Raw genomic sequence first — 56,300 nt, 5'->3', positions numbered from 1 at the left:
CGCTCTCGCGGGACATCCAGCTGACCCGCGGCGCAGGCTCAGCGCGCTGGGGCTTCTTTCTCCGGGCTGAGACCATGCACGGGTACTACACGTACCTGGAGCAGAACCCGGGCGGACGGGACCCGAAGTTCCACGAGTTGAGCCACGGCGAAGGCTTCCTCGAAGTACTCCAGAGCCGCTTCGACAGCCCAGGCCTGTACTGCCTGGACGAACCGGAATCCGCCCTCTCGTTCTCCTCCAGCCTGGCCCTGGTCGGCGTCCTGGACGAGCTGGCCAAGGGCGGCGGCCAGGTCATCTGCGCCACCCACTCCCCCGTCGTCTGCTCCCTCCCCGGCGCCACAATCCTGGAGGTCGGCGACTGGGGCCTCCGCGAGACAACCTGGCCCGACCTCCTCCTGGTCCAGAACTGGCGCGCCTACCTCGAAGCCCCCGAACGCTACCTACGCCACGTCATTGGTAATGAGCCTGACCGACCTTGAGCGCCGTGATTCGGCCGTAGCGGGCTCGGCCGTTGTAGGTGGAGCAGTAGAGGGTGGCGGTGCCGGGAGCGTCGAGGACCAGTAGGTCCTGCACGCTGACGGGGATGCGTGGGGAGGTGATGCTCCAGCCGAGGCGCACGGGAGTTACGTCGCCGGTGCTGAGTTTGCAGTAGCCGTTCTGGTTGTCGCCGTCGAGGTTCTGCAGCTCCGCCTTACCGAAGAGCGCGTACGAGCCGGCGGGCAGCTGGATCGAGGCGACCGGCGTCTCGGTGTGGTTGTGCAGGTCGACGTTTCCACCGGCCATGTAGGCGTCGCTGAAGCCAGGAGCGCCTTGCTCCCCTTGCGCACCCTGCGGCCCTGTGGGCCCGACAGGTCCCTCGGCACCGGTTGCCCCGGTGTCGCCCTTGGCGCCTGTCGGCCCTACCGGTCCGACAGGTCCCACCGGACCTTGCGGCCCGGTCTGGCTCCAGGTCGTCGGCAGTTCGGTCGAGCGGCACCTCTCGCCCTTCTCGACGACTCGCAGCGCGCCCTTGTCCTGCAGCAGTCCGCCCTTGTTGTAGCAGCCGTGGATCACGCCGTCATCGTCCGGAATGGCCGCGTACGCGACACTCCCCACGCCGATCAGCCCCACCGCGACCGCGATCCCGGCCAGCCGTGCCTTCTTCATGAGTCCTCCCCTGGGTCGGCCGGCCCCCGCGATTCGGCCGGCTCCTCACGAACCGGCTCGGCCACCCACGAACTTAGGTGCCCAAGGCATGGGTTCGGCCCAGCCCTGACCCAGCGACCACCACACCGTGCCCTCGAAGCCCGGCGCCAGTTGCCCTCAGACGCAGTACGGCCCTAGTCCGTGTGCGGCGGACGGCGGCGCAGCGGCGGGTCGGGGGCCAGGGAGCCATCAGGGGCGATGTGCTCGAAGATCTGGTCGACCATGTTGAGGACGTGCGGGTCGTCGACGGTGTAGATGTGCCGGCGGCCCTCGCGGCGGGCGGTGATGATGCCGGCCAGGCGGAGCTTGCCGAGGTGCTGGCTGGCGGTGGCGATGCTGACGCCGACGCGGTCGGCCAGCGTGCCGACGTCGTACTCGCCCTGGGCCGCCAGGGACACCAGGTGCAGCCGGACCGGCGCCGAGAGCATCGCGAACGTGCTGGCGGCGGCGTCGAGCTGGGCTCGGGTGGGTTCAGGGGGTGTGCTCATCGCGGAGTCATTGTGACCTTTCCGGAGGTCCCCTGGTACTCGGCAGGCCGAGCGTGAGTACGGTCTCATACTTGCGCAATTGCGAAAGTATCAAAACGATGGCAGGCTGGACATCGTGATCAGAGCACTCCGCCCCGTCCTGATGCTGCTTCTCGCGGCTGTTCCGGCGATCGCGCTGCGGCTCAGCGGCGTCCATCCGGCAGCTCCGTTGGCCATCGTTGTCTTCGGGCTCGGAGTGGTCGCGGCGTCGTTCGTGCTGGCCTGGGCGGCCGAGGCGGCCGAGGTCGACATCTCCGGCGGGCTCGCGATCGCGCTGCTCGCGGTCATCGCCGTACTTCCGGAGTACGCGGTCGATCTGTACTTCGCCCACACCGCCGGCAGCCAACCGGAGTACGTCGCCTACGCCGCCGCCAACATGACCGGCTCAAACCGGCTACTGCTCGGCCTCGGCTGGTCCAGCGTCGTACTGATCAGCCTGTACGTCGCCAGCAAGCGCAGCGGCCGCACCATCAAGGCCCTGGTGCTCGAGTCGGGCTACCGCCGCGAGCTGGGCTTCCTGGCCGTCGCTAGCGTCGTGGCCTTCATCATCCCGATCACCGGGCAGATCCACTTGCTCCTGGGCATCGCCCTGCTGGCCTTCTTCGCGTACTACCTCTGGCGCGCGGCTACGGCCGACAGCGGCCACGAGCCGGACCTCATCGGACCGGCTGCCCGGATCGGTGCGCTCGGCAAGGTGCAGCGACGGATCACTGTCGTCGCGATGTTCGCGGCGGCCGCCGGAATCATCCTGCTGTCCGCAGAGCCGTTTGCTGACTCGCTGGTCGAGGGTGGGCAGGCACTGGGCATCGACCAGTTCCTGCTCGTGCAGTGGCTGGCCCCGCTGGCGTCTGAGGCGCCGGAGTTCATCGTGGCGATCCTGTTCGCCTGGCGCGGCAAGGGAGCGGCCGCACTCGGCCTGCTGATCTCCGCGAAGGTGAACCAGTGGACGCTGCTCATCGGCAGCCTCCCGATCGCCTACGGCATCGGTGGCGGCCCTGCTGCTCTTCCGCTGGACGGTCGCCAGGTCGAGGAGTTCCTGCTGACCGCTACCCAGACGGTGCTCGGCCTGGCGGTCCTGCTGAGCCTGCGCTTCCCGCGCTGGGCTGCTTGGGCGCTGCTGGGGTTGTTCGCGGTGCAGTTCGCAGTACCGGGGCAGACCGGGCGCTATGTGCTCTCGGGCATCTACCTGGCGCTGGCGATCTGGGCACTCAGCTACAACCGCCAGTACGTCGTACAGACCCTGACATCACCGTTCCGCCGCACCTCGAAGGTCACGGCGGAACAGGAGTCGGAGTTGGCGGGGGTTTAGCTGGCCTGCTGCTCCTCGACCATCGGGGTCGGGCGGCGGCGCTCCTGCGGGCCGGGGCGGCCACGGCGGCGGCCGGAGAGGAACTTCTCGCCGGCGGCGGTACCGGTGAACTTGGTCCGGCGGGCCCACTCACGGCACTCCTCGATCACCGGGCAGGCGGTCATACAGATCGCCTGTGCCTTGCGCTGCTCCCAGGCGCTCGCGGTCTCGTCGTACGCCGGCGCCTGGCCGATGCATGCCGCACGCATCATCCAGCGGTCGGCGGGGTCGGCGATCACCGTCAAGGTCGGCCTCATGGGCACTCCTGCTCAAAGCTCATCGATCGGGCGGATCGATCCGGGGGGTTTCCCGCGGTACGACCAGCGTGCGCCAGCCTCGTTGCCCCGGTGCGACGGCAATGTTTCAGCCATGAAACGTCACGACCGGACAATGTCACACCGCAGCCGCCGCCAACCCCCGATTCGCCGCCCCCGTGAGCAAACTCCGCACAGTCTCCTCAGCACAAGCCTTGTTCGCCCCGATCCCACCCTGAGCCCCTCGCTTGATCCACCCCGTCACAAAATGCCCCGGTCGCCCAACCACGGCCCCCCGCTCATTCGGCACCACCCCACGCACCTCATCAAACGGCAACCCGGCCACCGGCCGCCCGACGAACCCGATGGCGGTGAAGAGGTTGCCCGCCGAGATGACTCCCCGGCTGGTGCTGAGGCCGGCGCCCGGATCCCACGCGGTCGGCGTGGTGTTGAAGCGCAGCACGATCCGTCGCCCAGGCAGCGGCGGCACGCCCAGCTCGGGAGATGTGTCCCGAGCGACAGGACATAGTGGCTGGTCGGCGGTTGCCCGCGGGGTTTCTGAGCGCGGCGACGGGCTAGTTGAGTCACTATGTCCTGTCGCTCGGGACACATCGACGCCTTGGAGGTCCAGCAGGTCGCGGAAGGCCGAGTCGGAGTAGGCGGCGGCTTCGGGGCCTCGGCGGGCGAGGATTACTACCTCGGTGATGCCGCTGGTTGCGAGGGCCGTGCGAACTGCGGGCGGTAGGTCGAGGTCAGCCAGGCGGTCGGCGTTGCTGACCAGTAGGCGGGCCAGGTCCAGGGCCACATTGCCGTTGCCGACGATCACTGCTCGGGGGCCGCGCAGAGAGACCGGCAGGTCGGCGAAGCCTGGGCGGCCGTTGTACCAGGCAACTACCGAGGAGGCGGGGCAGCTGCCAGCGGAGTCTTCGCCGGGGATGTTGAGGCGGCGACTGGTGTAGGAGCCGACCGCGTGGATCACGGCGTCGTACCGGCTCTCCAACTCCACCGCGTCCGCCTCGACGCCGGGGCGCCAGGTGACTCGGGGGTGGTCGAGGATGCGGCTGAAGGTCGAGATGATCTGTTTGGTCATCGGATGGTCGGGGGCGACGCCATAGCGCGCCAGCCCGCCGACCAAGGGCAGCCGGTCATAGACAGTCACATCGGCGGTACTACGCAACAGCAGCTCCCGAGTCGCGTACATCCCCGCCGGCCCCGCCCCCACCACCGCAACCCGCCGCGGCCCCGAAGTCCACGGCGAGAAGGTGGGCGCCTCCCAGGTGTTCAGGTCGAGTGCGTCGAGAGCCGGCGTCGATTCGAAGTACGAGCGGTTGAGCTCCACCTCGACCGGCGTCGCCTGCTCGGCCGGCTTGGCCGCGCCGACCGGACACGCATCCGCACAAGCCCCACAGTCGATACAGGTCCGCGGATCGACGAACAGCCCATCCATGCCACCCAACGGATGAATGCTGTTCATCGGGCACACCGCCACACAGCTCGCGTCCGAGCAGCATTCGCCCGTGATGACGTAGGCCATCAGCGCAACCCCGTACGCCGGTAAACCCGCGTCGCCGCCGGCGTCAGCAACCCGACCTCGCCCAGGAAGTCCATCAGGTTGGCGCAACTCGACCGCAGCAACGACCGGTGATGCTCATTCGCCCGAGCCTCCCGCAGCGCCCGCTCCGGATCGAGACCGGCGTTCGCGTAGACCGCCCGGGTCACCATGCTGCTCACGATCATGTCGGCCGCGATCGCGATCACCAGCGCACTCACCCACCGCCGGGCCGCACCGGATCCGGCCAGCCGCTGGCGCGTCTCGTCCCGCGCGAACACCATGTGCCGCGACTCCTCGACGACATGGATGTGGTTCACCGTCCGTACCAAAGGCTCGACCCGGCGGTCCCGCATCCAGTCCCGCTGCATCACGTCGAGCACTTCCTCCGCGACCAGGATCGCCGCGTACGCCGTCTCGCCGGTCGCCACCGTCTTGAACATCCGCCCGAGTTCCCGCGCCTTCGTCCCCGGCCGGTACTCCGCGTCGACCAGCCGCCCCGACGCCCGCGCGAACATGATCGAGTGCCGGCACTCGTCGGCGATCTCGGTCAGCGCCCACTGGAACTCCGCACTGGCCGGATTCACCGAGTAGACGTCGCGAAGGATCAGCTGCTGCAGAATCATCTCGAACCAGATCCCCGTCGAGGCGACCGACGCCGCCTCGTGCCGGGTCAGCTCGACGCGCTGCGCTCCGGTCAGCTCATCCCAGTACGCCGTGCCGTAGAGCGTGCTCCACTCCGGACTCAGCCCGTAGCCGTCGCCGAGCGGCGCCGCCCAGTCGATCTCCGTCGCCGGATCCCGCGACAACCGCGCCGAGGAGTCGAGCAACCGCCGTGCAGTCTGATCCGTGCCGTGCATGGAGAACCTCCCGGCCGAGATACAACATCCTCTATGTAACATAGATCGTGTATCAAAGCAGGGCAACCCCGGCGGTCACTGGCTGGGACGAACCATCCTGAGTTCCGGGACGCCGAAGAACGGCTCGTCCACCTGGGTGCCGTCCTCGACGAACCCGTGCCGCCGGTAGAACGCCTTCGCCCGCTCGTTGCCCGCCAGCACCCAGAGGCTCGCCGCCTCCTTGCCGATGGCAACGTCCAGCAGCCGGTACCCGAGCCCGCTCCCCCACCACTTCTCACGCACGTAGATCGCGTACAGCTCCAACGCCGTCGGCGCATCCTCGTCCCGCGTCGGCCCCGGCGACGAGAACCCGATCACCCGGTCCCGTACCGCGGCCGCCGGATCAGGATTGACCGCGACCCACCGCTGCACCCCCTGTGACAGCCGCTCCGTCCACCGCTCGACCCGCAGCTCCAGATCACTCGTCTTCTCGGCCAACCGGTCCGCGTCGACAAGCCCGGCGTACGCCTCCTGCCAGCAGGTCAGGTGGCACCAGGCAGCGGCTTCCGCGTCCGCGACGACGGCGCGGCGGATCTCGATCTCCATTCAGACAGTGAAGACGATCTTGCCGAAGACGTCACCCGCATTCAGTTTCGTGAAGCCCTCGCGGGCGTCGGCGAGCGCGTAGGTGCTGTCGATGTGCGGCCGGATGCCCGCATTGGCCATGAACTGCACCAGCTCGGCCAGCTCGGCCCGCGTCCCCATCGTCGAGCCCTGCACCCGCAGCTGCAGGAAGAAGATCCGGTTGAGCTCGGCCGACTTCGGCGCCTGCCCGCTGGTCGCGCCGGAGATCACCACCGTGCCGCCCTGCTTGAGCGACTTCAGCGAGTGCGACCAGGTCGCCTGCCCCACGGTCTCCATCACCGCATCGACCCGCTCCGGCAACCGCGCACCCGACTCGAAGGCCTCATGCGCCCCGATCTCGACCGCCTTCGCCCGCTTGCCTTCATCCCGGCTGGTCGCCCAGACGCGCAGCCCGGCAGCCCGTGCGAGCGTGATCAGCGACGACGCGACCCCACCACCCGCGCCCTGGACAAGTACCGTGTCGCCCGGCTTGAGCGGCGACTGCGTGAACAACATCCGGTACGCCGTGAGCCAGGCCGTCGGCAGGCACGCGGCCTCCTCGAAACTCAACCCAGCAGGCTTCGGTACGACGTTGGCGGCCGGCACCGCGATCTTCTGGGCCAGCGTCCCCTGGTGCACTTCGCTCAGCAGCGACCGCTTGGGATCGAGCGTCTCGTCGCCCTTCCACGAGGGATCCGAGATGACCGCGTGCACCACCACTTCGTTGCCGTCCGGGTCGATCCCCGCCGCGTCGCAGCCAAGGATCATCGGCAGATTCTTCTCCGCCAGCCCGACACCCTTCAACGACCACAGGTCATGGTGATTGAGCGCCGTCGCCTTGACGTCGACCGTGACCCACCCGTCAGCCGCGACCGGCTCGGGCCGCTCCCCCACCTCCAGCGCAGAGATCGGGTCGTCCGCGTCGAACCTGGCAGCGTAAGCAGCAAGCATGTCGTCCACCTTATTGGGTTGAGCACCGCATCGGGGCTGGGGCAAGGTTCGCCGGATGAGCATCGTGGTGAACCACCCGTCCGAAGACCTGACCTTCATGACGCCGTTGTCGCAGGCGCGGGCCGGACGGCTGACAGAGTTCCTGGCCACCAGCCCACAGCAGCACAAGGAGCAAAGAGTTCTCGATCTCGGCTGCGGCTGGGGAGAGCTGCTCCTGCGCGTGGTCGAAGCCTCGCCGACAGCTCGTGGAATCGGCATCGACCTCGACCAGCCGGCGATCGAGCACGGCCGGAAGCTGGCCAGGGACCGCGGTCTGGCCGACCGGGTGACGTTCACGGACGGCGATGCGAAGGCGCAGCCCGACGGATCGGCCGACGCGGTGATCTGCATCGGCGCGAGCCAGATCTGGGGCCCGCCGGTCGAGGCGAGGCAGCCGCTCGACTACGTGAGCGCGTTGCGCGCCCTGCGGAAGGTGGTCGCCCCGGGCGGCCGGGTCCTGTACGGCGAGGGCATCTGGTCGCGTACTCCGACGCCCGAGGCCATCGCGCCGCTCGCCGGCCGGCTGGACGAATTCCTCGGACTGGGCGAACTGATCGAGCTCGCCGTCGCGCACGGCTTCCAGCCGGTTCAGGTGCACGAGGCCAACCTCGACGAGTGGGACGAGTTCGAGTCCGGATCCAACGCCCGGTACACCCGCTGGCTGGCCGAGCACGGCACCGGGCACCCGGACGCCGACGGCGTACTGGCCCGGGCGGCCGCGAAGCGCGCTGCGTACTTCGGCGGCTACCGCGGCATCCTCGGTATGGCTTACCTGGCCCTCGTCGCCGTCTAGCACGAGAGGGCCAGGGCAGCGTCGAGCACCGCAGTGCTCGACGCTGGCCTGCTCAGTCGCGGGCTACTCCGTCGCGGCGGGCCGCCTCGGCGACGGCTGCCGCTACAGCCGGGGCGACGCGCGCGTCGAACGGCGACGGGATGATGTAGTCCGCCCGCAGCTCTTCCTCCGGGATCAGCGCGGCCAACGCCTCGGCGGCGGCCAGCTTCATGCCCTCGGTGATCCGGCTGGCGTTGACGTCGAAGGCGCCCCGGAAGATGCCCGGGAAGGCCAGGACGTTGTTGATCTGATTCGGGAAGTCCGAGCGACCCGTGGCAACGACCGCGGCGTGCCGGTGAGCGATGTCCGGGTGTACTTCGGGATTCGGGTTGGCCAGCGCGAAGATCATCGCGCCAGGCGCCATCCGCGCGATGGCCTCCTCCGGCACGGTTCCGCCCGACACACCGAGGAAGACGTCAGCGCCATCCAGCGCATCGACCAGCCGACCGGAAAGTCCACCCGTGTTGGTGTCCTGGGCCAGCGAAAGCTTGACCGGGTTGAGGTCCGGGCGATCCTCGTGCAGCACGCCCTTGCTGTCCACGACGGCCAGGTCGCCGACGCCCGCCTGCAAGAGGATCCGCGCGCAAGCCACCCCGGCCGCACCCGCGCCGGAGATGACGACGCGGATGTCGGAGATGGACTTGCCGGTCAGGCGCAGTGCATTGCGCAGGGCAGCCAGTACGACGACCGCAGTACCGTGCTGGTCGTCGTGGAAGACCGGGATGTCGAGCCGTTCCTTCAGCCGGCGCTCGATCTCGAAGCAGCGCGGCGCGGAGATGTCCTCGAGGTTGATCCCACCGAAGGTCGGCGCCAGCCGGACGACGGTCTCGACGAACTCGTCCACATCCGTGCAGTCCAGGGCGATCGGCACCGAGTCGACGCCGCCGAACTCCTTGAACAGCAGGGCCTTGCCCTCCATCACCGGCAGCGACGCGGCCGGGCCGATGTCACCGAGTCCGAGCACCGCGGTGCCGTCGGTGACGACCGCGACCACGTTGGACTTCCAGGTGTACTTGCGGACCAGCGCCGGGTCCTCGGCGATCGCGGTGCAGACCCGGGCGACGCCGGGCGTGTAGGCGCGGGACAGCTCGTCGGCATTCGTGACGTGGACCGAGGACGTCACCTCGATCTTGCCACCGAGGTGCAGCTCGAAGACCGGATCACCGGCGTAGGGATCGGCTTGCGGGGTGGACGGAACCACTTCGGCGACCATGAAAAGGGACCCTTCACTTCGGAAAGCAGGCAGAAGAAATGCAGGAGCGAGCGTTCGATGAGGGTGCGTCGAACGGCGCCGTTGCCAGGGGGTCACCCGTCGCTACGAGTAAACCACAGGACACACTGGTCCTATCTGTGAGGGTTCACACACTGCAGTACCGCGGATGACGATCGAGTCTCGTCCACCGAAAGCAGCGGTCACGTGACTGCCTGCTGTGCCAGGATGCGAACCTTCCACAACCGGCACGAGGAGCACTCGCGATGAACCAGATTCTGCGTACCAGCCGCCGTACGGTGGCAGCCGCCTCGGCGGCCGTTCTCGCCCTCTCCCTGGTCGCCTGCGGTGGCGACGACTCCGGTAGCGGCGGCGGCAGCGACGACAAGGCGAAGGCGGCCGGCATCACGCTGGTCAAGTCCGGCAAGCTGACCGTCTGCACACACCTGCCGTACAAGCCGTTCGAGTTCAAGGACGGCACCAAGGTGGTCGGCTTCGACTACGACCTGCTCGACCTGGTCGCCAAGGATCTCGGCGTGGAGCAGGAGGTGGTCAACATCGAGTGGTCGCAGATCACCTCCGGGGCCGCCTTCGCCGCGAAGAAGTGCGACATGGGGATGGGCGCGATGACGATCCGCGAGGACCGGCAGAAGGCGCTCGCCATCACCGACCCCTACATGGACGCGACCCAGGTCCTGCTGGTGAAGAAGGACTCGCCGTACAAGTCGCTGGCCGACCTGAAGGGCAAGAAGATCGGCGCCCAGGCCGATACCACCGGCAAGGACTACGCGGACAAGTACAAGGCCGCCAACGGCTACGAGGTGCTGGTCTTCGCCGACCTGACGCTGCAGACCAACAACGTCAAGTCCGGCCGGGTGGACGCCGCGATCAACGACAACGGCGTGCTCTACCCGTTCGTCTCGGAGAACCCCGACACCGCCGTGGTCGCGGAGTTCGACACCGGTGAGAAGTACGGCTTCGCCGCCAAGAAGGACGACCCGTCCGGCACCAAGCTGGTGGAGAAGTTCAACGAGCTGCTGAAGAAGGCCAAATCCGACGGCAGCTACACCGAGATCTACAAGAAGTGGTTCAAGACCGAGCCGAAGAAGTGAGCGCGCCCGAACACGCCCCCGCCGTACCCCGGCGGGGGCTGAGTCCCCGGCAGCGGTCGCAGCGCTGGCGGCTGGCGCAGTACGCCGTACTGGCCGCGCTGGTCGTGGTCGCGATCTTCTCGGCCGACTGGAAGCAGATCGGTGACGTCTTCTTCCGGCCGGCGCTGATCAAGGCAGCCTTCACCGAGGGGTTGCCCGAGGCGCTGCTGAAGACGCTCGAGTACACCGCCGGAGCGTTCGTGATCGGCCTGGCCGGCGGCACGATCCTGGCCCTGATGCGACTCAGTTCGGTCGGTCCGTACCGGTGGCTGGCGACGGCGTACATCGAGTTCTTCCGTGGGCTGCCGGCCATCGTGGTCTTCATCGCGTTCAGCCTGCTGCCGCTCGCGTTCGAGGGGATGACGATTCCCTTCGATCCGTACGGCGTGGTCTGGCTCGCGCTCGGCATCGTCGCGGCCGCCTACATGGCCGAGGTGATCCGGGCCGGCATCCAGGCGGTGCCGAAGGGGCAGATCGAGGCGGCCCGGTCGCTCGGGATGCCGCCCGGGCTGGCGTTGCGCAAGATCGTCCTGCCGCAGGCGTTCCGGATCGTGCTGCCGGCGCTGGCCAACGACTTGATCCTGCTGGTCAAGGACTCGTCGCTGGTCTTCATCATCGGCGTCTCGACGTCGGCCAACGAGCTGACCGGGTTCGGTCGCGAGCTGGCCAACAGCGAGTCGAACCTGACACCGCTGATCGTGGCCGGCATCTGCTACCTGATCATCACCCTGCCGCTGGGCATCCTCGTCCGCCGGCTCGAGGCAAAGGCTGCGAGGGCGCGCTGATGGCACTGGTAGAAATCCACGATCTGCACAAGTCCTTCGGCAGCAACCACGTACTCCGCGGCATCGACTTCGCCGTCGAGGAGGGCGAGGTGGTCTGCGTCATCGGGCCGTCCGGCTCCGGCAAGTCGACGCTGCTGCGGTGCGTCAACCTGCTCGAAGTACCGGAGAAGGGCAAGGTGCTCGTCAGCGGCGAGGACATCACCGACCCCGACTGCCACCTGGACGCGGCCCGGGCCCGGATCGGGATGGTGTTCCAGCAGTTCAACCTGTTCCCGCACCTGTCCGTACTGGCCAACTGCACCGTGGCGCAGACGACGGTACTGCGACGCAACGCGTCGGCCGCCGGGGAGATCGCGCGGGCCAACCTCGATCGGGTCGGCCTCAACGACAAGGTGAACGCCTACCCGATGCAACTGTCGGGCGGTCAGCAGCAGCGGGTCGCGATCGCCCGGGCGCTGTCGATGGACCCGGCCCTGATGCTCTTCGACGAGCCCACCTCGGCGCTCGACCCAGAGCTGGTCGGCGACGTCCTGACGGTGATGCGCAAGCTCGCCCTGGACGGCATGACGATGCTCGTCGTCACCCATGAGATGGCCTTCGCCCGCGAGGTCGCCGACCGGGTGGTCTTCATGGACGGCGGCGTGATCGTCGAACAGGGCCCGCCCGCCGAGGTGATCGGCAACCCGCAGCAGGAGCGCACCCGGACCTTCCTGCGCCGGGTGCTCGACCCGACCCACGTCGAGCCGACCTGATCGTTGCCATACGCAACATGAAGTCACCGTCCGTGCGCGGCCGCCGACAGTCCGTGGCGGCCGCGGCGTACGGACCCAGTACCGAGTGTGACGATGACTACGATCCGGTCTCCAATCGGTGTTTGTCAGTGCGCAACTGGTCGGGGGCTGTGCCAAGATGCGGAAAAAGCAGCCTTGGAGGGCCTTGAGATGTCAGTTCTGCGTATGACCCTTGCCGTGTGTGGGGTCGTGGTGCTGTCCGCGAGTGGATGCGGTTCGGACAGCCTGTCGGGTAGTTCCCCGTCGACGAGCACCTCGTCGTCGAGCCAGCCGACCACCGGCGGCTCCGTGGACCCGGAACTGGCAGCGGCGTTGCCGGCCAAGATCAAGTCGGCCGGCAAGATCACCGTCGGCACGGACGCGACCTACCCGCCGAACGAGTTCCTGCAGGGCGGCAAGACCGTCGCCGGGATGGACGTCGACGTGTTCAACGCCGTCGCGAAGAAGTTCGGCGTCACCGTCGACTGGCAGCCGGCCGGCTTCGACACCATCATCACCGGTGTGCAGAGCGGCAAGTACGACATGGGCATCTCGTCGTTCACCATCAACGACAAGCGCAAGGCCCAGGTCAACATGGTCAGCTACTTCAACGCCGGCACCCAGTGGGCCACCGCGGCGGGCAACCCGAAGAAGGTCGACCCGGCCGACGCCTGCGGCAAGACGATCGCCGTGCAGAAGGGCACCACCCAGCTGGAGGACGACCTCCCGGTCAAGCAGGCGGCCTGCAAGAAGGCCGGCAAGCCGGAGATCAAGCTGATCATCCGCGAGAAGCAGGACGCCGCCACGGCCGATGTCGCCACCGGCAAGGCCGACGCGATGCTCGCCGACTCCCCCGTCGTCCTGTACGCCGCCAAGCAGTCGCAGGGCAAGATCGAGGCGCTCGGCGACATCTACGACGCCGCGCCCTACGGGTACGTCGTACCGAAGGCCGAGACCGCCTTCGCCGACGCGCTCGCCAAGGCCCTCAAGGCGGTCGATGCCGACGGCTCCTACAAGGCTGCGCTGAGCACCTGGGGCAACGAGTCGGGCGCGATCACCGACTTCGCCGTGAACCCCTGAGATGACGTCAGGTACCGACGACCCGCGTCCGGTCGACCAGCCCGCCACCACGGCGGCTGACCGGCCGGGCGCGATCGACGCCGTCCCGGTCCGGCACCCGGGCCGCTGGGTGGCCATCGCCGTCCTCGCGGTGCTGTTCGCGATGTTCGCGCACCTGGTGCTGACCAACAAGGAGTTCGACTGGAAGTTCGTCTTCCAGGCGATGAACCAGTCGCCGGTGCTCGAGGGCCTGGTCAAGGGCACCTTGCTGGTCACCGTGCTGAGCATGGTGCTCGGGGTCGGCGGCGGTGTACTGCTGGCCGTGATGCGGCTGTCGGACAACCCGATCCTGTCGGGCGTGGCCTGGCTGTTCACCTGGTTCTTCCGCAGCGTTCCGCGGTACATCCTGCTGTTCACGATGGCCACGCTCGGCATCCTGTTCAAGGACGGGCTGTCGTTCGGCTTCCCGTTCGACTGGAAGATCATCGAGTGGCTGGGGATGTCGGGTGACTGGCGGTTCCTGACCCTGGACGCCAACCAGGTCTTCACCGGCATCGTGGCCGGCGTGCTGGGACTCGGCTTGTCCGAGGCGGCGTATATGGCCGAGATCGCCCGGGCCGGCATCATGAGCGTCGACAAGGGCCAGCTCGAGGCCGCCGAGGCGCTCGGGATGAACCGGGGCAAGGCGATGCGCCGGGTCGTGCTGCCGCAGGCGATGCGGGTGATCGTGCCGCCGACCGGCAACGAGACGATCGCCATGCTCAAGGACACTTCACTGTTGATCGCGGTACCGGTGACGACCGAGCTGTTCTACCAGCTGCAGTCGATCGGAAGCGTTTACTACAAGACATTCCCGGTCGCCGTCGCCGCGACGCTGTACTACCTGGCCGCCACCAGCGTGCTGATGGTCGGGCAGTACTTCCTCGAGCGGCACTTCGGCAAGGGCTTCGGGACCAAGGCCCCGCGAGCCGCCCGGCCGGCCGGGGCAGGAGGCGCCTGATGATCGGACCATTGGTCCACGCGGTCAACGTGACCAAGTCGTTCCACCACAACCAGGTGCTGAAGGGCATCGACCTCGACGTCGACGAGGGCCGGGTGGTCTGCCTGCTCGGCCCGTCGGGATCGGGCAAGACCACCTTCCTGCGCTGCATCAACCAGCTCGAGACGATCGACGGCGGCCGGATCTGGGTCGACGGCGACCTGATGGGGTACGCCGACCGGGACGGGAAGCTGTACCGGCTGCCCGACAAGCAGATCGCGGCCCAGCGGCGCGAGATCGGGATGGTCTTCCAGCGGTTCAACCTGTTCCCGCACATGACGGCGATCGAGAACGTCGCCGAGGCGCCGGTCCAGGTCAAGGGCGAGTCGAAGAAGGCAGCCCGCCAGCGTGCGCTCGAGCTGCTCGAACGCGTCGGGCTGGCCGACCGCTGTGCGGCGTACCCGGCGCAGTTGTCAGGTGGCCAGCAGCAGCGGGTGGCGATCGCGCGGGCACTGGCGATGCAGCCCAAGCTGATGCTGTTCGACGAGCCGACGTCTGCGCTCGACCCCGAACTGGTCGGCGAGGTGCTGTCGGTGATGCGTGAGCTGGCGTCCGAGGGGATGACGATGATCGTCGTCACTCACGAGATGTCCTTCGCCCGCGAGGTGGCCGACACGGTCGTCTTCATGGACGGCGGGGTGGTGGTCGAGGCCGGCGCCCCGGCCGACGTGATCGGCAACCCGCAACACCAGCGCACCAAGACCTTCCTGAGCCGGCTGCGTTCGGAGCACGAGCACCCGTAGGCCGCAGTACGGCTGCTCGGCGTGCATAGCTGGGCTGAAGAGTGGAAGATGTAACGCGATGGGCCAGGCGCCCATCGCGTCAGCCCTGCCTGGGAGGCAAAGCACTGTGAGCAGCAACGGACGATCCGCCGAGGTCCGCCTCAGCATTCCCGCGGACAGCGCCTACATCGCGGTGCCGCGGTCGGTCGTCGGCAACCTGGCGGCCCGCAACGACTTCACCGTGGACGCGATCGACGATCTGCGGATCGCGGTGGACGAGGCGTGCGCGCTGCTGCTCCCGCAGGCCTCCGACGGCGTCCTGGACCTGGTCTTCGAGATCGCCCCGCCGCAGCTGACGATCAGTACGACGGCCACCGTGCCGAACGGCTGGAAGCCGGACACCACCTCGTTCGGGTGGACCGTACTGACCGCGCTGGTGGAGTCTGCCGCTGCCGAGACCGTCGACGGGCGGCTGACGATCACGGTGTCGTCGTCCGCGACCACGTCGGAGAAGGCGTGACAGACGAACGACCCCTGGAGAGCGAGCCCCAGGAACCCGACCTACGCACCAAGACCGCCACCTACTTCGCCGCGATGGGTGGTTCGACCCCAGGAGATCCGGCCCACACGCTCGCCCGTGACAGCCTGGTCTCCTTGCACATGCCGCTGGTGGAGCATCTCGCCCGGCGCTTCCGCAACCGCGGCGAACCGTACGACGATCTGGTCCAGGTGGCCACGATCGGCCTGATCAAGGCGATCGACCGGTTCGACTCCGATCGCGGGGTGGAGTTCTCCACCTACGCGACGCCGACGATCCTCGGGGAGATCAAGCGGTACTTCCGGGACAAGGGCTGGGCCATCCGGGTGCCGCGCCGGCTCCAGGAGCTTCGACTGTCGCTGACCGCGGCCACCGCCGAGCTGACGCAGGAGCAGGGCCGGGCGCCGACGGTCGGGGAGCTGTCCGAGCGGCTGGGGCTGCCGGCCGACCTGATCATCGAGGGCCTGGAGTCGGCGAACGCCTACAACACGCTGTCCCTGGACGCCCCGGACCAGAACGAGGCGGACGCCACGACGGTCCTGGACGGCCTGGGAGGCGAGGACGAGGCGCTGGAGAGCGTCGAGTACCGCGAGTCGCTCAAGCCGCTGCTGGCCCAGCTGGACACCCGCGAGAAGCGGATCCTGACGCTGCGGTTCTTCCGGGGCATGACCCAGTCGCAGATCGCCGACGAGATCGGCATCTCGCAGATGCACGTCTCCCGGCTGCTCGCCCGCACGCTCACCGAACTGCGGGCAGGCCTGCTCAAGGAGTGACTGCTACAGGACCGGGTGGTCCTCGCCCGGCTCCCGGTTGAGGGCCTCCATCGACGGCTTCTGGAAGACGGCGACCAGCACGGCGATCGCGGCGACGGCCAGGATCACCGAGACGAACTTGGTCGAGCCGCCCCAGAAGCTGTACGCCATGAACAGCTGGATCAGCTGGGCGAAGACGGCCGGCCCGCGGCTCCAGGGCGAGGTCCGGTAGAGCCCGCGGGCGACGAAGAGCAGGCCGGCGCCGTACAGGAGCAGGAAGCCGGCGGTGGTCAGACCGAGCACCAGCCGGTCCTTGTCGATCGTAATTGCTTCGACAATTCCCAGAACGGCGAGCACCAGCCCTTCCGCTGCGACCACAGCCGCAGCTAGCTTGAGCGGGCGCGGAGCTGTGGACGGCGTCGTTTCGGTCGGCACGGGCTCCAGCGTAGTGCTGGGCGCGGAGCGGTAGTGCGCCCGGCCGGAGAGCAACCGGGACGACGACCCTCCTCCCCCGGGAGCTCAAGGGTCGGAGAACCTCAGCCCCACAGGGATTGAAGTTTTGCGTAACCCCAGGGCTGTTGGATCGGTTACTTGCAGTGAACGGGTGATCGCACCGAGGCTCCCTCGTCCGGTTTCCGGACGCGGTGAACCGCTGTGCACCGGTTCGTAGTGTTAAGAGAGTGTTGTGATCGGATCGACAACTCCAGAACCCTTGTTTCGATCACACTAGATTGGGAACATGGAGTCGTTCGTGAAAACGTTCACAACGCTCCGCACCACCCCCGTGCGAGTACAGGCGCGCTGACTGGGCACAGACCAGGCCGTCAGCGTCACCAAACTACTGAGAGAGATGGGATCCGCCATGGATTGGCGCCACCGGGCCATTTGCCTCGATGAGGACCCGGAACTATTTTTCCCCATTGGCAACACCGGGCCCGCGATCATGCAGATCGAGGAGGCCAAGCAGGTGTGCCGTCGCTGCGACGTGCGTGAACAGTGCCTCGCCTGGGCGCTGGAAGCCGGCCAGGACCACGGTGTCTGGGGCGGTCTGAGTGAGGACGAGCGACGCGCTCTGAAGCGCCGCAACGCCCGCGCTCGCATCCGCACCGCCTGACACGAGTTTCGACGCAGGCCCCGCGGGATCCGCGGGGCCTTTCGATTTCCCTTGTAACTGCGGTAAAAAGCTCGCGTTGTTTCCGAAGAACTGTGGACAAGGACCCACGGCTGTTCAGAAATTACGGGCACTACTCCTTGACCGGAAAGTCAAGGACGACCGTTGTGCCAGGGCCGTCGGTGCGTGGGTGGAATTCGAGCAGTCCGTCGAGTTCGCCGATCACCAGCGTGCGGACGATCGACAGCCCCAGGTTGCCGGACGTCTCGGAGTCGAAGTTCGCCGGAAGCCCCTTGCCGTCATCGGTCACCACCACCCGCAGCCGCCCGACGCTCCGCTGGGCGGCCAGTTCGATGGTGCCGGTCGGGTGCTCGGTCGACCTGCTGCTGAAGGCGTGCTCGACCGAGTTCTGCATGAGTTCGGTCAGCACCATCGCCAGCGGGGTCGCCACCTCGGAGTCCAGTACGCCGAACGTGCCGGTCCGGCTGATCGTCACCTCGGCCGAGATCGTCGACACGTCCGCGACCATCGCGGCGACCCGGTCGGCGACGTCGTCGAAGTCGACGTGCTCGTCGAACGACTCCGACAGCGTCTCGTGCACGATCGCGATCGATCCCACTCTGCGGACGGCTTCGGCCAGCGCAGACTGGGCTTCTGGCACGGTGATGCGCCTTCCCTGCATTCGCAGTAACGCGGCGACGGTCTGCAAGTTGTTCTTGACGCGATGATGAATCTCCCGGATGGTCGCCTCCTTGGTGACCAGCTCCCGCTCCCGGCTCCGCAGCTCCGTGACGTCGCGGAGCAGGATCAGCGCGCCCACGTGCTCGCCCTCGGCCCGCAACGGGATCGCCCGCAGGAACAGGGTCGCGTCGGAGTTCTCGATCTCGATCTCCTTGGCGGCCCGGCCGGTGAGCACCGAGGCCGGCACGTCGTCCACCTTCTGGCCGCTGTGGATGAGTTCGCCGGTGATGTCCTTCAGCCGGCTGCCGACCAGGTCGGTGACCAGTCCCATCCGGCGGTACGCGGACAACGCGTTCGGGCTCGCGAACGTCACCATGCCGTGACGATCGACCCGGATGCAGCCGTCCCCGACGCGTGGGGTGGTGGACAGCAGCCGCTCACCGCCGTACGGGAAGATGCCGTCGGTGATCATCCGGGCGAGGTCGGTGGCGCTCTGGAGGTAGGCGATCTCGAGCCGGCTGGGCGTCCGGACGCCGAGCAGGTTGGTGTTGCGGGCGATCACGGCGATCACGCGGGCGCCGCGGCGTACCGGGATCGTCTCGACCCGGACGGGCACGTCGTCGCGCCATTCGGGGTCGCCCTCGCGGCAGATCCGGCCGGTGTCGTAGGCCTGGTCGAGCAGCGGGCGGCGGTCGCGCGGTACGAAACTGCCGACGATGTCGTCCAGGTACGCCGTCGGGCCGGTGGTCGGCCGCATCTGCGCGCCCGCCCAGAAGCCGAGCCCCTCGGTGTCGGGCAGCCAGAGCACCAGGTCCGCGAAGGACAGGTCGGCCAGCATCTGCCAGTCGGACACCAGCAGCTGCAGCCGGTCCAGGTCCGCCTGGTCCAGCGTCGTGTGGTTCCGCGCCACATCGCTCAAAGACGGCACGGGGCTGAGCCTAGGGCATGGGTTGCCGGCGGTACTTCGGGCAGGTGGGGCTGGGTCTGGGGTGGCTGGGTACGGGGTGGTTGCCGATGTCGGGCGTGGGCAGGCTCGACAGGAGCGGGTGGATGGGTGTTGATTGAGCAGGTCCAAGTGAAAGGATGCATTGGTGGAGTCGACGTACTGGCAGGACGTGATGGCCGCGGACTACGCGGTACCCCGCGACCGTGCGCTGACCGACCTCACCGAGGAGCTCGTCCGGGGCCTGGCCAGTACCAACCCGCAGGTGCGGGATGCGCTGGCCTACCCGACCCTGGCCACCTGGCTCGAGCGCGGGGTCTACGACGACCTGCTGCCTGGTTTCGGTGACGGTCTCTGCGCCGGACTCGCCTACGGGCTCGGGGAGGACGGCACCGACACGGTCTTCCGCCGCTCGTTCACCGCGCTGACGCTGGCGGAGGTGATCCATCGCGACAACGCCGAGTTCCTCGTCCACGACGAGGTAGTGATGCGGTGGGGTGACCGGCTGGCCACCTGGCTGCTGCGCGAGCGCGACCTGCGTGGGTATGTCGCCGACTGCGGGTGGGCGCATGCCGTGGCGCATGGGGCTGACGCTATCGGCGCACTGGCCCGCTCACGGCACTGCGACGCGGGGGTGCTGCGGGCGCTGCTCGACGTACTGGCTGACCGGATCGTGAAGGAAACGCAGTACCGGTGGGTGCATGAGGAGCATGACCGGGTCGCCCATGCGGTGATGACGATCCTGCACCGGAACATGCTGACCAGCGACGAACTGGAACGGTGGCTCAAGCCGGTTGCGGCTACTGCGGCCCAGCAGCCGCTGATGCACGAGACGCTGCCCGAGTGGCCGACGCCCAACGTCTTCAACGCACGCAGCGTGCTGCATGTGCTGCTCAGCCAGCTCGCCATCGGCGTCAAAGGCTTCCCCATCCCCGGCGACGACGAACTCTTCGGCCGCCCCATCGAAGCCCGAGCCGACATGCTCCTGATGCTGACGGAGGCTGTCCGAGGCTCCCAGCCCTACATCTACCGCCCAGCCGCCAACAACACCTGACTCCCCACGCCGGCGAACGCAAGCTGGCCTTGTCAGCGGTGGCTGGCCCGACGCCGCGGCGTACCGTGGTCGACCGAGCAGCCGACGGCGGTACTCAATCGGGGCGACTTTGTGCTTCACCTGAGTGCTTCGCGAGCGTTTGAATGCTCAGGTCGAGCACAAGGTTGCGGCTAGGGGCTAGCAAGCGCATGGTGGGTGCGTGACCAGCCAGCGGCACGGATCGCCACCAGTCGGGACGACGGCAGCGGAACCAACGGGCAGGTAGCCGTGGTGTTCGTCGGCCAGCGCCGTCCACACCGACCGCTGCACGCCAGGCCAGTACTCGGCGATTGCCCGGTCGACCCCGCCATCCATCTGCCCATAACTGTTGCCTGCCGTCAGTACGGCGTCGACCTCGGTCAGTACATCGAGCAGCGAGCCATGCCGCACTTCGATCGCACCCTCGGCGATCTCCCCGCGAAGACCTCGCGCCAGGCGTCCACCAGCTCGGAGTCAAGATCGACAAGGAGAATCCGCGACACCACGGAGCCATCATGCCGCGCTCGGTCGGGGACCCGTGGACGACGGCGGTCATCGCGCCGTGAGTTCGAGAATGCCTAGCGGTTGAAGTGGGTTGCGAGGCCGTCGAGGATGCAGTTGAGGCCGAAGGTGAAGTCGTTGTCGGGGTCGGGTTCTTCGGCTTCGTGGATGCGGCGGGCGAGCATGGGGTGTTCGCCGGCGGCTAGGATCTGGGTGATGTAGGGGCCTTGGCTGTGTTGCCATTGCTCCTTGGTGAGACCGCTGCGTTGCTCGGCGAGCAGGGCAGCTTGCTGGCCGGCGACCGAGCCCAGGACGTACGCGCGAACGGTGCTGAGGGCTTGCGACGCGAGGGTGATGTCGGGGGTGAGCGCGACGGCGGCGCGCAGGGCGGCTTCGGACCTGCGCAAGGAGTTGGGGCCGAGGGAGGGCCTCCCCGTGAGCTCGCCCGCCAGCCACGGGTGCCGCAGCAGGGTCGCCCGCAGGGCATGAGCGACCGCAGCCAAGCCAGCCCGCCAATCCCCCGCACTGCCGGCATCCCCGCCACCGTCCGCATCCCCGGTGCTGCCGGCATCTCCGGTGCCGTCCGCATCCCCCGCACCGTCCGCATCCCCCGCACCGTCCGCATCCCCGGTGCCGTCCGCATCCCCGCCACCGTCCGCATCCCGGGTGCTGCCGGCATCCCCGCCACCGTCCGCATCCCCGCCACCGTCCGCATCCCCGGTGCTGCCGGCATCTCCGGTGCCGTCCGCATCTCCGGTGCCGTCCGTATCTCCGGTGCTGCCGGCATCCCGGGTGCTGTCGGTGTCGTCGGGGAGGGGATCTTCGCCTTGGACGGCGTCGATCATCAGGTCGAGTAGTTCGTCGCGGTTGGTGATGTAGCGGTAGAGGGTGGCTGTGCCGGAGCCGAGGTCGCCGGCGACGCGGCGCATCGAGACGGCGTCCAGGCCTTCGGTGTCGGCGACGGCGAGGGCGGCCGCGACGTACTGGTCGACGCCGGGCGCGCGGCGGGCCGGTTGCGGGCGCTGCCTGGTCCACACCGACGAAGGCGCAGGGTCGGTCATCGAGCGGGTTCCTTTCCTCGTTGACACGCCATCCTAGCTTATGGCTACGCTGTAGCCATGACGAATACAGCGTATCCAGAAGCGCCGGTACTAGTCGCAGGCGGCGGCAGCGTCGGGCTGATCGCCGCCGCGCTGCTCGCCCATCACGGCGTACCGGCCGTGCTCGTCGAACGCCGTGACGGGCCGTCGATCCACCCGCGCGCCACCGGCATCGGGTCCCGTACGGTCGAGATCCTCCGCGAACTCGGGCTCGACACAGCCGCCGACGCCGTCGCTGTCGACCTCCAGGGCGCCGGGGCGGTGGGCAAGGCGGTGGCGCGGACCGTCATCGAGATGGGCGCGGGCGACGTGGTCACCGTCCCCATGCCCACCCCGCCCGCGGGGGCGCTGGACGTGACGCCGTTCAAGCTGCGCGGTGTCTGCGCACAGGACCGGCTCGACGCCGTGGTGGCGGCCGACCTGGTACGCCGTGGCGCGGACCTGCGCTGGTCGACCAATCTGGTCGGCATCACGCAGGACGCCGATGGGGTCGACGTCGAACTCGACGGGCCGGACGGTCGCTATTCGCTCCGGTGCTCGTGGGTCGTGGCCGCGGACGGTGGGCATAGCGCGGTACGGACTGCGCTCGGCGTCGGTACGTCCGGAGCGGGTGACCTGGGCAAGTCGATGATCAACATCCTGTTCCGCGCTGACCTGCGGCCTTATCTGCAAGGGATATCGTTCGGTACCTGCACGATCACCACGCCGGACGCGCCTGGCCTGCTGGTCACCGTCGACGGCGAGTCGACCTGGGTCTTCCATGTCGCCTGCGATGTCGACGCCGGCGAACGTCCCGAGGACTTCACACCCGAACGCTGTGTCGCAATCGTCCGCGCAGCCGTAGGCGATCCCGACCTCGCCGTGGAGATCCGCAGCGTACTTCCGTGGCGCCCCCGAAGCTCACTGGCCGACCGCTTCGCTGTCGGCCGAGTCTTCCTCGTCGGCGATGCCGCTCACACCGTCTCCCCGCTGGGCGCCTTCGGCCTCAACACCGGCGTCGCCGACGCCCACAACCTCGCCTGGAAGCTAGCAGCGGTCCACCACGGCGAAGCAGGCGTCGCCCTGCTCGACACCTACGCCCAGGAGCGCGAGCCGATCGCCGCAACCACCCTGGACCAAGCAATGCGACGTGTAGGCGACCCTGCGCTGCACTGGGGCCGCGGCCCCGAAGCCGACGCAGCCAGAAAGGCAGCCGGGGTCTGGGCAGCCCCGGTCGTCCACCTAGGCCAGCGCTACGCCTCACCCGCCATCATCAACCCCCAGCCAGTACTACCGTCCACAACCGACCTAGCCGCAGCACTGGACGGCACCCCCGGCTCCCGAGTCCCCCACGCCTGGGTCGACGGCCTATCAACCCTCGACCTGGTCGCATCCCACTGGACCCTGCTAGTAGGTGCTACCGACAACCACGCAGACGCCAGGAACGGTCGCCCGGATGGCGGGGGTGGTAACGCGGGCGCTGGGGGCGACCGGTGGCTTGCTGCTGCGGCTGAGTTGGGCTTACCGGCGTACCGGGTGTCTGTGCCTTGGCTGTCCGATGAGGGGGCCATGCTCGTACGACCGGACGCGATCGTCGCGATGCGTGTCAGTGCCGCGGTACCGGACCCCGCGCGCTTCATCACCGACGCGCTGGACCAACTGCTGGCCAGGCCGATCCCGGTGCCGACCACCTGACCTCAAACCGGCACTGAAACCCCGGCCGCGCCGTCGGCTTGGCGGGCTGTCGCGCCACCTGCGGACGGTAGGTTTGGCGAGTGTCGCGGCTACTGATTGCACCCACTGTTCGCCTGCATGCCGAGTGGTTGGAGGCACACGCGGAGTGGGGACCAGGCCTTCACGAGGACGGCTTCGGCATCGCCGAGACCGACGACGTCGAATCGGCGGAAGGATTCGCAACCTGGGTCGCCCGGCTGACAAGCCAGCCGAACGCAACCCTCCGCTGGATCCTCGAAGACAACCGGGTGCAAGGCGGTATCGCCCTCCGCCACCACCTCCACGAACAGAACGGTCACATCGGCTACGGCATCCGCCCCTCCGCCCGCGGCCGCGGCCTCGCCACCTGGGCACTAGGCGAAATCCTCAACCACGCAAGCACTCTGGGCATCCCCCGCGTAATGCTCGTCTGCCTGGCCGACAACCTCCCGTCCACCAAAACCATCGAACGCCACGGCGGAGTACCAACAGACACCCAGCACCGCGGCGACCGATCCGTACGCCGGTACTGGATCAACCTCGCCAACTCCGATGACTGAGGAAATACCGCCCCTGAAGGTCACCGTCCAGACCGCCGTACCGCACGCCTGGCGAGCTACCCTCAGCGCGATCGTCGACTCCCTCCTCCGCGGAGACGCCCGCATCGGCCAGAACCTCGAGAACGTCGATCCCCTCGCCGAAGATCGGTCGGCGCTGTGTCGCGAACTGATCGAGGCGTACGGATCACCCACCTTGATCCCGCTCCCGGACGCGACTTGGCGCACCTCGATCGCCAGCTGGCAAGGCAACCGCTGGGACTGCCTGATCGACCTCTGGTCCGCTGAAGACGGCAGCACCGACCTGGTGCTGGACATCGCGGTCTTCGAAGACGACGAAACCGCGTTCCGGTTCCGCCCCCACCTCGTCTACGTCGCGTAGCCGCTCGGTCCTCTTCGTCGGAGGATGCCGCGGTCGACAGGTGGTGGGCGCGGCCCGTACCGTCGCGGGATGGGGCGGTTTGCGGAAGTGACGATGGCCAGAGTTCCGCCGGGCATCGGCGTACCGGATCCGTTGCGGATGTTGTTCGAGTGGGTGGATATCAACGGCTTCGTCCACACGGACGAGGACGGCGAACTCTGGGGTTCGCTGTCTGACGACCCGTTCAACGGACCCGGCTCATACCTCCTTCTTCGCGGCAACACCACTGACGAGGTGGGCGACCGTTTGGCCGGCTGGCTCGCGCCGGTGCGCGACGGCGTACCGGTGCTGTGGCCGTTCTGCAGAACCGGTGGTGACGGTTCCATGGCTGCTTTGTGGCGCGCGCCCGACGGGCGGGATCTCATCGTCCATCTGGCCTCTGGAAGCGGATCGCTGCTGATGTGCGTGCTGGGAGAGGACGCCGTGGATTTCCTCCGCCTGCTCGCCATCGGCTACAAAGAGGTCTGCTGGAACGACGACTGGTCTGAGCCGCCGGTGCCCGAACCCGGAGGCGAGGTCGCGAATCTCCCCTACCGCCACTGGGTCGAGACGAGCTTCGGCGTCGACATCCCCGCCACCGGTCTCGAGATCATTCCGAACCCCGCCGAATGGGGTGACGAGGACACCACCGACATCTGGTGCCGGGCGGTCAATGAGACAGGCGAGTGAGACCTGGTTCTCATAGGTCGTGGAGGTGCTGGGTTTCGTTGAGGGTGACGACCTGGTGGCTGAAGTGGGTGTCGTTGCGGAGCAGAGTGGTGATGCTGCCCGATTTCAGTGGGAAGAAGCCGCGGTCGGTCGACATCATCGGCATACCGATCCAGGCCGCGATCAGATAGCTCGACGCGGAGCCGTGCGACACGAGGATCTGGTTGGCGACCGGTCGACGGATGATGTCGTCGAGAGCCGGGTACAGCCGCTCGACCAACTCCAGCCGAGTCTCCGCCCCCGCCGGCCCGTCGTGATGACCAAGCCGATCCCCGTACTCCGGCAGCGGCACCCGCCGCTCGTCGAGCCAAGCCTGCGGCCGCCCGTCCGCCTCCCCGTTGGACCTCTCCCGAAGCCGAGCATCAACCTGTACGCCGACCGAGAACCTGCCGGCAATCCGCTCCGCCGTCTGCCGGGCCCGCCGCAAATCCGACGAGTAAACCTCCACCGCCCCGGCCCCGATCCGGCCGGCCAGCACCTCACCAATCCGCTCGGCCTGCACCCGCCCCCGCTCAGTCAACTCCGAGTCGTACCAACCCCCGACCAACCCATCCACATGATGCTGAGCCTCGGCATGCGTGACGAGGTAGATCCGTCTCATTTCGGCACGGCGATCGTGGTGATGACTGCGCGGTGGTCGGAGCCTTCTATCTCGTACGTCTGGAATTTGCCCGGCAGGATGCCGTCGGAGACGACTACGTGGTCGATCTGGGTGCGGAAGAGCACCGGGCGGTCGGCCGGCCAGGTGCCCTGGAAGCCTTCGCCGACGCTGGGGCCGACGCTCTTGCAGCGCCGGCCGAGGGCGGAGCGGAAGTCCGCATGGTCGACCGTTGCGTTGAAGTCGCCCGCGACCACAGTCGGAGAACCAGCCGCACACCAGTCCTTCACGACCTGAAGGTCCTGCTTCCAGATCGTCACGTCCTTCGGTAGCGGCGGATACCCGTGATAAGCGATCAGCCGAAGCTTCCCGAGATTCCCACCCGTGACGATGATGTGCCCGAACTGCGTGGTCGTCTGCTGCACCGGCCCGATCGTCACGGCCCCCGGATCCCCGGCCCCCGGCTTGGTACCAGGCTGCTGTGAGCTGACGCTCCCCGTATCAAGCTTCTCCGAGTCGAAATGCACGCTGCCCAGATCCGCGGACACCAGCACGCTCGTAGCGCTCTCCACCGCGGCGTTCGCCTGCTGCGTATACCCGTAGTACCGCAAGCCCGAAAGATGCGCCTCGATCGACTGCCGTACGTCGACCTGTGCCTCCGGCAACGAAACGATGTCCGGCCGGTGGGCATTGATCAGCTTGGCCACCTCACCCGGATCCGCTCCCCCGCCCAGCACATTGGCGACCATCACCGTCAGCGCCCGCGTACCAGCCGGAGGCGGCGTCGGGTCCGAGAACTTCCGCGGCGCCACCAGCACCCCACCGACGAGCGCAAGCAGAATCACCAGCCCGGCCGCGATCCGCCAGTTCCACCGCAGCAACATCGCCAACCCAAGTACAAGCACCAGAACCAGGAGCTGAGGCCGGAAGGCCACCAGTTGCGCGAACGGCGTGACCTCGTCGAGCCCGTACAGCTCCGGATACAGCGGCACGGCAACAACCAGCAGAAAGAGCACCGACAGCACGACCCGCCGCAGGTTCCACGCCGCATCAGTATCCATACCCCACCCTGAAGGTCTAGTCGCTATCCGTTAGCGAGCGGTAGCCTTCACCGCGCGCCTGTGTCTCGAGGAGGTTGCTGTGTCCAAGCTTGCCGCGGTCAGACCCGCGTACTGGATCGCCGGCGTACTGCTGGCGGCCTCGGTGGTCGTACCGCTACTTGTCTCCACTTACGCCAAGGACGAACCCCGATTGTGGGGATTTCCGTTCTTCTACTGGTACCAGCTGCTCTGGGTGTTCGTCTCCGCGATCACGGTGAGCATCTCCTACCAGTTGGTGATGCGCGAGGAGCGTAAGCGACGGGCCGAGGCAGGCCTCGACGCCGGCTCGAGCCGGAAGGAGGGCGAGCGATGAACACCAAGGTCGACTGGGTCCAGCTGATCATCGTCATCGTCATCTTCGCCGCCGTCACCGTGATGGGCTTCATGGCCGCGCGCTGGCGCCGGTCGGGCGAGATGGACAGCCTGGACGAGTGGGGTCTGGGTGGCCGTGGCTTCGGCACCTTCATCACCTGGTTCCTGCTCGGTGGCGACCTCTACACGGCGTACACGTTCGTCGCCGTACCGGCCGCGATGTACGCGACCGGCGCGATCAGCGGCTTCTTCGCCGTGCCCTACACCATCGTGGTTTACCCGATCATCTTCATCTTCATGTCCCGGCTCTGGTCGGTCGCGCACCGGAACGGGTACGTGACCCCGGCAGACTTCGTCGGCGGCCGGTACGGGAGCCGCGGCCTGTCGCTGGCGGTGGCCGTCACGGGCATCCTCGCGACGATGCCGTACATCGCGCTGCAGCTGGTCGGCATGCAGGCGGTCTTCGAGACGATGGGCCTGGGCGGCAGTAACACGCTGGCCAAGGACCTGCCACTGCTGATCGCGTTCGCGGTCCTCGCGGCGTACACCTACTCGTCCGGCCTGCGCGCCCCGGCGATGATCGCGTTCGTCAAGGACGGCCTGATCTACCTGGTGATCGCCGTCGCGATCATCTACCTGCCGCACGCGCTCGGCGGCTGGGACACCATTTTCGACGCCGCCAAGGCGAAGATGGCGACCCCGAACCCGGCCACCGGAAAACCGACCGGCGCCTTCATTCCTGGTGAAGCCGGGTACTCGGCGTATTGGACGCTGGCCCTCGGCTCGGCGATGGCGCTGTTCATGTATCCACATTCCGTGACGGCGGTACTGTCCACCAAGAACAGAAATGTCGTCCGCCGGAACGCGGCGATCCTGCCGGCCTATTCACTCCTGCTCGGATTGCTCGCCCTGCTCGGATTCATGGCGATCACCGCAAAGGTCAACATCAAGGGCCTGGACGGCCTGGCGAACCCGCAACTGGCGATTCCGCGGCTGTTCGACCAGGAATTCCCGGCCTGGTTCGCCGGTATCGCCTTCGCGGCGATCGCGGTGGGCGCGCTGGTGCCGGCGGCGATCATGTCGATCGCGGCCGCGAACCTGTTCACCCGCAACATCTACCGCGACTTCCTGAAGAAGGACGCGACCCCGGCGCAGGAGGCCAAGGTCTCCAAGCTCGCCTCGCTGCTGGTGAAGTTCGGCGCGCTGATCTTCGTGCTCGGGATGGACAAGACCATCTCGCTCAACCTGCAGCTGCTCGGCGGGATCTGGATCCTGCAGACCTTCCCGGCGATCGTGGTCGGCCTGTTCACCCGGTGGTTCCACCGCTGGGCGCTGCTGACCGGCTGGGCGGTGGCGATGGTGTTCGGCACCATCTCGGCGTACAACGTGGTCAACCCGGCGACGAAGAAGCACTTCGGCGGCTCGCTGGCGAACTTCCCGTTCACCGAGAAGCAGGTCTACATCGGGCTCACGGCCGTCTCGATCAACCTGGTCGTGACCGTCGTCCTGACCCTGATCCTGCGGGCGCTCAAGGTGGGCGAGGGCGTGGACTCCACCCACCCGACCGACTACCTGGCCGACGCGGGCGATCCCGGGGTGAAGGACCTGCCGGATCTGCTCGACGAGGGTGGCGCGGCGGCTGCCAAGGCGTAGTACGCGGAACACAGAAAGTGGTTGCCTCGACACGCTAAGGAGTCGAGTGCGCTGATTTGACGGGCCATGACGGGCAGAATCACCAGGATGTTGCTGGTTCTGCTCGTCATGCTGCTCGCCGCCGGGGCGGCACTGCTGACCGGCGGGCACCTGACGGATCTGGCCGACAACACCCTCACCGGCCTCCACTGGCTCGCCGCAGCCGCCACAGGCCAGGTCCTGGGCTCTATGACCGGCGGTGTCGCCTACCCAGTAGGCCTGGTCGGCTCAGCCGTCTGCATAGCCGTTTTCCTCCGCCTGAACCTCCGGCGTCCCGGTGTAGCCCTACTAGCCGCCGGCTTCACCTGCAACGCCCTAGTAGTCGCCCTGAACGGCGCCATGCCCGTCTCCCCGGCAACCCTCGCCCGCGCCGGCATCACAACCTTCACCGAGGACCCCCGCCACGAGCTAGTAGACGCCTCCACCCGTCTCCACTGGCTAGGCGACGTAGTACCAGTAGCCCTACCCGGCCTAGGCCAAGCAGTAAGCCCCGGCGACGTCCTCATAGCCGCAGGCGCCGGCCTACTCCTGTACGCCGGAATGGGCGGCACCGGCCACATCCCGACCGACCGGCCGCCCAGCTGGTCGGACCTAGAAGCGGAACCCCCGGCCGACCACCCGGCGAAGTGACTCGACGACTACCGGGTCGTACTCCGCGCCGATGCCCAGCCCGATGTTCTCCATCGCCTTGCCCGGCGTCTGGCCGCTGCCCTCCCCCACCAACTGCTCATAGGCAAGCGACACGTTGACGATCCCACTCTCCACCGGAATGTCCGGGTTGCTGGCCCGCCCCTGCCGATAAGGGTCATTGGAGTGCCGCACGATCTCCGCGACGTGATCCAGCACCCCCGACCGCTCGATGATCGAGGCCCCGATCTCAGCAGCCTGCTGCCGCTCCTCCCGGCTCCGCAGCAACGACGCCCCACCCGGACTCGGATCCGCCAGCGCCAGCTGCCCCACCCCCGACAGCAGCGCCGCATACTCCAACGCCTCCATCCGAGCCGGCGTCAACCCCAGATCGTTCCCGATCGCCACCGCCAGACTCGCGGTCCGGGCATTCTGCCCAGGACTACTGAACCCAGCGATCTCCGTACTCCGAGCCATCGACCGAACCGTCGTCCGGTACGTCCGCTGAGCCGACGAATAGCGACGGAAGGCGAACTGAGTGAGCAGCAGCGGAACGAGAACCAGCGGCGGCGCCCACAGGCCGGCCAACGAGGTGCCCGAGGCCAGCAGAATGCCGCTGATCGCCATCGCCATCCCGATCCGTCCCATCACGCCGAACTCGTCGCGCAGGGCCGCCGGGAACGGTTTGTTGTGCCGCTCGGTGGACTGGCCCGCTCCGACGATGGCGTCGAGGACCGCGGCGGACAGCACGGCCAGGATCATCGCCCCGCACAGTGGCAGCGCGTGCCGCCAGGAGCCGTTCCATGACAGGTCGGTCGGAGCAATCGCCGCGAACACCGCCGCGGCGGCGCCGACCGACAGCAACCGCCGGCTCGAGACCACCGCGTCCCATGCCAGTCCGGCGACCACCCGGGGCAGCACGCCGGCGGCCGTCGCCACGGCCGTGACCGCGATGATCTGAGCGACATCCGGTGGTACCGCGACCTCGGGACCACGCAGCAGGCAGTAGCCGAGCGCTGCGCTGGTGGCGATCGGCGCACGGTTGCGGGTCCGGTCCACCCGGAACTGCACCATCTCTCCGACTGCGATCAGGCCACCGAAGGTCAGCGCGGCCGGCCACTCAGTCATCCCCCGCCGGGCAGTGAGTACAACCGCGGCCAGGCCGAGCACCGCGCCGGCGAGCACGATCACCACGCCACTGCCGAAGTTCCTGAGGTCAAGCCCTTCGGTCTCCCCCGTCATCGTCATGCCGGTCCGGCCGCCGATCCGGTGGCTCCGCCGCCGCTGCCGAGGCTGAGGTCGTCGTGGTCGATCGCGGCGTCGATCGTCCCGTTCGGCGCCGGCTGGTCGGCCGCCGCGGGCGTCCAGCCCTGCTTCCCGATCACCTCGACGAAAGCATCGACCAGCGCGGGGTCGAAGTGGGTGTGACGGTCCTGGACCAAGATGGCGATGGTTTCCTCGATGCTGCGGGCCGGCCGGTAGGAACGGGTCGAGGTCAGGCAGTCGAAGGCGTCCACGATGCCGATGATCCTCGCGAAGTACGGGATGTTGGTGCCACTCAGTCCGGCCGGGTAGCCCGAACCGTCGAACTTCTCGTGGTGGTGCAGGACGGCGGACTTCACTTCTTCGAGGAACGGGATGTTGCCGATCAGCTCGACGCCGCGCGCGGGATGCAGCCGGATCGCGTCCATCTCGGCGTCGTCGAGCCGGCCGGGCTTGCGGATGATGCTGGTGGGGACGCCGACCTTGCCGACGTCGTGCAGCAGCCCCGCGTGCTCGAGCGCCTGCTGGCGGTCCTCGGACAGCCGCAGATGGCGGCCGAGCATGCCGGCCCCTTCGCTGACCCGCTCGGAGTGACCGCGGGTGTACAGGTCCTTGGTCTCGATCAGCTGGATGAAGGCACGCATCGTCGCCGCCTGCGCGGCCCGCTCGACGGCGTCCTGGGACAGCGCCCAGCGCGCGACGATCAGCGGAACCAGTGTCAGCAGACCGGCGATCATGCCCAGGCCGCCGAGCCACATGAAGGCCAGGATCAGGCCGAGGAAGCCGTAGCCCAGCATCGGCAGGGCAGTCGGCACGACCACTTCGCTGAAGAACGCCCGGACTACCGCCGGCCCCCGTTCCAGCGACAGCACACACGACATCAGTACTGCGTTGACCACCTGGTGAGCCAGGCCGGTCAAGGTCACGGCCAAGATGGCTCGTGGTACGTGCTCCAGAGCAACCTGCCCGACCGGACCGTCGACGGCCATGAAGGCCAGCGCGCCACCCGCGGCGGACAGAATTCGTTGCGCACTACTGAAAACCCGCTTGATCAACGGGACCCGCCTGGCCTGGATCAGCGAGCCGACCCCGGCCACCACGACTGCGGCAGCAGGTCCCACGATCACGTAGACCGAGATGAGCACGATCGATGCCAGGGAGGCTCCCTGAGTCGGACCGTGGGGCGAGCGAAGAGCACTACCGATGAGTACTAGAAGGCACAGGCCGACCACTGTCAGGTAGCTGGACAGCGTGAGCGCCGACATGACGAAAACCACGATCGCCGCAATGGCGACGGCCGAGACGAGGATGCGCAGTCCCGCTCGGTGTATGGCTGGCGTCATAGAGTGCCTTCGCGGTTGGTCACCAGTCCCAGTTGCCATCAAGCATCTTAGGTCACCTCCGATCAGCGGCGTAGTCTCGAACCCACAGGGGATGTGCGGGTGCAGGGGGGCAGACAGCGCTTCGCTGACTAGTACCTAAATTTTGCATCGCCTGACGTGTGCCGAAACACTGTAAGCCAGACCGTGACCCGTCGCACTGTAGTGAACACACCCTCGTGGTATGAGAGACTGTGACTCTTTGCAGTTGTTACAAGGAGGCTTTCAAATGGGCAAGACCGGCCGCAAGCGTCGCGCACGCAAGAAGAAGGGCGCGAACCACGGCAAGCGCCCCAACGCCTGAGCACGACGGCTACAGACAGCGAGGACCCCGGTGAAAACCGGGGTCTTTGCAGTTTGGTCACATGTCACAACAAGACCATTGACCGCACTGGTTCCCTGTACTCAGTGTTCCCCCTCAAACACTCCCCGCTATTCACCGGAATGCTTTTGTCACCAAACCTGTACTGATTGTTATCTACAGCGCCATTGACCCGAATCCGATCGCACCGCGGATCTCGACTGTGGATAACGGCAAGCGCACTGTCGGCGATCTTCCCTACAGTTGGCGAGCGGATGCATCGTGGATTCGGTCGACGGGGAGGTGGTGGCGATGGCAGCCGAGTTCAGTGAGCTCCTGCGCCGTCATCGACTCGCCGCGGGGCACACCCAGGCGGCGCTGGCCGAGCTCGCCGGCCTCAGCGAGCAGGCCGTCAGCCTGCTCGAGCGCGGCACGAGGCGCCGGCCGAGGGCCGAGACGATCCACGCGCTGAGTACTGCGCTGAAGCTCACTACCGAGGCCGAGCAGGAGCTGCTGGGCTCGATCCGGGCGACGGGCACTCCGGTCTCACCTTCCCCGCCTGCCGCGCATGTTCCCTGGGAGCTGCCCCAGACCGTGGCCGACTTCACCGCCAGGGAAGGCCAACTGAGCAAGGTGCTCGACGCCTTGGCCGGCTCAGGGAGCTCGACTGTCTGTCTGGTCATCACTGGCATGGGCGGCGTCGGGAAGACCGCTCTGGCTGTGCACGCAGGGCATCTGAGTGCAGGCCAGTTCCCCGACGGCCAGCTGTACGTCGCGCTTCGCGGCCACGATCCGGGCGTCGCGCTGACCGCGGTCGAGGCACTGGGACAGCTCCTCCGCTCACTGGGTGTACGGCAGGAGGCGGTCCCGGACGAGCTCGACGAGATGGCCAGGCTCTACCGATCCCGGATCGCGGGGCGGCGGATGCTGATCCTGCTCGACGACGCCAGCTCCGTCGACCAGGTCACTCCGTTGCTGCCCGGCGGCAACGGTTCGGCGGCCCTGATCATCAGTCGGCGGTTCCTGGCCACGTTGCCAGGAAGTCTGATTGTCCGGCTGCCGACATTCACCTCATCGGAGTCGCTGCGGCTGCTGGCAAGCGTGGCCGGTGAAGAGCGAGTGAATTCCGAGTTGGAGGCCGCCCTCGAGTTGTCCGAGCTGACCGGCGGTCTGCCGCTCGCGTTGCGGCTGATCGGCGCGCGGCTGACCATGCGTCCGCAATGGTTGCTCCAGCATTTCGTCGACCAGCTGCAGGACGAGCGGAGAAGCCTGGACGAACTCGGGCTGGACCACTCCGGCGTCCGGGCGACCTTCGCCTCTTCGCTGAACGAGCTCACCGCCAGTCCGCTGGCCGCTGATCGCGACGCCGCCATCGCGTTCGACCTGCTGAGCCTGGCGGACGGGCCGGAGATCTCGGTCCCGCTGGTCGCCCGGCTGCTGGATCTGGATCCACGGGCGGCCGAGGAGCGTCTCGAGCGCCTCGTCGACCTCCATCTGCTCGATTCGCTCGGTCCCCTGCGCTACCAGATGCACGACCTGTTGCGAGCCTTTGCCCGCGAGCGGCTCTCGGTCCGCGACCGTGAGGCCGAGCGGACGGCCGCCATCGAGCGGGGTCTGCGGTTCTACACAGCGGCGGCGTGGCAGGCGCAACGACTGACCCATCCGTGGAGCCCGCGGCAACCAATCGGAGAAGTCGACCTCACCGGCGTACCGACCTTCACGAACCTGACCGATGCGCCGGCCTGGTTCGACGCGGAGTACGACTCGATCCTCGCTCTGTACAAGCTGGCGTCGGCCGTGCCGGGGCTGGCCCGCCGGTACGGTCCGTCCCTCGCCCTCGGCCTGTTCGGCTATCTGGAGCTCCGCGCGTACTGGCTGCGGATGCGGACCATGCTCGACCTCGTCCTGGCCTCCGGTCCGCCGATGGACGACCTGGTGACGTGGGGCTGGCTGGAGCACGACCGCGCCATCCCGGACAGCGAGTTGGGCCATCTGGCGGAGAGCCGTGCTCGCCTGCTGCGCGCGCTGGAGCATTTCGAGGCAGCACAGCACCTCGGCGGGGTGGCCCGCTGCTGCTCGTCGTTGAGCCATGTCTGCGAGCGCCTCGATCAGGTGGAGGAGGCGATCGAGTGGGGTGAGCGCGGCCTGAAACTGGCCCAGGAAGCAGGTGAACGCAACGCGCTCGGCACCAGTCACCTCGCGGTGGGAATCCTCTACAACCGGATCGGTCGCCGAGACGATGCGCGAGCCGCCTTCCGCGCCAGTATCGAGCTGGCCGACAACGACCGTTCGCTGGCTCGCCGGCACCGGCTCGCGGCGGGCAGCTACCTGGCAGCGGGCTTGTACGACATCGCCGTCGAGCATCTCGACGCAGCCCTGGCGATCTATACCCGGATCGACGATCCGCCCGGACTGGCCGAGTCCCGGCACTACCTCGGTCAGCTGGAGTTCGCCCGGGGCAACTATCCAGAGGCGGAGCGGAACGTCCGCGAAGGCCTGCGGCTGAACGAGCTCTACAACAACAGCGACAGCCAGCGACGAGGCCTCTTGCTCGCCAGCCTGGCCGCCATCCAGGACGCGACCGCCAAGCATGCGGCCGCCCGGCTGACCCGGTCGCGGGCGATCGAGATCTTCGAGGCGGAAGGCGTTCTGGCCGAGGCCGACGACCTTCGCCGCAAGCAAGCAGCCGTTTCGGGGAACGGCTCAGAAGGCTGACCATGGAGACGTTGGCGGGCCTGCTGCGGGAGTACCGGGTTGCGGCTGGGCTGACGCAGGCGGGGCTGGCGGAGAAGGCTGGGTTGAGTGAGCAGGCGATCAGCTTGCTGGAGCGGGGGACGCGGCGCCGGCCGCGGGTCGACACGATCGAGGCGCTGGGGGTTGCGCTCGGGCTGAACGCTGAACAGGCCGAGCGACTGATGAACGTCGCCAAGCCACCGCGAGCGGCGGGCGCCAAGGGCGCGCAGGCGACGGGTGCCGCGGCTTCGGGGGCTGCTGGAGCCAGGAGCACGCGGGCGGGCGCAGAGGCTTCGGGGGTAGCGGGTACGCGGGCGGGTGCCAAGGCTTCGGGGGTTGCGGGTACGCGGGCAGGTGCCAGGGGTTCGGGGGTAGCGGGTACGCGGGCAGGTTCCAGGGCTTCAGGCGTCGCGGGTGCCACGGGCATGCAGTCGTCGGGTGCCCAGGCTTCGAGTGCCCAGGCTTCGGAGGCCAAGGGGTCGAGTGCCCAGGCTTCGGGTGTCCAGGCTTCGGGGGCGAAGGGGTCGGGTGTCCGGGCTTCGGGGGCCGAGGGGCCGGGTGCCGGGCGGGCAGAGGCAGTGGCAGCGGGGGCCCCGGGAGCGGCGGTGGCGGCGGGTGGGGTGGCGGCGGAGGTGGGGCGGGTGTTGCCTCGGCAGTTGCCGCCTACCTTGTCGGACTTTGCTGGGCGGGCCAGTGAGGTCGCGGAGTTGGTGAAGGTGTTCGAGGTGGCGCAGCGGCCGGAGAAGGTGCAGTTGGCTGCGGTGACTGGGATGGGTGGGGTGGGGAAGACCGCGTTGGCGGTGCATGTGGCTCACCTGGTCGGCGACAGCTTTCCGGACGGTCAGCTCTACCTGGATCTGCGCGGCTACGGACCCGGTACTCCGCTCAGCCCGGTCGACGCGCTGAGCCAGCTGATCCGGTCACTCGGGCTCGATGACGACCGGGGCGTTCCCTCGGGCATCAACGAGCTGGCCGGTCTCTATCGCTCACGCCTGGCCGGCCAACGCGTGCTCATCCTCCTCGACAACGCCAACAGTGCAGGCCAGGTGCTGCCCTTGCTCCCCGGCGTACCAGGCTCCGCCGTCATCGCGACCAGCCGGCGGGCGCTGACCACCTTGCCGGGGTTCCGCCACATCGCGCTGGCCCCGCTCTCCGAGGCGGACTCGGTCGAGCTGCTGGCCACGATCGCCGGCCGCCAGCGGGTCACCGCCGAGGACGCCGCGGCCCGATCGATCGCCCGACTGACCGGACGTCTCCCCTTGGCGGTCCGGCTGATCGGTGCCCGGCTCGCCGCCCGGCCGAGTTGGCCGATCGAGCACATGGTGCGGCAGCTGAAGGACGAGCACCGGCGGCTCGACGAGTTCGGCACGGGCGAGTCCGGCGTACGGGCCAACATCGCCGGCACCGCCGAATTCCTTGCCAACAGCAACCAAGCCCTCGATCGGAAAGCAGCGGCGGCGCTGGGTCTGCTCGGGCTGCCCGACGGCTCTGACCTCAGCGCCCTTACGGCATCGCATCTGCTCGACATCTCCGAGAACGATGCCGAGCAGATCCTGGAGCGCCTGGTCGACCTCAACCTGCTCTCCTCCGGAGTGCCCGGCCGGTACCGGATGCACGACCTGATCCGCACCTATGCCCGCGAGCGCGCCACACAGACGCTGTCCGAAGGCGCTCGTACCGATGCGCTGACCCGGGTGCTCCAGCACTACACGGCGGTCGCCTGGCGCAGCCAGCAACTCACCCATCCCGACAGTCGTCGGCTGGAGCTGGCGAGTCCGCCCGCGCGACCGGTTGCGGTGCTGCCCGACGTACCGACCGCCATGACGTTCCTCGACCACGAGCGCGCCAACATCCTCGCTCTCGCCCGGCAAGCGAGTGCGTCGGCGGAGCTACGCGGGCTCGTACCAGAGCTGGCGATCGCCTTCTTCGGGTACGTCGAAGTCCGCTCCCGGTGGATCGAGATGCGCGCGATCGACCGGATCGCGCGGGACATCGCCGGCGACCTCGGGTACGAACGGCTGGCTGCCTGGCTCGAGCACGACCTGGCGATCCCCGACGCGGAGGGCGGCGATCTCGAGCCGTCGCTCGATCATCTACGCGCCGGCCTGCGGATGTTCCAGGCGATCGCGGATCTGCCGGGCCAGGCTCGGTGCTGTACTTCGCTGAGCTACGTGCTGGAGTTGATGGGCCGGCTGGACGAGGCGCTGGAGTGGGCCGAGGAGGCGCTCGCCCTGAGCCTGCGGATCGGTGACCAGACCGTCGTCGGGATCAGCCACCTCGCGCTCGGCCGGTTGCACAGCCGGCGTGGGGAGTACGAACTGGCCCGCGAGTCGTTCGACCTCAGCCTGGTACTGGCGGAGAAGTCGGGCAACCCGCGGTCACTGGCCAAGCGGCTCCAGATCGCGGGGCAGGCGTACATGGAGGCCGGTCATCATCTGGCCGCGATGGAGATGGAGCGCAAGAGCTTCGACATCTTCGCCCAACTGGAGGACGGCAACGCGCAGGCCGAGTGTCTCCAGCATCTCGCGACCAGCTCGTTGGCCCTCGGGGACCCGGTCGCGGCGGCGGAGCAGGCGGAGGCGGGGCTGCGGCTGGCGCATGCCATCGGCAACCAGCAGCGCGAAGGCCTGCTGCTGATCGAGCTCGGCCGCATCCGGGCCGCCACCGGGGACAGCGTCGCCGCGGAAACCGCGTGGCGGCAGGCGGCGACAGCCCTGCACGACTTCCCCCACGACGAAGCCGTCGCCCAGGCATTCCTCACCGAACACCAACCGGAGAGCTGAGCAGCCAGGCAGCGCGACGGCTGAGCAATGCCAGAGGCGGGCGGTAAAGGCGGTGGGTGGCCGGGTACACAAGGCCGGTGCGTGGCCAGCGGGCAAAGCGCGAGGCCCGGTGGACGGGTGTCCGGCCGGGCCTCGGAGAGGGGTCAGTCCGCGAGCGTGGTGGTCTCGATCCGGATCTGGGTCAGCCGGAGCAGGATCTTCTGGCGGAGTGCGTCGGGCGCCTGGTCGTCGCCGCAGGAGCGGTGGACGAGCTTCTTCACGCAGCGCTCGATGTCGTACTGGTCGAGACAGGGCCCGCACTCGTCCAGGTGCTGCTGGATCTCCTCGGTGCTCGCGCCCTCGAGTTCATTGTCGATGAACACGTAGACCCGTTCCAGGATCTCGCTGCAGTCCACGTCGTGGTCCTCGCCGCAGCTCATGACTTCTTCTCCTCGGCCGCCGCCGCGGAACCGTCCGCCGGCGCATCGTCTGACGCGGGGATCAGGCCCCGCTCCCGGGCATAGTCGGCCAGCAGCTCACGCAACTGGCGCCGGCCACGGTGCAACCGCGACATCACGGTGCCGACCGGCGTCCCCATGATGTCGGCGATCTCCTTGTAGGCAAACCCCTCGACATCGGCCAGATACACCGCCAGCCGGAAATCTTCGGGGATCGACTGCAGCGCCGACTTCACGTCGGAGTCTGGCAGGTGCTCCAGCGCCACCGCCTCGGCCGACTTCAGCCCGCCGGGAGTGTGCGACTCGGCGGCGGTGAGCTGCCAGTCCTCGATCTCCTCGGTCGGCGACTGCGTGGGCTGGCGCTGCCGCTTGCGGTATCCGTTGATGAACGTGTTCGTCAGGATCCGGTACAGCCACGCCTTCAGGTTGGTACCGGGCGTGAACTGGTGGAACGAGCTGTACGCCTTCGCGAAGGTGTCCTGAACCAGGTCTTCGGCGTCGGACGGGTTACGCGTCATCCGCATCGCCGCGGCGTACATCTGGTCGAGGAAAGGCAGCGCCTCGCGCTCGAAGCGCTCGGTCCGCTGCTCGGGTGTCTCGGTGGTCGTGGGAGTCGGCATCGTTATCGAGAATACCGGTGTCTTCGCAGTCTTCTGCGCAGGAGCCAGACTCATCGCCGTCATGCTGGTCACAACAAGGCCGGCCACCGGCTCATTCCCGCCCCGGAGAGCGACTTCAGCCGGAGATCTCCCGGGTCACCCATTCGAACACAGCTTCGACCAGCAGCTCGAAACTCTCGTCCTGGGTCAGCTCGGCCCGTTTCGGCACCTTGAACGAGTGGTCACCGTCCGGTACCACGGCCATCTCGGTCAGCGGCGGGAACTCCTCCGGCGTACCGAACGGGTCCCGCTCTCCCTGTACTACGAACGTCGGCAGCCGCGATCCCTGCAACTCATCGACCCGCGACTTGTCCGGCTTCCCCGGCGGATGCAACGGAAACGACAACGCCAGTACGCCGGAAGCCCCCAACCCCGCCGCCGTCCGGCAAGCAACCCGCGCCCCCGCGCTCCGCCCGCCCAGCACCAACGGCGTCCTGATCCGGAGCTGCCCGATGATCGCGATCCAAGCCTCGTCGAGCACCTTCGGTGCCGGCGCCAACTTCTTCCCCGCCCGCCGCCAAGGCTGCTCGATCAAAAACACGTTCATGTCCTGCTTGGGCAACCGAGCCGCCAACGCAGCCAGATCCCCCGCCTCGATCCCCCCACCCGCCCCGTGACCGAGCGCCAAGGTAGCCACCGGCCGCCGAGCCCGATGCGCCACAATCCGAGCCTCACCATGCGGCGTACTCACAATCCGTTCATCGGTCACACCCCCATCCTGTCATTCCCCAGCCCTCCCCCGCGCCAGCTCACACACAGGCCCCCCGGCCCGACCCACCACCAGCACCAGCACCAGCACCAGCACCAGCACCAGCACCAGCACACCGAACCACCAACCCCTGCAACCGCATCCACCGCCAACACACCGACCCGCCGACCGCTGCCCCGCCAGCCGCCAGCGGCCACCCGCCACCCGCCAGCCGCCAGTCGCGGGCTCAACCGCCACTCCACCGTCCGCGGCCGGCATCACCACCACGCAATTTGAGGGGTTGACCCCTCAGGTTGTGGGTTGCCACTCCATATTCAAGGGTGACAACCCACAAGCTCGGGGGTTAACCCCCGAGATTCGGCAGCACGGTACGGCTCAGGGCAAGTTGTCCCCGAAAACCGCCGGGGTTGGGGCGCACCATCGGTCGGGTGCCCGGATACCGGGGCGTGCTCGGGGTGCCGGGTTGGATGCTCACGTACCGGGGTGCTCAGGTGCCGGGATGGTCGGGCTGCTGTTGCTAGGGGTTGGGGTGCGGGTGGTCAGCCTGAAGTTGCGGGGGATCTGGATCGTCAACTGGCTGCAGAACTCCACGCCGGAACAGATCGCCTGTCTGCGCGGAGGCGCTGACTGTTGCGCCACGGTCAGCTGCTCAGCGACTCGATCCAGGCGACGTACTCCGTGACCAGCTCGGGCGGATTGCCGGCGATCGCCCAGTCGGCGTGGTGGGGCTGGTACTCCAGCTCATGGACGAGCACCGGGATCGGACGGCCGAAGGCTTTCTCGAGGACGCCTTCCTGGTGCAGCCGTTGCCCCGCCTGGAGGCAAGAGGCCTCGAAGCGCCGGGCGATGGCGCTTCCGAGCTCTAGGGTCGCCTCGAAGTCGGACTCCTCCTGCCCGTCGGAGTACCAGAGCCCGGCTGCCTTGATCCACTCCTGCCCCAGGCGCAGCCCGGTCGGGTCGGACGACCCGCCGATCTCCACCGGCATGCTCTGCAGCCAGTAGGCGTAGTTCCACCGGGCCTCGTCCGGCTCCGGGGCGTCCTCGCCGGTCAACAGCACCTGCTCGACCTGAGTCTCGGTGTTGTAGTCGACCACCAGCGTCGGGCGGCGGGTGTCGTCCTCGTCGTACGAGCACCACAGCGAGATCGCGTAGATGTCGGGCTCGGCGAAGCCTGCGATGGCCTCCTCGGCACGGGCGTAGAGGTGCTCCGGGAACATCAAAAGAGGGTGATCTCTTCAGGCTCGTCCGGCTTGTCGATGGGGTCGGTGCCGTCTGGGGGGAGGGGGTCGATGAGGTGAGGGCCGTTGTTCTTCACCGAGCTGACTGCTTTGGAGACTGCGTACGCCTCCAGGACGCCGGGAGCGGCGGGGACCAGTAGGTCGAGGAGCTCGTCGGGGTTCGAGGAGAGCGGATCGAGCCAGGCGCTGTAGCGGTCGGGCTCTACCAGCAACGGCATGCGGTCGTGGATTCGGCCTAGGTCGTCGGTGGCTGTGGTGGTGAGGACTGTGCAGGTCCAGAGCCAGGCGTCGTCGCGGTCGGGGTCGGGGACTGCTTTGTTGCGCCAGATCTCGTACAGGCCGGCCATCGCGAGCACTCCGCCGTCGGCGGGGCGGATGAAGTACGGCTGTTTGACGGGTTTGCCGTTGACCTTCTCCTCGGCGGTGTACCACTCGTAGTAGCCGTCGGCGGGCAGGATGCAGCGGCGGACGGCGAAGGCCTTCTTGAAGGCGGGCTTCTCGGCGACCGTCTCCATCCGGGCGTTGATCAGCCGGCTGCCGATCGAGGTGTCCTTGGCCCAGGACGGCACCAGGCCCCACTTGACCGTCGTCAGCTTGCGGATCGTCTCGTCCGGGTTCTCCCGGTTCTTGCGCTCGACGACCGCGATCACCTCGTCGGTCGGCGCGACGTTGTAGTTGTCCGGCAGCTCCTGCACGGACTCCTTCACGTTGCCGGCGTCGATCTCGAACTCGACGACCAGATCGGCAGGATCACGGCTCGATGCATAGCGACCACACATACCAAGCAGCCTAACCAGCAGCACCGACAAAATCCGGTACTCCGGAACGCGACCGCCGGACAGGACAGCGGCGACGGATCGCCTACCCCGTGATAGGCGATCCGCCACCGGTTCGCTGCGTCCGGTCGTCCCCCTGTCGGCGACCGGACGCAAGTCCTATGCGGGTCGTGCCAATTCGTCCAGCACCCGGCCGGCCCACTGCTCGGCCGCCGGAAGTCCTTCGATCCACACCCGGGCCAGTTGCGGCTCGTCGGTGTCCATCCGCCACTGGGTGATCAGGGCTCGTACCGTCTCGACCTGGTCCGGCAGGTCCGGCTCGCGGCCGACGAGCGCCGCCGCGCGCCGTGTGCCGAGGCGGCCCAGTACGTCACCGCCCGCGAACACGATCCGGAGGCACTCCGCGACGTCGATGAGCCGGAGTTCGCGCTCGAGGGGCGTGATGCCGCCCGGGTAGAGCGGCTCGACCACCACCAGTGCGTGGGTCGCCGGTACGGAAGTTCCACGGAGATCGGCCTCCCGGTAGATCTCGCCGAGCCGGGACCGCAGGTGCGCCAGGCTGGACAGCCCGGTCAGCGGGTCCTCGCAGGACAGCGAGTGCAGATAGATGAGTGAAGCCTCGGCCCAGCTGGAACTGAGTGCGCGTACCGCTTCGAAGGCCGGCTCGCCCCCGGCGATCGAGCGGTACAGCGCACCCAGCCCATCAAGTGCCTCGAGCAGCGAGACTCCGTCCTCCGCCAATCGGCGGCCGACCTCGTCACTCGGTGGCACTACATCGGCACCGTCCCGGAGCGCCTCTGCGATTGCCAGATAGGCGCTGCGGTCGATGCCAGCGGTGCCGTGCGGCTCCCTCCTTCCGCACGGTTGCTCTTCGGACGACGCTTCCGGCCGGTCCCGGGCGAGCGACCCCGCCAGGTTCAGGGACCGGCTGGGACGCAGGTCGAGCCGTCTGCGGATGTCCGCGAACAGCGACATGTCCCCTCCTCGGGTGGCCCCTTCGTCTCCCGACCGGGTGGCCGGAAGCGTCGTACTGGAGGTGAGACAGCCCGATGACGAGTTCATGACGCGGATTTCCGGATCTTTTTTCGCGTAACCTCACAGAGGTCGCTGTCGTCATGATTAGGTGCGCGGATCCGCCCCTCGTGGGAACCTTGATCCCGGCAACGAGCTGACAGACGGTGACGATGTAGTGACAAACCCAGGGGGACCACGGATGGAGACGCCGGAAGGGCCGAGCGACGCGGAGCTGATCGCGCGCGTCCGCACCGGCGACCTCGAGGCGTACGGCGAGCTGTTCGCCCGCCACCACCACGCCGCGGAGCGGATGGCTCGCCAGCTCGTCCCGGCCAACGACGCCGACGACCTGGCCAGCGACGCCTTCGCCAAGGTCCTCGATGCCCTGCGCAACGGCGGCGGCCCGGACATCTCCTTCCGCGCGTATCTGCTGACCACCGTCCGGCGGGTGCACGTCGACCGGATCCGCTCGGGCCGCAAGGTCCAGACGACCGACGACATCGCGGCGTACGAGCGAGAGCCGCAGGGGTTCGACGACCCGACTGTGACCGGTTTCGAGAGTGGAGCGGCGGCCAAGGCCTTCGCCTCCCTGCCCGAGCGCTGGCAGGCAGTGCTCTGGCACACCGAGGTGGAGGGCGAGAAGCCGGCCACCATCGCCCCCATGCTCGGCCTGACCGCCAACGGCGTCTCTGCCCTCGCCTACCGGGCCCGTGAGGGTCTACGGCAGGCCTACCTGCAGCAGCACCTGGCCGATGTCGCCGGTGACCGCTGCCGCTGGACTACTGAGCGCCTGGGCGCGTACGTGCGCGGCGGCCTCACCAAGCGGGAGAACAAGAACGTCCGCGAGCACCTGGACGACTGCGCCAAGTGCACCGCGGTCTACCTGGAGCTCGTCGAGGTCAACAGCGCACTACCAGCGCTGCTCGCCCCGGCACTGCTCGGTACTGCGGGCCTCGGCTACCTGGCCGCCGCCTCCGGGGTCAAGGTCGGCATCGCCGGCTTCCTGGCCACGGGCTGGCAGAAGGTCACCGAGAACAGCACCCGCGCAGCCGTCGGCGGCGGCGCCGTCGTGGTGGTCGCGGTCGCCGCTGTGATCGCAGCAATGGCGCTCACCGGCAACGACACTCCCCCAGCAGCCATCAGCAAGCCACCGTCGCTGCAGCCGACCCAAGCACCTCCCGTGAATCCGCCGGCCAACCCGCCATCGGCCAAGCCGCCGGTGGTGAAGCCCCCGGTGGTCGCACCGACCAAGCCGCAACCGACGGACCCGACCCAGCCGGCCGAGCCGACCACGGCCCCGACGACTGCGCCGACCACCGCCCCCACGACCCCAGTGGTGCCCACCCCGCCGGAGCCGACCACGCCGATTCTCGACGAGGGCCTGCTGACGATCAGCATGCCCCCGGGCGGCGGCAGTCCGGGCGGCATTCCGTACGGCGCCAGCGCGCTGCCGGGCGGAGTGTCGTACGGCGCCAGCGGACTGCCCGACGCGTCGTACGAGTCCAGCACGAGCACGGAGTCGGCGAACTCCCCCTGGCTGATCACGATCAAGGTTCCGGCGGGCAACACCAAGCCCGTCGTGATCGGGATCAAGTACGGCTCCGCGCTGCAATGGCCGATCGCCGGCACCCCGGCCGGCTGGACCTGTGTGAAGGCCACCGGCACCTGCACCGCCACCAACTCCGCCGCACCGGCGACGCTGCCGATCTCGTTCGCGGACCCGAAGGGCGGCACGGCCGCGCAGCGCACCTTCACCGTCTCGGCCAAGACGGGCCGCCTGTACGACGACGACTCCGAGACCCTCAATGCCCCGCCGCCCGCGCCGAAGCCGCACCTCGACGAGAGCCTGCTGAAGCTGGTCGCCGGCAAGAGCGACCCGGAGGAGTACTTCCGCACGATCGTCATCGCGCCCGGCACCCGGCCGAGCGTGACGGTCAAGATCCAGTACGGCTCGTCGCTGTCCTGGCCGATCACCGGGAACCCGGCCGGCTGGAAGTGCACGCCGTCGGCACGCACCTGCACCGCGACCAACCCGTCGCGACCTGCTCCGCTGCCCGGCTCATTCGCTGTACCGGACGGCAGCCCGGCCGCACGGACGTACTCGGTATCGGCCACGGCCGGCCTGCTGTTCGACACCGACTCCGAGACCCTGCCCGGCCCGCAACTGGACGAGTCGCTGCTCCGGATCGTCACCCCGGATCCGCGGCACGACCCGAACCCCCTTGTTTACAACCGGTTCCTGACCATCAGCGGCACGACCGGGCGAGTCACCCTGGAGATCAGCTGGGGCCGCAACCTGGCCATGCTTCCCCGCTTCGACCGCGGCTGGACCTGCTCCCGCACCACGGACGTACGCCGCGCCACCTGTACCACCGCCAACTACAAGAAGCCGCTGAACACCGAGTGGGCCGCCTGGCCGGGCTCAGGCGCCGCCAACACGGTCACCGTCACCGCAACCACGCCTGCCCGTCACGACACCGACACCGTCGTGATCCCGCCAGGCAAGACCAAGCGCTGAATCGTCTGGCCGCAACAACGCCGGCCGCGCACAGCCGGCGTTGTTGCGGGGTGCTCGCGGCGAGGCCGACCGGGTTGCGGCAAAACCCTTCCGGGAAAGGGGGTTGGGGCGGCTTCTACCCCCGAAACGGGCGAATCGCCTCCCCGGTACTACAGAAGACCCTCCCCAACCTCCAGCCGGGGAACTCCAGCTCCAGATTTGGTTGCTGGCAGCAACGATCGGATCGCCACCGCATCAATACGCGCCGGGTAAGCGGTTGCTCGGGCGTGTCGGGGATGTTTGCGGGGGTTGGTGTGTGATGGCGGACTTCGTCGCGGTGGGACAGCCGTGTTGGCGGGATGGTGCTGTCGCGCGGCGCGAAGTGGGACTGCCCAAGGCTGACCCTGGGCGGCTGGCGGGTTGTCCGGCGACTGGCGACCTGCAGCGTGACAGTGGCCGAAGAACCTGCTAGTGGCCCATCCCAATAGGACCGGCTGTGCTCGTCGGGCCGCAAGACGTGTCCGCCGGGCCTTGGTGGCCAGCCTTCCATTTGTTGCCGATCTTGTCAGCGGCTCCGGGACAGCTGCGTCTCCCCTAGAGCAGCCCGGCGACGCGATCCACAGCCCTTGCCACCAGTCCGCGGATTGGCTTTGCGTCTGGGGCCGGCCGCGAACTACCCTGATGGAGTTCGTGGTGAAGGAACCGAGTAGCGGCCATCACCTCGCGCCAGAGAGAGTCGCCGGTAGCTGGGAAGGCGATGCGTGAGGCGGACGCGAAGACACTCCTGAGCGAATGAAGCGCAAGAGGCCGCGTCGGCTTGAAAGCTGACGCGGTGAAGGTGTGGTGGCACCGCGAGATTCCCCTTCGCCCACACCTCCGGGGTTCGATTTGACCAACGGAGGTGAACAACAGCGATGCGCATTCTCAACCACGAGATCCCCTCAGCAGTAGGCCAGACCGTCACGGTGGCCGGCTGGGTCCATCGAAGACGACGGCTGGCGGCCGTCAGCTTCCTGGTACTACGGGACCGCTCCGGCCTGAGCCAGATCGTCGTCAAGACGGCCGAAACCCAAGCCCAGCTGGACGAACTCGGCGAGGAGACCGTCGTCCAGGTGACCGGTACGGTCGCCGCCAACCCACAGGCACCCGGCGGGGCCGAGATCGTCGACCCCGTCATCGAGCCGCTGACCGAACCGGCCCAGACGCCACCCATCGAGCTCTGGCGCCCGACGGTCGGGGCCGGGCTGCCGGTAGTACTGGACAACGCGCCCGTCGCCCTCAGGCATCCAGCTGTCCGGGCCGGGTGGGAGGTCGCTGCGGCCGCTTTGCACGGCTATCGGGCTTCGCTCGACGGGCAAGGCTTCACGGAGATCCAGACGCCGAAGATCGTCGGTACTGCGACCGAGTCCGGCGCCAACGTCTTCGCGCTGGACTACTTCGGCGGGCCGGCGTACCTGGCGCAGTCGCCGCAGTTCTACAAGCAGACGATGGTGGGTGTCTTCGAGCGCGTCTACGAGGTCGGCCCGGTGTTCCGCGCCGAGCCGCACGACACGGTCCGGCACCTGGCGGAGTACGTCTCGCTCGACGCCGAGCTCGGCTTCATCCAGGACCACCGCGACGTTCTCGCCGTACTGCGTACCGTCATCTCCGACATGCTCGGAGCCGTCGGTGAGCGGGCCGGTGGCGCGCTGGAGCGACTCGGCGTCAAGCTGCCGGAGATCCCGACCGAGGTGCCCGTCCTGCACTTCAGCGAGGCGCTGAAGCTGGCCGGGGCGAACCCGGACGAGCCCGACCTGGCGCCGGCCGACGAGCGGGCGATCGGCGAGTGGGCGTTGCGCGAGCACGGCAGCGAGTTCGTGGCCGTCGAGGGGTATCCGATGGTGAAGCGGCCCTTCTACACGCATCCGCAGCCGTCGGACCCGCGGTGGTCCAACTCGTTCGACCTTCTGTTCAAGGGGGTTGAGTTGGTCACCGGTGGACAGCGGCTGCATCGGTACAGCGAGTACGTGGCGGCGTTGGAGGCGCGTGGTGAGTCGGCGGAAGCACCGGCGTACCGGTCCTATCTGCAGACGTTCAAGCACGGGATGCCGCCGCATGGTGGGTTCGCGATCGGGCTGGAACGGTTCGTCGCGCGGCTGACCGGAGCGGAGAACGTCCGCGAGGTCACGCTGTTCCCGCGCGACCTGCACCGGCTCACGCCGTAATCAGCCGGCTGGCTGTTCCTCCGCCGCGCGGAGGAACAGCTAGTTGGCCACGGTGACGGGGATCGAGGCGCTGGCCTGGCTGACGTTGGTCACGTTGTCGGTCGCGACGGTCACCAGCCGGTACGGGCCGTTGGCGGGCTGACCGGTCCAGGTCACCGAGTAGTTCGCTGCCGCTGTCGTCGAGGAGCCGATCAGCGTCCAGTTGGCGCTCGTACAGGCCCCGGTGTAGCCGGAGCAGCGGTAGTACGAAACCGTCTGCACCCCGGACCCACTGCCGTCGTTCACGATCTCGGTCAGCGCGGCTCCGTTGCTCACGGCAACGGTCACGGTGAAGGCCGCGGACGCCGGCGACGAGGTCAGCCCACTCGCGGACGCCGTCAGGGTGAGCCCGGTGGCCGCGGTGTTGATGACGACTCCGCTGAAGGTGGCCCGGCCCGCGCTGTTGGTGGTGGCCGTGGCGCCGGCGTCGATCACTCCCGAGGACACGGCCAGCGTCACGCTGATCCCGGAGGCGGCGACAGCGTTGCCGCTCGCGTCCTGCACCTGAACGGTGATCGCCGGAGCGATCGCCACCCCGGCCGAGGCGGCAGACGGCCCCTGCACAAAGGCAAGCTTGCTCCCGGCCGGCACACTGATGACGATCGAGCCACTGGTCGCTGTACTGACCCCACCACGGCTCGTGTCGGTCGCGGTCAGGGTGTACGTCCCACCAGTGGTGAAGTACACCCCGTTGAAGGTCGCGACACCGGCCACGGCCGCCACGTTGGTGTAGGTCGATGGCGCTGAGTCAATCGCTCCCCCAGCCGGCCCGCTGGCCACGCTGAGAGTGATGTTGTCGGTAGAGCCTGTCCCGGTGGTGATTGTGTTGCCGACTGAGTCTTGGACAGAGACCCGGAAGGTGGCGAGAGGCGAGCCGGAGGTGCCCGTGGCGGGCGGTGCAGTGGTGTAGGCCAGCTGCGCGGGTGCTCCCGCGGTCAGGACGATGGCCGCCGGCGGCGAACCGGCACTAGCGTCCTTGGAGGTTGCAACGCTGAAGCTGCCGGCCGCATAGCTGTTCACTGGCCCATTGGTGATCCCTGCGATCGAGAGCGAGGCCGCAGTGCCTTTGGTGTGTGCGCAGCTGCCGCCGGCCAGCAGGATCGTGACGACGTCACCGCTGGTCGACGCCGTGGCCGAACAGCCCGGGAACCCGCTGATCAGCGTCACCGCCGGAGTGGCCGGCTCGGTGAACGCCGCAGGGAAGGTCACGATGACGGTGTTGCCGGCGGCGAGATCGCCGGAGTTCCCGTTGGCGGTCGTGAAGCCGATCTGCCAGCTCGCCGTGGCCCCGCCTGTCTGCGGCGTGCCGACGAAGGTGACACCGCTGGTGGCCGCGAAGGCGGCCGGCCCACCGACGACGCTGACGGTGACGCCGACCAGCGTCGCGACGAGCGCGCCGATCAGCCAGGCCAGCTTGCTTTTCGGGAACTTCGACAGGCTGCTCATCAGGAGTGTCCGTTCACGGTGGGACGGGTGACGGTCGGTGGGGTGGTGTCCACGGTGATGGCGGTGGCGGTACTGGGAGCGCTGGTGTTGCCGGCGGCGTCGGTAGCCACTGCGACGACTCGGTACGGGCCGTCTGCCGCGAGTGGCGCGGCTGTAGGCACCGGGAAGGAGGTTGCTGAGGCTGTGGAGGTACCGATGCCGATCCAGTTGGCACTGGTGCAACTACCGGTCGAGCCGGCGCAGTAGTAGTAGCTGACTGAGGCGACGCCCGAGTGGGTGTCGGTCGCCGTGTCGGTCAGGGTCACCACCTCGTTGTTGACGAACAGCGGGTTGGTGCCGAAGGTGACGGCGGCCGTGGCCACGGGTGCGGCGGCTGTCGGCGCAGTTACGTCGTACAGGACCGTGTTGTCGGTGCTGGTGGAGGCGGTGTTGCCTGCGCCTGCTGCGTCGTGCACGGTGTTCGCCGCGATGGAGGCGCTGACCGAGCCGGTGCCGGTTAGCCCGCTGACGGCGATGTTGTACGTCGTACCGCTCCCGGTGACCAGTGCTGTCGCAGTACTGGGTGTGACAGTCACGTCGGAGCTGGTGAAGTCCGTGACGACGGCGTCGAAGACGACGGTGAAGTTGATCGGCGCGACGCTGGTCGGGTCGGCCTGGCCTGCTGCCTGGTTGACCGTGACCGCGGGCCTGGTGTTGTTGACGGTGACGTTCCCGCTCGGGGCGCTCGCTGCTGTCCAACTGGCCCGTACGCCGGTGACCAGGTAGTGGTAGAGCCCGTCCGCGACGGCGAGGTCGTCACACGACGTACCGGTCGTTGGCTGGGCAGGAGACGTGCCGCACGCTGCAGCGGTAGTGCTGTCGCTGTTGCGGATGCGGGTCACGTAGTACCCGGTCGACTGGGCCGAGGCGGTCCAGCTGAGTGCGACGGTCCCACTGCCGGGTGTCGCCACAGCGGTGACATTGGCCGGCAGGTCCAGGGTGCCGGTCGGCGCACTACCTGTACCGGTGCCGGACGCGCCCCAGAAGGCCAGGGCCACTCCGGTCGCGGTCAACAGGGCGAGGGTCGCGCCGAGCAGGAGAAGTAAGCGTCTGCGAATCATGAGTTCAGCTCCCCTGACCTGAGCCGGAGTAGGTCAGCGTGAGAGTGGCGCCCTTGCAGCCATCCTGGTTGAACGGCGTGTTGAGCATCGACACCTTCGGCCTGGCGGAGACGGCGACACCCAGGTCGGCCAAGGACGTACTGCTGTTGGCCGGCGCGCTGAGCGGATAGGGCCCGCTGTACTGCGTGACCGCGTAGTCCGCCGCGGTACACGGCTGATTGTGGGCGATCGCGTACGCCGTCCGCGTCACCGACTGCACTGTCGCGGTCAGGTTGGTGATGGCCAGCGGTTTGTTGTTCGGGTTCGTCAGCGTGAGGTTCAGTGGACGGGAGATGCCCGGCGCCAGCGGTTCGGCGAGGTTCCCCGAGATGGTGAACGGCTTGCCGTTCGCGGTGATGACGAGGTCGACACTCGAGTACGCGTACTGCGTGGTGCCGCTCGGGTTCGTACCGGAGCCGACGAGACGCAGGGTGTAGGTGCCGCTGGACGCAGTCGCGGGTGTGGCGATCTGCAGCGTGGAGCTGTTCCCGGCGGTCGGATTCGGCGTGAAGGCGGCCGTCGCGCCGGCCGGAAGACCTCCCTGCACTGCGAACGTGACGGCGCCCGGGAGATTCGTCCGGGCCAGTTGCACGTCGTACGCCGCGGTGGAGCCGGGTGCCAACGTCACGGAGGCCGGAGTCGTGGTCATCGTCAGCGAACTCGACAACGGCTGATTCACCGTCAGGCCGGCGGACACCGTGCCGTTCACGTTGCCGTTGGCGCCCTTGACGGTGATGGTTCCCTGCCCGATCGGCGTACTCGCCGTAGTGCTGACCGTGAGGGTCGCGGTGCCGGTACTGCCTGAGGTCAGCGTGACCGATGGCGGGCTGAACGCCGCCGCTGCGCCGGTCGGCACCCCGCTCGCGGTCAGGGTCACCGGGCCGGTGAACCCGCCGGTCGAGGTGATCGCCACGGTGTAGGTGGCGGTCTGACCGCGGGTGATGGACTGGCCCGCAGGTGAGATCCCGAGGGTGAGGCCGGGCTTGGGGGGCTGCGCGGCGAACGCCACCCCGGCCGCGGTCAGCAGCAACAGCAACCCCGCGATGACGAGTTTCGTGGCGGCATGGGCAGACCGAAGGGCCGGGAACACTCGCCGGGGCGACATCTGCACCTCACTCCTTTCGGCTGAATCTGGGGGACGGCGAACTGCCGCGTTCGCGGGCCGGGCGAGGCTTCGCCCGGCGCCGGGAACATGCGGCGACTAGTTGCTGGCGTACGCGAGGTTGACCGTCGCGCCCTTGCAGCCGTCCTGGTTGGCGGCGGCCTTGTTGTTGAACTTCAAGGTCGCGCCGGTGAAGTTCGCGGTACCGCCCGCAGCGACGTCGCTGGCCACGCTCATCAACGGCGAGGCGAGCGTGTAGTCGGTGGAGTCGCAGCTGCCGACCGCGCCGGCGGCCTGGGTCACGCTGGCGATGCTCACGGTGACGGAGTTGACGTACGCGCTGTTGGCCGCGTTGTTCGTGACCGTGCCGCTGATGGTCTGCGCCGAGTCGCCCGGGTAGAAGGGCGTGAACACGGTGGTCTGCGCGATGGCGAGGTTGCTGGCGCCGGCGGACGTGCTGCCCGTGCCGGTGCCGGAGCCGGTGGTGCTCCAGTAGGCGAAGGCCGAGCCGGCGCCGATGACGACGACCGCGGCGGCCGCCAGGATGATCTTCTTCTTGCTACGCATGATGCAGGTTCTCCTCTCCCCGCGAGGGGATCCGATGGAAGCTCGCTGCGATCCGGGCCGGACCGACATCACGAAGAGTGACATTGATCACGAGGCGCTCCTGTCGGCTTGTCGGGTGCACTTCGCCCCCCGATCGGGTAGTTCGGTTGACGGGCGATCGGTGGTACCGGAGGCTGTCCGGCGCGGGTAAGGTTCAGCCGGGCCTGGTCCCGGCGACGTCGGCCCGCGCCGCCGGCCGAGGATCGGGAGACCGAGTGACGAAGTCCGAGACAGCACGAGCCGTCCTGGCCGCCGTCGACGACGCGCGGATCGTGGCGGACCTGCGGGAGCTGGTGCAGATCCCCAGCGTCGACGGGACACCGGTCGAGAACGAGATCCAGAGCTGGGTGGCCGCACGGCTGCGTGGTCTGGGGATGGACGTCGATCACTGGCAGTTCGACCTCCCCGCAATCACCGGGGACCCGTCGTTTCCGGGCTGGGAGGTCGAGCGGACCGAGGCGTGGGGTTGTGTGGGAGTCCTTGGTGGTGATGAGACTCCAGGGCTGATTTTCAATGGACATGTGGATGTGGTTCCGGTCGGGGAGCTTGCGCTCTGGCCGGACGGTGATCCGTTCTCGGCGCGGGTGAGCGACGGGATCATGTGGGGGCGCGGGACCTGCGACATGAAGGGCGGGCTGGCGGCGATCATCGGTGCCGTCGCCGCGTTGTCGGCTGCTGGAGTCACACTGCGGAAGCCGCTCGCTGTGCACACCGTGGTCGGCGAGGAGGATGGCGGGCTGGGCGCGTTCGGGACGCTCAAGCGCGGGCATACCGGCGAGGCGTGTCTGATCGCCGAGCCGACCGCCGGTGGCGTCATCCCGGCGAACGCGGGCTCACTCACCTTCCGCCTCGAGGTCCCCGGGCTCGCCACCCACGGCTCGACCCGTACTCGCGGGGTCAGCGCGATCGAGAAGTTCGCCGTCATCCAGCAGGCACTCGTACGGCTGGAGATCGAACGCAACCGTGACCCACACCCACTGCTCAAGCACCTCGACCTGGCCAACCCACTGTCGGTCGGCACCATCCACGCGGGCGACTGGGCCAGCACCGTGCCCGACCTGCTCGTCGCAGAGGGCCGGTACGGCGTACGCCTGGGCGAGCCGGTCGCCGAGGCGAGGCGGGCGTTCGAGGACGTTGTGACCGAGGCATGTGCCGGCGACGACTGGCTGAGCCAGCACCCGGTGAGGGTGAGCTGGCCGGGCGGGGTGTTCGCATCCGGTCTGCTGCCGGAGGGTGATCCCTTGCTCGACGACACGTTGCAAGCCGCAACCGGTGCCGGCGCTGCTGAGGTGCCGGACGTGAAGGGCGGCCCCTACGGCTCCGACCTCCGCCAGTACGCCGCCGCGGGCATTCCGACGTTGCAGTACGGCCCTGGAGACGTCCGCTACGCCCACGCGACCGATGAGCACGTACCGCTCGCTGAAGTCCTCCACTGCGCCCGCGCCTACGCTCTGCTCGCTTTACAGCGGTGTGCGTAGGGCTGGGTGGTAGAAAGTGCGCATGGGACCGCTGCGGGGACGCTCAGGCGAGCTGGGCCAACTGCTGGAGGCTCTGCGGGCGGCTGAGGCTGGTACTGCCTCGCTGACCGTAGTGACCGGTGAGCCGGGGATCGGGAAGTCGGCGCTTGTCCGGGCACTGGTGGAGCAGGCTGAGCGGCGTGGGGTGCTGGTCGCGCAGGCGGCGGCACACCAGACGGACGAGATCAGCCCGCTCGCTTCGCTGGCTCCTGCGCTCCGGACCGGCGTGGAGCCGCTGGTCAGCACCGAGCACTTCCTTGAGCTTGCTGGGCTCAACGGGCAACCGCTGTGGCTGGGTGAGAGGCTGGCGGACCTCCTTGGTCGCCGGCTGGACGGCGTACCGGCTCTGGTCGTCCTTGACGATGCTCAGTGGGCTGACCCGCTCACGAACTTCGTCCTGCGGATCGTGATCGCGCGGTTGAGCCGGGCGAAGGTCATGTGGGTGCTTGCGACGCGTCCTGGGCCGGGTGCGCTGTTCGACCAGCTCATCGATGCAGTGCGGGACCAGGTGCCGGTACACGCGATGCACTTGGCTCCGTTGAGTACGGAGGCAGTACTGGAGCTTGCTGCTGACCGGCTGGGCTCACCTGTCGACCCGTCGCTGTCGGTGCGGCTCGGCGGCGTACAGGGGGTGCCGTTCCTGGCTGAGCAACTGGTAGCCGGGCTGTACCTGGCGGACCTGCCAGACGGTCTGGTGGAGGGGGTGCGGCGGCGGGTCAGCAGTACTTCGGAGTTGTGCCAGGCGTTGCTGCGTACGGCGGCTGTGTTCGGCAGTGAGTTCCAGCTGGACGATGTCGCGGTACTGATGGGTGAGTCGATCGGGAAGCTCGCCGGGGCGTTGGACGAGGCAATTCGCGCCGGGTTGCTGGCGGATGGGAGCTCGACGTTGAGCTTCCGGCATGAGTTGTTGCGGGCCGCAGTACTGGCTGAGGTGCCGCCGTCGGCGCAGCGAGCTCTGCACAAGGCGATTGCCGATCAGCTGTTCGCCAGTGGGCAGGGGGCGGCGGCTGCTGCGCCGCACATCCTGGCCACGGCCGCCGCTGGAGACGTTGGGGCGACCATGGCGCTCCGGGAGGCGGCTCAGGAGCTGCTGCCGACTATGTCGATCACTGCGCTCAAGGTGATCCAGGAGACCTTCGAACTCACACTGCCGGACAGTGAGCTGCGGGGCGAGGTCGGTGAGGATGTCATCGCCATCCTGCTCCAGATCAGGCAGTTCGCCCAGGCGGAGGCGTTCGCCGAGGACCTGCTCGGTGGGACAGCGCTCTACCGCGGTCCGGTCTCGCCCGACTTGCGCGCTTCGATCATGCTCCGCCTGCTCCCGCACCGGTGGGCCACTGGCCGCCTGAACGAGAGCGAGCTGGACGTGCCCGGGGCCTCAGCCCCACTGGCCGAGCGCCTCAGGTCATACCGGGTACTGGGCCGCCTGGAAGCCCCCTTCGAGACCACCGACCCTGTTGCCCTGGGCATCCAGCACCTGGCCGCCGCCGAGCGTGCCCAGCAGGCAGGCCGGTACGCCGAAGCTCGCGACCTCTACCGCGAGGCCCGCCTGGCAGCCGGCGAGCAGGTAGGCAGCCACCCCGCCATCCACATCGAGATGGCCGAACTCTTCTGCCAGGCCCAGGCGGACGAACTGACCACCGCCCTGACCCGCCTCAAAGACCTGCTGGGCGCCAGCGACTCCTGGCTGGCCCCGCAGCTCTCCGTACTACGAGCCCGCCTCGAACTGGCCACCGGCAACCTCCCGGCCGCCACCGAAGCAGCCACCTCCTGCATCCGCTGGAGCGCCGAGGTCCACGACAACAGCTCCGAACCCACCGCCCGCCAGATCCTCGCGCTGATCGCCCTCCTCAAGGGCCACTCCACCGAAGCCCGGGAACAATCCCGCGACCCCCAGATCCGAGCCCTGCTGGCCATCGCCGACGGCGACCTGTCAGCAGCCGCCAAACTGCTGGACACCCCCCTCGACTACCCAGAACGCCACGACCTCCTGATCATGGCGGCAACCACCGCCCCAGACCCCAAAACAGCCACCCAAGCCGAACAACTCCTCACCGAGCAAGCCGAAGCCACCCCGTCCCCGAGCTTCCAGGCAGCTGCTCAGCTGATCACCGCGCACAACCAATGGCGAGAGGGCACAGCAGCCAGCCCCGCAGACCGGGGAGCGGGCGCCGAGCGCCCCACAGGCGGGCTAGCGGAGAGCGCGGCCTCCGCCCGGGCCGGCTTTGCTGCAGTGGTCGATTTGCTGGCCGGCTCCCCTCGCCACCTGCTGGTGGCTCGGGCCGACGCCCTGTTCGGGCGTGCGGAGCTCGAGACCGGCGACCGGGCTACGGGGATTGCCGCGTTGGAGCGGGCGTTGGAGCGGTTTACGGAGTTGGGGGCGAGTGCGCCGGCGGCGAAGGTGCAGGCGGTGTTGCAGGCGGCGGGGGTGAGAAGGCGGAAGTGGGCTTCGGTGCAGCAGCGGCCGGAGACTGGGTGGGAAGCGTTGACGCCGATGGAGCGGCGGGTGGCGTTGCTGGTGGCGGAGGGGCATACGAACCGGTCAGCAGCAGACGAGCTCGTGTTGTCGGCCAGTACGGTGGGGACTCACCTGAGGGCGGCGTTCGGGAAGTTGGGGGTCAACTCACGGGTGCAGCTGACCCGGCTGGTGCTCGAGCGGTTCGCCTCTCCCCCGAACGCATGAGATTTGGGTGCACCGGGTGAGCTGACCCGCCCGAACAGTTCACCCAAGTTCCGCTGTTCGGTCGATTCGCGGGCTCATCCATGCGAGGTTCTATTGCGGTGCTGGAAATCCCACCGGAAGAGAACGAGGAACTGAAGATGAGCGAGAAAGCCACCACCGTCGTCCTGGTCCACGGCGCGTTCGCCGACGCGTCCAGCTGGAACGAGGTCGTCGCCGACCTCACCGCCCGCGGCATCAACGTCCTGGCCCCGGCCAACGAGCTGAGCGGCATCGCCCGCGACGGCAAGCGGCTCGCCGCCCAGGTCCGCGAGATCGACGGCCCGGTCGTCCTGGTCGGCCACTCCTACGGCGGCGCGGTCATCACCGCCGCGGCCAACGACGCCGACAACGTCACCGGCCTGGTCTACATCGCGGCCTTCGCCCCGGACGAGGGCGAGACCCTCGGCGGCCTGAACGAGAGCTTCCCCGCCACCGACTTCGGCGCCG

The 56,300-nt window shown here is 68.2% G+C and carries 54 protein-coding genes (2 of these 54 running past the window's edge); 28 read left to right on the top strand and 26 right to left on the bottom strand.

Features of this window, described 5'->3' with window-relative positions; all coding sequences use genetic code 11:
• Nucleotides 1–479: the 3' portion of an AAA family ATPase gene (locus tag ABD768_RS20340; RefSeq protein ID WP_343964671.1), read on the top strand. 259 nt of this gene lie to the left of the window's left edge; the window shows 479 of its 738 coding nt (coding positions 260–738); its start codon lies beyond the left edge, outside the window; the stop codon is at nt 477–479.
• Here ABD768_RS20340 and ABD768_RS20335 read toward each other — a convergent pair.
• On the bottom strand, nt 451–1,146 hold the full coding sequence (locus ABD768_RS20335) for a hypothetical protein (protein ID WP_344842808.1): 696 nt from the start codon (nt 1,144–1,146) through the stop codon (nt 451–453). The genes ABD768_RS20340 and ABD768_RS20335 overlap by 29 nt on opposite strands.
• A 173-nt stretch (nt 1,147–1,319) precedes the next feature.
• On the bottom strand, nt 1,320–1,673 hold the full coding sequence (locus ABD768_RS20330; RefSeq protein ID WP_328327299.1) for an ArsR/SmtB family transcription factor: 354 nt from the start codon (nt 1,671–1,673) through the stop codon (nt 1,320–1,322).
• 115 nt (nt 1,674–1,788) lie between these two features.
• Between ABD768_RS20330 and ABD768_RS20325 the strand changes: the two genes are divergently transcribed.
• Entirely contained in the window at nt 1,789–3,021 is a 1,233-nt protein-coding gene (locus ABD768_RS20325; protein ID WP_344842805.1) for a sodium:proton exchanger, read from the top strand.
• Here the strand turns inward: ABD768_RS20325 and ABD768_RS20320 are convergent.
• From ABD768_RS20320 to ABD768_RS20300, 5 genes are all read right to left on the bottom strand, one after another.
• Nucleotides 3,018–3,317 carry a WhiB family transcriptional regulator gene (locus ABD768_RS20320; RefSeq protein ID WP_328327303.1) on the bottom strand — a complete coding sequence of 100 codons (300 nt, stop codon included), beginning with the start codon at nt 3,315–3,317 and terminating at the stop codon, nt 3,018–3,020. The genes ABD768_RS20325 and ABD768_RS20320 overlap by 4 nt on opposite strands.
• 136 nt (nt 3,318–3,453) lie before the next feature.
• Nucleotides 3,454–4,848: an FAD-dependent oxidoreductase gene (locus ABD768_RS20315; RefSeq protein WP_425558438.1), complete on the bottom strand. Its 1,395-nt coding sequence runs from the start codon at nt 4,846–4,848 to the stop codon at nt 3,454–3,456.
• Complete coding sequence (locus ABD768_RS20310; protein ID WP_344842799.1) at nt 4,848–5,723, bottom strand: AurF N-oxygenase family protein; 876 nt, start codon at nt 5,721–5,723, stop codon at nt 4,848–4,850. The genes ABD768_RS20315 and ABD768_RS20310 overlap by 1 nt, the downstream gene beginning before the upstream one ends.
• A 75-nt stretch (nt 5,724–5,798) precedes the next feature.
• On the bottom strand, nt 5,799–6,308 hold the full coding sequence (locus ABD768_RS20305; protein WP_344842797.1) for a GNAT family N-acetyltransferase: 510 nt from the start codon (nt 6,306–6,308) through the stop codon (nt 5,799–5,801).
• Nucleotides 6,309–7,277, bottom strand: a complete 969-nt coding sequence (locus ABD768_RS20300) for a zinc-binding dehydrogenase (protein WP_343964658.1) — start codon at nt 7,275–7,277, stop codon at nt 6,309–6,311. It abuts the gene before it with no gap.
• 55 nt (nt 7,278–7,332) lie between these two features.
• Here ABD768_RS20300 and ABD768_RS20295 point away from each other — a divergent pair, with 55 nt between their 5' ends.
• Nucleotides 7,333–8,109, top strand: coding sequence for an SAM-dependent methyltransferase (locus tag ABD768_RS20295; RefSeq protein WP_344842795.1), 777 nt, complete (start codon nt 7,333–7,335; stop codon nt 8,107–8,109).
• A 52-nt stretch (nt 8,110–8,161) separates the two neighbouring features.
• On the opposite strand, the gene ABD768_RS20290 is transcribed toward ABD768_RS20295, so the two are convergent.
• The gene (locus ABD768_RS20290; protein WP_344842792.1) at nt 8,162–9,361 is read right to left on the bottom strand and encodes an NAD(P)-dependent malic enzyme; all 1,200 of its coding nucleotides are present in this window, start codon (nt 9,359–9,361) and stop codon (nt 8,162–8,164) included.
• A 263-nt stretch (nt 9,362–9,624) separates the two neighbouring features.
• On the opposite strand from ABD768_RS20290, the gene ABD768_RS20285 reads away from it, so the two are divergent.
• The 8 genes from ABD768_RS20285 (at nt 9,625) to ABD768_RS20250 (ending at nt 16,195) form a co-directional block, all read left to right on the top strand.
• On the top strand, nt 9,625–10,470 hold the full coding sequence (locus ABD768_RS20285) for an ABC transporter substrate-binding protein (RefSeq protein WP_343964652.1): 846 nt from the start codon (nt 9,625–9,627) through the stop codon (nt 10,468–10,470).
• A complete protein-coding gene (locus ABD768_RS20280) occupies nt 10,467–11,294 on the top strand; it encodes an amino acid ABC transporter permease (RefSeq protein ID WP_343964650.1) in 828 nt (275 codons plus the stop codon). Before ABD768_RS20285 ends, ABD768_RS20280 begins: the two co-directional genes overlap by 4 nt.
• Nucleotides 11,294–12,046, top strand: a complete 753-nt coding sequence (locus tag ABD768_RS20275) for an amino acid ABC transporter ATP-binding protein (RefSeq protein WP_343964648.1) — start codon at nt 11,294–11,296, stop codon at nt 12,044–12,046. The genes ABD768_RS20280 and ABD768_RS20275 overlap by 1 nt, the downstream gene beginning before the upstream one ends.
• Before the next feature lie 189 nt (nt 12,047–12,235).
• Nucleotides 12,236–13,144, top strand: a complete 909-nt coding sequence (locus ABD768_RS20270; protein ID WP_344842787.1) for an ABC transporter substrate-binding protein — start codon at nt 12,236–12,238, stop codon at nt 13,142–13,144.
• A 1-nt stretch (nt 13,145) separates the two neighbouring features.
• Nucleotides 13,146–14,123 carry an amino acid ABC transporter permease gene (locus ABD768_RS20265; RefSeq protein ID WP_344842784.1) on the top strand — a complete coding sequence of 326 codons (978 nt, stop codon included), beginning with the start codon at nt 13,146–13,148 and terminating at the stop codon, nt 14,121–14,123.
• Between the two features lie 11 nt (nt 14,124–14,134).
• Entirely contained in the window at nt 14,135–14,905 is a 771-nt protein-coding gene (locus ABD768_RS20260; protein ID WP_425552051.1) for an amino acid ABC transporter ATP-binding protein, read from the top strand.
• Nucleotides 14,906–15,011: 106 nt separating this feature from the next.
• Nucleotides 15,012–15,404 carry an ATP-binding protein gene (locus ABD768_RS20255; protein ID WP_343964640.1) on the top strand — a complete coding sequence of 131 codons (393 nt, stop codon included), beginning with the start codon at nt 15,012–15,014 and terminating at the stop codon, nt 15,402–15,404.
• A complete protein-coding gene (locus ABD768_RS20250) occupies nt 15,401–16,195 on the top strand; it encodes an RNA polymerase sigma factor SigF (protein ID WP_343964638.1) in 795 nt (264 codons plus the stop codon). Before ABD768_RS20255 ends, ABD768_RS20250 begins: the two co-directional genes overlap by 4 nt.
• Nucleotides 16,196–16,198: 3 nt before the next feature.
• On the opposite strand, the gene ABD768_RS20245 is transcribed toward ABD768_RS20250, so the two are convergent.
• Nucleotides 16,199–16,609: a hypothetical protein gene (locus ABD768_RS20245; RefSeq protein WP_343964636.1), complete on the bottom strand. Its 411-nt coding sequence runs from the start codon at nt 16,607–16,609 to the stop codon at nt 16,199–16,201.
• Nucleotides 16,610–17,036: 427 nt separating this feature from the next.
• Between ABD768_RS20245 and ABD768_RS20240 the strand changes: the two genes are divergently transcribed.
• Nucleotides 17,037–17,288 carry a WhiB family transcriptional regulator gene (locus ABD768_RS20240; RefSeq protein WP_270137079.1) on the top strand — a complete coding sequence of 84 codons (252 nt, stop codon included), beginning with the start codon at nt 17,037–17,039 and terminating at the stop codon, nt 17,286–17,288.
• Nucleotides 17,289–17,418: 130 nt separating this feature from the next.
• On the opposite strand, the gene ABD768_RS20235 is transcribed toward ABD768_RS20240, so the two are convergent.
• Nucleotides 17,419–18,894 carry a sensor histidine kinase gene (locus ABD768_RS20235; RefSeq protein ID WP_343964632.1) on the bottom strand — a complete coding sequence of 492 codons (1,476 nt, stop codon included), beginning with the start codon at nt 18,892–18,894 and terminating at the stop codon, nt 17,419–17,421.
• A gap of 163 nt (nt 18,895–19,057) precedes the next feature.
• Here ABD768_RS20235 and ABD768_RS20230 point away from each other — a divergent pair, with 163 nt between their 5' ends.
• Entirely contained in the window at nt 19,058–19,963 is a 906-nt protein-coding gene (locus ABD768_RS20230) for a DUF2785 domain-containing protein (RefSeq protein ID WP_343964630.1), read from the top strand.
• A 177-nt stretch (nt 19,964–20,140) separates the two neighbouring features.
• Here the strand turns inward: ABD768_RS20230 and ABD768_RS20225 are convergent, their stop codons facing one another.
• Together ABD768_RS20225 and ABD768_RS20220 are read right to left on the bottom strand one after the other, a co-directional pair.
• Nucleotides 20,141–20,392, bottom strand: a complete 252-nt coding sequence (locus tag ABD768_RS20225) for a macro domain-containing protein (RefSeq protein ID WP_344842777.1) — start codon at nt 20,390–20,392, stop codon at nt 20,141–20,143.
• Between the two features lie 167 nt (nt 20,393–20,559).
• Nucleotides 20,560–21,543 carry a TetR/AcrR family transcriptional regulator gene (locus ABD768_RS20220; protein WP_344842774.1) on the bottom strand — a complete coding sequence of 328 codons (984 nt, stop codon included), beginning with the start codon at nt 21,541–21,543 and terminating at the stop codon, nt 20,560–20,562.
• 57 nt (nt 21,544–21,600) lie between these two features.
• On the opposite strand from ABD768_RS20220, the gene ABD768_RS20215 reads away from it, so the two are divergent.
• From ABD768_RS20215 to ABD768_RS20200, 4 genes are all read left to right on the top strand, one after another.
• On the top strand, nt 21,601–23,256 hold the full coding sequence (locus ABD768_RS20215) for an FAD-dependent monooxygenase (protein ID WP_344842771.1): 1,656 nt from the start codon (nt 21,601–21,603) through the stop codon (nt 23,254–23,256).
• 80 nt (nt 23,257–23,336) lie between these two features.
• A complete protein-coding gene (locus ABD768_RS20210; protein WP_344842768.1) occupies nt 23,337–23,834 on the top strand; it encodes a GNAT family N-acetyltransferase in 498 nt (165 codons plus the stop codon).
• Nucleotides 23,827–24,213, top strand: coding sequence for a DUF7668 domain-containing protein (locus tag ABD768_RS20205; protein ID WP_344842765.1), 387 nt, complete (start codon nt 23,827–23,829; stop codon nt 24,211–24,213). The genes ABD768_RS20210 and ABD768_RS20205 overlap by 8 nt, the downstream gene beginning before the upstream one ends.
• Before the next feature lie 69 nt (nt 24,214–24,282).
• Complete coding sequence (locus tag ABD768_RS20200; RefSeq protein WP_343964620.1) at nt 24,283–24,921, top strand: hypothetical protein; 639 nt, start codon at nt 24,283–24,285, stop codon at nt 24,919–24,921.
• A 10-nt stretch (nt 24,922–24,931) separates the two neighbouring features.
• On the opposite strand, the gene ABD768_RS20195 is transcribed toward ABD768_RS20200, so the two are convergent.
• Together ABD768_RS20195 and ABD768_RS20190 are read right to left on the bottom strand one after the other, a co-directional pair.
• Entirely contained in the window at nt 24,932–25,561 is a 630-nt protein-coding gene (locus ABD768_RS20195; protein WP_344842762.1) for a histidine phosphatase family protein, read from the bottom strand.
• On the bottom strand, nt 25,558–26,619 hold the full coding sequence (locus tag ABD768_RS20190) for an endonuclease/exonuclease/phosphatase family protein (protein ID WP_344842759.1): 1,062 nt from the start codon (nt 26,617–26,619) through the stop codon (nt 25,558–25,560). The genes ABD768_RS20195 and ABD768_RS20190 overlap by 4 nt, the downstream gene beginning before the upstream one ends.
• A gap of 79 nt (nt 26,620–26,698) precedes the next feature.
• Between ABD768_RS20190 and ABD768_RS20185 the strand changes: the two genes are divergently transcribed.
• The 3 genes from ABD768_RS20185 to ABD768_RS20175 all read left to right on the top strand — a co-directional run bounded on the left by ABD768_RS20185 (nt 26,699) and on the right by ABD768_RS20175 (nt 29,292).
• Entirely contained in the window at nt 26,699–26,971 is a 273-nt protein-coding gene (locus ABD768_RS20185) for a DUF3311 domain-containing protein (protein WP_343964614.1), read from the top strand.
• Nucleotides 26,968–28,623 (top strand): monocarboxylate uptake permease MctP, encoded by a 1,656-nt coding sequence (mctP, locus tag ABD768_RS20180; protein WP_344842756.1) that lies wholly within the window; start codon nt 26,968–26,970, stop codon nt 28,621–28,623. Before ABD768_RS20185 ends, mctP begins: the two co-directional genes overlap by 4 nt.
• 87 nt (nt 28,624–28,710) lie before the next feature.
• Entirely contained in the window at nt 28,711–29,292 is a 582-nt protein-coding gene (locus ABD768_RS20175) for a DUF5317 domain-containing protein (RefSeq protein WP_343964610.1), read from the top strand.
• On the opposite strand, the gene ABD768_RS20170 is transcribed toward ABD768_RS20175, so the two are convergent.
• On the bottom strand, nt 29,254–30,537 hold the full coding sequence (locus ABD768_RS20170) for an HD-GYP domain-containing protein (protein ID WP_344842754.1): 1,284 nt from the start codon (nt 30,535–30,537) through the stop codon (nt 29,254–29,256). The two genes, ABD768_RS20175 and ABD768_RS20170, sit on opposite strands and share 39 nt — an antisense overlap.
• A complete protein-coding gene (locus ABD768_RS20165) occupies nt 30,534–31,895 on the bottom strand; it encodes an HD-GYP domain-containing protein (RefSeq protein WP_344842751.1) in 1,362 nt (453 codons plus the stop codon). The genes ABD768_RS20170 and ABD768_RS20165 overlap by 4 nt, the downstream gene beginning before the upstream one ends.
• Before the next feature lie 265 nt (nt 31,896–32,160).
• Between ABD768_RS20165 and ABD768_RS43135 the strand changes: the two genes are divergently transcribed.
• The 3 genes from ABD768_RS43135 to ABD768_RS20155 all read left to right on the top strand — a co-directional run bounded on the left by ABD768_RS43135 (nt 32,161) and on the right by ABD768_RS20155 (nt 37,748).
• Nucleotides 32,161–32,235: a 50S ribosomal protein bL37 gene (locus ABD768_RS43135; RefSeq protein ID WP_369759046.1), complete on the top strand. Its 75-nt coding sequence runs from the start codon at nt 32,161–32,163 to the stop codon at nt 32,233–32,235.
• Nucleotides 32,236–32,514: 279 nt separating this feature from the next.
• Entirely contained in the window at nt 32,515–34,947 is a 2,433-nt protein-coding gene (locus tag ABD768_RS20160; RefSeq protein ID WP_344842748.1) for a tetratricopeptide repeat protein, read from the top strand.
• Between the two features lie 2 nt (nt 34,948–34,949).
• A complete protein-coding gene (locus tag ABD768_RS20155; RefSeq protein WP_344842745.1) occupies nt 34,950–37,748 on the top strand; it encodes a tetratricopeptide repeat protein in 2,799 nt (932 codons plus the stop codon).
• Between the two features lie 143 nt (nt 37,749–37,891).
• On the opposite strand, the gene rsrA is transcribed toward ABD768_RS20155, so the two are convergent.
• The 6 genes from rsrA to ABD768_RS20125 all read right to left on the bottom strand — a co-directional run bounded on the left by rsrA (nt 37,892) and on the right by ABD768_RS20125 (nt 42,542).
• A complete protein-coding gene (gene rsrA, locus ABD768_RS20150; protein ID WP_343964600.1) occupies nt 37,892–38,167 on the bottom strand; it encodes a mycothiol system anti-sigma-R factor in 276 nt (91 codons plus the stop codon).
• Nucleotides 38,164–38,805 carry a sigma-70 family RNA polymerase sigma factor gene (locus ABD768_RS20145; RefSeq protein WP_328327375.1) on the bottom strand — a complete coding sequence of 214 codons (642 nt, stop codon included), beginning with the start codon at nt 38,803–38,805 and terminating at the stop codon, nt 38,164–38,166. The genes rsrA and ABD768_RS20145 overlap by 4 nt, the downstream gene beginning before the upstream one ends.
• A 115-nt stretch (nt 38,806–38,920) precedes the next feature.
• On the bottom strand, nt 38,921–39,553 hold the full coding sequence (locus tag ABD768_RS20140; protein ID WP_343964596.1) for an alpha/beta hydrolase family protein: 633 nt from the start codon (nt 39,551–39,553) through the stop codon (nt 38,921–38,923).
• A gap of 641 nt (nt 39,554–40,194) precedes the next feature.
• Nucleotides 40,195–40,770 carry a hypothetical protein gene (locus ABD768_RS20135; protein ID WP_344842740.1) on the bottom strand — a complete coding sequence of 192 codons (576 nt, stop codon included), beginning with the start codon at nt 40,768–40,770 and terminating at the stop codon, nt 40,195–40,197.
• Nucleotides 40,770–41,570 carry an SOS response-associated peptidase gene (locus ABD768_RS20130; RefSeq protein ID WP_344842737.1) on the bottom strand — a complete coding sequence of 267 codons (801 nt, stop codon included), beginning with the start codon at nt 41,568–41,570 and terminating at the stop codon, nt 40,770–40,772. The genes ABD768_RS20135 and ABD768_RS20130 overlap by 1 nt, the downstream gene beginning before the upstream one ends.
• A gap of 156 nt (nt 41,571–41,726) precedes the next feature.
• Nucleotides 41,727–42,542, bottom strand: a complete 816-nt coding sequence (locus ABD768_RS20125) for a hypothetical protein (RefSeq protein ID WP_343964590.1) — start codon at nt 42,540–42,542, stop codon at nt 41,727–41,729.
• A 238-nt stretch (nt 42,543–42,780) separates the two neighbouring features.
• On the opposite strand from ABD768_RS20125, the gene ABD768_RS20120 reads away from it, so the two are divergent.
• Together ABD768_RS20120 and aspS are read left to right on the top strand one after the other, a co-directional pair.
• Nucleotides 42,781–45,099 carry a sigma-70 family RNA polymerase sigma factor gene (locus tag ABD768_RS20120; RefSeq protein WP_343964588.1) on the top strand — a complete coding sequence of 773 codons (2,319 nt, stop codon included), beginning with the start codon at nt 42,781–42,783 and terminating at the stop codon, nt 45,097–45,099.
• 893 nt (nt 45,100–45,992) lie between these two features.
• Nucleotides 45,993–47,282 carry an aspartate--tRNA(Asn) ligase gene (gene aspS / locus ABD768_RS20115; protein ID WP_343964586.1) on the top strand — a complete coding sequence of 430 codons (1,290 nt, stop codon included), beginning with the start codon at nt 45,993–45,995 and terminating at the stop codon, nt 47,280–47,282.
• A 39-nt stretch (nt 47,283–47,321) separates the two neighbouring features.
• Here aspS and ABD768_RS20110 read toward each other — a convergent pair whose 3' ends face one another.
• The 4 genes from ABD768_RS20110 to ABD768_RS20095 all read right to left on the bottom strand — a co-directional run bounded on the left by ABD768_RS20110 (nt 47,322) and on the right by ABD768_RS20095 (nt 51,575).
• On the bottom strand, nt 47,322–48,767 hold the full coding sequence (locus tag ABD768_RS20110) for a hypothetical protein (protein ID WP_344842733.1): 1,446 nt from the start codon (nt 48,765–48,767) through the stop codon (nt 47,322–47,324).
• Entirely contained in the window at nt 48,767–49,867 is a 1,101-nt protein-coding gene (locus ABD768_RS20105; protein WP_344842730.1) for a hypothetical protein, read from the bottom strand. The genes ABD768_RS20110 and ABD768_RS20105 overlap by 1 nt, the downstream gene beginning before the upstream one ends.
• 4 nt (nt 49,868–49,871) lie before the next feature.
• Nucleotides 49,872–51,011 (bottom strand): COG1470 family protein, encoded by a 1,140-nt coding sequence (locus ABD768_RS20100; protein WP_344842727.1) that lies wholly within the window; start codon nt 51,009–51,011, stop codon nt 49,872–49,874.
• Between the two features lie 96 nt (nt 51,012–51,107).
• Entirely contained in the window at nt 51,108–51,575 is a 468-nt protein-coding gene (locus ABD768_RS20095) for a hypothetical protein (protein ID WP_343964580.1), read from the bottom strand.
• A 254-nt stretch (nt 51,576–51,829) separates the two neighbouring features.
• Here ABD768_RS20095 and ABD768_RS20090 point away from each other — a divergent pair, with 254 nt between their 5' ends.
• From ABD768_RS20090 to ABD768_RS20080, 3 genes are all read left to right on the top strand, one after another.
• Nucleotides 51,830–53,092, top strand: coding sequence for an ArgE/DapE family deacylase (locus tag ABD768_RS20090; protein WP_344842724.1), 1,263 nt, complete (start codon nt 51,830–51,832; stop codon nt 53,090–53,092).
• 22 nt (nt 53,093–53,114) lie between these two features.
• On the top strand, nt 53,115–55,814 hold the full coding sequence (locus ABD768_RS20085) for an ATP-binding protein (RefSeq protein WP_344842721.1): 2,700 nt from the start codon (nt 53,115–53,117) through the stop codon (nt 55,812–55,814).
• A 137-nt stretch (nt 55,815–55,951) separates the two neighbouring features.
• Nucleotides 55,952–56,300, top strand: the start of a protein-coding gene (locus ABD768_RS20080) for an alpha/beta fold hydrolase (protein WP_343964574.1). It continues 356 nt past the right edge of the window; only the first 349 of its 705 coding nucleotides appear in the window; it begins with the start codon at nt 55,952–55,954; its stop codon lies off the right edge, out of view.

It is taken from the genome of Kribbella ginsengisoli (assembly GCF_039537185.1).
Lineage (GTDB): Bacteria > Actinomycetota > Actinomycetes > Propionibacteriales > Kribbellaceae > Kribbella > Kribbella koreensis.
This window is presented reverse-complemented; position numbering and strand designations above follow the sequence as displayed.

Bases quoted from the DNA above. Each gene is read 5' to 3' on its own strand.
- ABD768_RS20240 (WP_270137079.1), top strand. From the start codon at position 17,037: ATGGATTGGCGCCACCGGGCCATTTGCCTCGATGAGGACCCGGAACTA.
- aspS (WP_343964586.1), top strand. From the start codon at position 45,993: ATGCGCATTCTCAACCACGAGATCCCCTCAGCAGTAGGCCAGACCGTC.
- rsrA (WP_343964600.1), bottom strand. From the start codon at position 38,167: ATGAGCTGCGGCGAGGACCACGACGTGGACTGCAGCGAGATCCTGGAA.
- ABD768_RS20305 (WP_344842797.1), bottom strand. From the start codon at position 6,308: ATGGAGATCGAGATCCGCCGCGCCGTCGTCGCGGACGCGGAAGCCGCT.
- ABD768_RS20190 (WP_344842759.1), bottom strand. From the start codon at position 26,619: ATGGATACTGATGCGGCGTGGAACCTGCGGCGGGTCGTGCTGTCGGTG.
- ABD768_RS20130 (WP_344842737.1), bottom strand. From the start codon at position 41,570: ATGTGTGGTCGCTATGCATCGAGCCGTGATCCTGCCGATCTGGTCGTC.
- ABD768_RS20335 (WP_344842808.1), bottom strand. From the start codon at position 1,146: ATGAAGAAGGCACGGCTGGCCGGGATCGCGGTCGCGGTGGGGCTGATC.
- ABD768_RS20095 (WP_343964580.1), bottom strand. From the start codon at position 51,575: ATGCGTAGCAAGAAGAAGATCATCCTGGCGGCCGCCGCGGTCGTCGTC.
- ABD768_RS20170 (WP_344842754.1), bottom strand. From the start codon at position 30,537: ATGACGATGACGGGGGAGACCGAAGGGCTTGACCTCAGGAACTTCGGC.
- ABD768_RS20330 (WP_328327299.1), bottom strand. From the start codon at position 1,673: ATGAGCACACCCCCTGAACCCACCCGAGCCCAGCTCGACGCCGCCGCC.
- ABD768_RS20310 (WP_344842799.1), bottom strand. From the start codon at position 5,723: ATGCACGGCACGGATCAGACTGCACGGCGGTTGCTCGACTCCTCGGCG.
- ABD768_RS20300 (WP_343964658.1), bottom strand. From the start codon at position 7,277: ATGCTTGCTGCTTACGCTGCCAGGTTCGACGCGGACGACCCGATCTCT.
- ABD768_RS20285 (WP_343964652.1), top strand. From the start codon at position 9,625: ATGAACCAGATTCTGCGTACCAGCCGCCGTACGGTGGCAGCCGCCTCG.
- ABD768_RS20175 (WP_343964610.1), top strand. From the start codon at position 28,711: ATGTTGCTGGTTCTGCTCGTCATGCTGCTCGCCGCCGGGGCGGCACTG.
- ABD768_RS20295 (WP_344842795.1), top strand. From the start codon at position 7,333: ATGAGCATCGTGGTGAACCACCCGTCCGAAGACCTGACCTTCATGACG.
- ABD768_RS20320 (WP_328327303.1), bottom strand. From the start codon at position 3,317: ATGAGGCCGACCTTGACGGTGATCGCCGACCCCGCCGACCGCTGGATG.
- ABD768_RS20275 (WP_343964648.1), top strand. From the start codon at position 11,294: ATGGCACTGGTAGAAATCCACGATCTGCACAAGTCCTTCGGCAGCAAC.
- ABD768_RS20265 (WP_344842784.1), top strand. From the start codon at position 13,146: ATGACGTCAGGTACCGACGACCCGCGTCCGGTCGACCAGCCCGCCACC.
- ABD768_RS20110 (WP_344842733.1), bottom strand. From the start codon at position 48,767: ATGAGCAGCCTGTCGAAGTTCCCGAAAAGCAAGCTGGCCTGGCTGATC.
- ABD768_RS20105 (WP_344842730.1), bottom strand. From the start codon at position 49,867: ATGATTCGCAGACGCTTACTTCTCCTGCTCGGCGCGACCCTCGCCCTG.
- ABD768_RS20100 (WP_344842727.1), bottom strand. From the start codon at position 51,011: ATGTCGCCCCGGCGAGTGTTCCCGGCCCTTCGGTCTGCCCATGCCGCC.
- ABD768_RS20220 (WP_344842774.1), bottom strand. From the start codon at position 21,543: ATGACCGACCCTGCGCCTTCGTCGGTGTGGACCAGGCAGCGCCCGCAA.
- ABD768_RS20215 (WP_344842771.1), top strand. From the start codon at position 21,601: ATGACGAATACAGCGTATCCAGAAGCGCCGGTACTAGTCGCAGGCGGC.
- ABD768_RS20195 (WP_344842762.1), bottom strand. From the start codon at position 25,561: ATGAGACGGATCTACCTCGTCACGCATGCCGAGGCTCAGCATCATGTG.
- ABD768_RS20200 (WP_343964620.1), top strand. From the start codon at position 24,283: ATGGGGCGGTTTGCGGAAGTGACGATGGCCAGAGTTCCGCCGGGCATC.
- ABD768_RS20145 (WP_328327375.1), bottom strand. From the start codon at position 38,805: ATGCCGACTCCCACGACCACCGAGACACCCGAGCAGCGGACCGAGCGC.
- ABD768_RS20270 (WP_344842787.1), top strand. From the start codon at position 12,236: ATGTCAGTTCTGCGTATGACCCTTGCCGTGTGTGGGGTCGTGGTGCTG.
- ABD768_RS20125 (WP_343964590.1), bottom strand. From the start codon at position 42,542: ATGTCGCTGTTCGCGGACATCCGCAGACGGCTCGACCTGCGTCCCAGC.
- mctP (WP_344842756.1), top strand. From the start codon at position 26,968: ATGAACACCAAGGTCGACTGGGTCCAGCTGATCATCGTCATCGTCATC.
- ABD768_RS20290 (WP_344842792.1), bottom strand. From the start codon at position 9,361: ATGGTCGCCGAAGTGGTTCCGTCCACCCCGCAAGCCGATCCCTACGCC.
- ABD768_RS20205 (WP_344842765.1), top strand. From the start codon at position 23,827: ATGACTGAGGAAATACCGCCCCTGAAGGTCACCGTCCAGACCGCCGTA.
- ABD768_RS20315 (WP_425558438.1), bottom strand. From the start codon at position 4,848: ATGGCCTACGTCATCACGGGCGAATGCTGCTCGGACGCGAGCTGTGTG.
- ABD768_RS20155 (WP_344842745.1), top strand. From the start codon at position 34,950: ATGGAGACGTTGGCGGGCCTGCTGCGGGAGTACCGGGTTGCGGCTGGG.
- ABD768_RS20085 (WP_344842721.1), top strand. From the start codon at position 53,115: ATGGGACCGCTGCGGGGACGCTCAGGCGAGCTGGGCCAACTGCTGGAG.
- ABD768_RS20120 (WP_343964588.1), top strand. From the start codon at position 42,781: ATGGAGACGCCGGAAGGGCCGAGCGACGCGGAGCTGATCGCGCGCGTC.
- ABD768_RS20165 (WP_344842751.1), bottom strand. From the start codon at position 31,895: ATGACGCCAGCCATACACCGAGCGGGACTGCGCATCCTCGTCTCGGCC.
- ABD768_RS20135 (WP_344842740.1), bottom strand. From the start codon at position 40,770: ATGTTCCCGGAGCACCTCTACGCCCGTGCCGAGGAGGCCATCGCAGGC.